The 57,671-nt window shown below is 57.4% G+C and carries 46 protein-coding genes and 1 riboswitch (1 of these 47 cut by a window edge); of the genes, 17 read left to right on the top strand and 29 right to left on the bottom strand.

Features of this window, described 5'->3' with window-relative positions:
* Nucleotides 1–62: 62 nt before the first annotated feature.
* From D7M11_RS09340 to D7M11_RS09325, 4 genes are all read right to left on the bottom strand, one after another.
* Nucleotides 63–803 (bottom strand): glycosyltransferase family 2 protein, encoded by a 741-nt coding sequence (locus tag D7M11_RS09340; protein WP_120746933.1) that lies wholly within the window; start codon nucleotides 801–803, stop codon nucleotides 63–65.
* Complete coding sequence (locus D7M11_RS09335; protein ID WP_120746932.1) at nucleotides 800–1,930, bottom strand: glycosyltransferase family 2 protein; 1,131 nt, start codon at nucleotides 1,928–1,930, stop codon at nucleotides 800–802. Before D7M11_RS09335 ends, D7M11_RS09340 begins: the two co-directional genes overlap by 4 nt.
* Nucleotides 1,931–1,934: 4 nt before the next feature.
* Nucleotides 1,935–2,759: a glycosyltransferase family 2 protein gene (locus D7M11_RS09330; protein WP_240041021.1), complete on the bottom strand. Its 825-nt coding sequence runs from the start codon at nucleotides 2,757–2,759 to the stop codon at nucleotides 1,935–1,937.
* Nucleotides 2,760–3,237: 478 nt separating this feature from the next.
* Nucleotides 3,238–10,134, bottom strand: a complete 6,897-nt coding sequence (locus D7M11_RS09325) for a WIAG-tail domain (protein ID WP_120746930.1) — start codon at nucleotides 10,132–10,134, stop codon at nucleotides 3,238–3,240.
* Nucleotides 10,135–10,357: 223 nt separating this feature from the next.
* On the opposite strand from D7M11_RS09325, the gene D7M11_RS09320 reads away from it, so the two are divergent.
* Nucleotides 10,358–10,729 carry a hypothetical protein gene (locus D7M11_RS09320; protein ID WP_120746929.1) on the top strand — a complete coding sequence of 124 codons (372 nt, stop codon included), beginning with the start codon at nucleotides 10,358–10,360 and terminating at the stop codon, nucleotides 10,727–10,729.
* A 181-nt stretch (nucleotides 10,730–10,910) separates the two neighbouring features.
* Nucleotides 10,911–11,966 carry a CotH kinase family protein gene (locus D7M11_RS09315; RefSeq protein WP_120746928.1) on the top strand — a complete coding sequence of 352 codons (1,056 nt, stop codon included), beginning with the start codon at nucleotides 10,911–10,913 and terminating at the stop codon, nucleotides 11,964–11,966.
* Between the two features lie 101 nt (nucleotides 11,967–12,067).
* On the opposite strand, the gene D7M11_RS09310 is transcribed toward D7M11_RS09315, so the two are convergent.
* The 3 genes from D7M11_RS09310 to modB form a co-directional block, all read right to left on the bottom strand.
* Nucleotides 12,068–13,249 carry a glycosyltransferase family 4 protein gene (locus D7M11_RS09310; protein ID WP_120746927.1) on the bottom strand — a complete coding sequence of 394 codons (1,182 nt, stop codon included), beginning with the start codon at nucleotides 13,247–13,249 and terminating at the stop codon, nucleotides 12,068–12,070.
* Between the two features lie 50 nt (nucleotides 13,250–13,299).
* Complete coding sequence (locus D7M11_RS09305) at nucleotides 13,300–13,638, bottom strand: L,D-transpeptidase (RefSeq protein ID WP_120746926.1); 339 nt, start codon at nucleotides 13,636–13,638, stop codon at nucleotides 13,300–13,302.
* A 275-nt stretch (nucleotides 13,639–13,913) separates the two neighbouring features.
* Nucleotides 13,914–14,579: a molybdate ABC transporter permease subunit gene (gene modB, locus D7M11_RS09300; protein WP_120746925.1), complete on the bottom strand. Its 666-nt coding sequence runs from the start codon at nucleotides 14,577–14,579 to the stop codon at nucleotides 13,914–13,916.
* Between the two features lie 638 nt (nucleotides 14,580–15,217).
* Here modB and D7M11_RS09295 point away from each other — a divergent pair.
* Nucleotides 15,218–16,297 carry a YheC/YheD family endospore coat-associated protein gene (locus tag D7M11_RS09295; RefSeq protein ID WP_158606530.1) on the top strand — a complete coding sequence of 360 codons (1,080 nt, stop codon included), beginning with the start codon at nucleotides 15,218–15,220 and terminating at the stop codon, nucleotides 16,295–16,297.
* Nucleotides 16,298–16,358: 61 nt separating this feature from the next.
* Here the strand turns inward: D7M11_RS09295 and aroA are convergent, their stop codons facing one another.
* Nucleotides 16,359–17,744 carry a 3-phosphoshikimate 1-carboxyvinyltransferase gene (gene aroA, locus D7M11_RS09290; RefSeq protein ID WP_120746923.1) on the bottom strand — a complete coding sequence of 462 codons (1,386 nt, stop codon included), beginning with the start codon at nucleotides 17,742–17,744 and terminating at the stop codon, nucleotides 16,359–16,361.
* Nucleotides 17,745–17,858: 114 nt separating this feature from the next.
* On the opposite strand from aroA, the gene D7M11_RS09285 reads away from it, so the two are divergent.
* On the top strand, nucleotides 17,859–18,749 hold the full coding sequence (locus tag D7M11_RS09285; RefSeq protein ID WP_158606529.1) for a LysR family transcriptional regulator: 891 nt from the start codon (nucleotides 17,859–17,861) through the stop codon (nucleotides 18,747–18,749).
* Nucleotides 18,750–19,039: 290 nt separating this feature from the next.
* Here D7M11_RS09285 and D7M11_RS09280 read toward each other — a convergent pair whose 3' ends face one another.
* Nucleotides 19,040–19,402, bottom strand: a complete 363-nt coding sequence (locus D7M11_RS09280) for a helix-turn-helix domain-containing protein (RefSeq protein WP_158606528.1) — start codon at nucleotides 19,400–19,402, stop codon at nucleotides 19,040–19,042.
* A gap of 147 nt (nucleotides 19,403–19,549) precedes the next feature.
* Here D7M11_RS09280 and D7M11_RS36355 point away from each other — a divergent pair, with 147 nt between their 5' ends.
* The gene (locus D7M11_RS36355) at nucleotides 19,550–19,696 is read left to right on the top strand and encodes a hypothetical protein (protein ID WP_158606527.1); all 147 of its coding nucleotides are present in this window, start codon (nucleotides 19,550–19,552) and stop codon (nucleotides 19,694–19,696) included.
* Nucleotides 19,697–19,722: 26 nt separating this feature from the next.
* Here the strand turns inward: D7M11_RS36355 and D7M11_RS09275 are convergent, their stop codons facing one another.
* Entirely contained in the window at nucleotides 19,723–20,250 is a 528-nt protein-coding gene (locus D7M11_RS09275) for a dihydrofolate reductase (RefSeq protein ID WP_120746920.1), read from the bottom strand.
* A gap of 253 nt (nucleotides 20,251–20,503) precedes the next feature.
* Here D7M11_RS09275 and D7M11_RS09270 point away from each other — a divergent pair, with 253 nt between their 5' ends.
* Complete coding sequence (locus tag D7M11_RS09270; protein ID WP_240041019.1) at nucleotides 20,504–21,139, top strand: NUDIX hydrolase; 636 nt, start codon at nucleotides 20,504–20,506, stop codon at nucleotides 21,137–21,139.
* A 25-nt stretch (nucleotides 21,140–21,164) separates the two neighbouring features.
* On the opposite strand, the gene D7M11_RS09265 is transcribed toward D7M11_RS09270, so the two are convergent.
* Nucleotides 21,165–22,457, bottom strand: coding sequence for an aspartate aminotransferase type Ic (locus tag D7M11_RS09265; RefSeq protein WP_120746919.1), 1,293 nt, complete (start codon nucleotides 22,455–22,457; stop codon nucleotides 21,165–21,167).
* Between the two features lie 259 nt (nucleotides 22,458–22,716).
* Here D7M11_RS09265 and D7M11_RS09260 point away from each other — a divergent pair, with 259 nt between their 5' ends.
* From D7M11_RS09260 to D7M11_RS09240, 5 genes are all read left to right on the top strand, one after another.
* A complete protein-coding gene (locus D7M11_RS09260) occupies nucleotides 22,717–23,997 on the top strand; it encodes a hypothetical protein (protein WP_120746918.1) in 1,281 nt (426 codons plus the stop codon).
* A gap of 189 nt (nucleotides 23,998–24,186) precedes the next feature.
* Nucleotides 24,187–25,446, top strand: a complete 1,260-nt coding sequence (locus D7M11_RS09255) for a M48 family metallopeptidase (RefSeq protein WP_120746917.1) — start codon at nucleotides 24,187–24,189, stop codon at nucleotides 25,444–25,446.
* Complete coding sequence (locus D7M11_RS09250; RefSeq protein ID WP_120746916.1) at nucleotides 25,415–26,173, top strand: hypothetical protein; 759 nt, start codon at nucleotides 25,415–25,417, stop codon at nucleotides 26,171–26,173. Before D7M11_RS09255 ends, D7M11_RS09250 begins: the two co-directional genes overlap by 32 nt.
* Nucleotides 26,174–26,292: 119 nt before the next feature.
* A complete protein-coding gene (locus tag D7M11_RS09245; RefSeq protein WP_120747037.1) occupies nucleotides 26,293–26,946 on the top strand; it encodes a formylglycine-generating enzyme family protein in 654 nt (217 codons plus the stop codon).
* Nucleotides 26,947–26,990: 44 nt separating this feature from the next.
* Nucleotides 26,991–27,779: a phosphotransferase family protein gene (locus tag D7M11_RS09240; RefSeq protein WP_120746915.1), complete on the top strand. Its 789-nt coding sequence runs from the start codon at nucleotides 26,991–26,993 to the stop codon at nucleotides 27,777–27,779.
* A gap of 338 nt (nucleotides 27,780–28,117) precedes the next feature.
* On the opposite strand, the gene tenA is transcribed toward D7M11_RS09240, so the two are convergent.
* The 4 genes from tenA to D7M11_RS09220 are packed head-to-tail and all read right to left on the bottom strand — an operon-like array spanning nucleotide 28,118 to nucleotide 31,797.
* Nucleotides 28,118–28,780 carry a thiaminase II gene (gene tenA, locus D7M11_RS09235; RefSeq protein WP_120746914.1) on the bottom strand — a complete coding sequence of 221 codons (663 nt, stop codon included), beginning with the start codon at nucleotides 28,778–28,780 and terminating at the stop codon, nucleotides 28,118–28,120.
* A gap of 44 nt (nucleotides 28,781–28,824) precedes the next feature.
* Nucleotides 28,825–29,619, bottom strand: a complete 795-nt coding sequence (locus D7M11_RS09230; RefSeq protein ID WP_120746913.1) for an energy-coupling factor transporter transmembrane component T family protein — start codon at nucleotides 29,617–29,619, stop codon at nucleotides 28,825–28,827.
* 3 nt (nucleotides 29,620–29,622) lie between these two features.
* Nucleotides 29,623–31,173 (bottom strand): ABC transporter ATP-binding protein, encoded by a 1,551-nt coding sequence (locus tag D7M11_RS09225; RefSeq protein WP_120746912.1) that lies wholly within the window; start codon nucleotides 31,171–31,173, stop codon nucleotides 29,623–29,625.
* A gap of 6 nt (nucleotides 31,174–31,179) precedes the next feature.
* Nucleotides 31,180–31,797 (bottom strand): ECF transporter S component, encoded by a 618-nt coding sequence (locus D7M11_RS09220; protein ID WP_193556154.1) that lies wholly within the window; start codon nucleotides 31,795–31,797, stop codon nucleotides 31,180–31,182.
* A 123-nt stretch (nucleotides 31,798–31,920) separates the two neighbouring features.
* Nucleotides 31,921–32,028: riboswitch (TPP riboswitch) on the bottom strand.
* Nucleotides 32,029–32,207: 179 nt separating this feature from the next.
* On the opposite strand from D7M11_RS09220, the gene D7M11_RS09215 reads away from it, so the two are divergent.
* The gene (locus D7M11_RS09215; RefSeq protein ID WP_120746911.1) at nucleotides 32,208–32,447 is read left to right on the top strand and encodes a hypothetical protein; all 240 of its coding nucleotides are present in this window, start codon (nucleotides 32,208–32,210) and stop codon (nucleotides 32,445–32,447) included.
* A gap of 318 nt (nucleotides 32,448–32,765) precedes the next feature.
* Nucleotides 32,766–33,551, top strand: coding sequence for an archaetidylserine decarboxylase (gene asd, locus D7M11_RS09210; RefSeq protein ID WP_120746910.1), 786 nt, complete (start codon nucleotides 32,766–32,768; stop codon nucleotides 33,549–33,551).
* A 40-nt stretch (nucleotides 33,552–33,591) separates the two neighbouring features.
* On the opposite strand, the gene D7M11_RS09205 is transcribed toward asd, so the two are convergent.
* The 5 genes from D7M11_RS09205 to D7M11_RS09185 all read right to left on the bottom strand — a co-directional run bounded on the left by D7M11_RS09205 (nucleotide 33,592) and on the right by D7M11_RS09185 (nucleotide 42,551).
* Complete coding sequence (locus tag D7M11_RS09205) at nucleotides 33,592–35,712, bottom strand: glycosyl hydrolase family 28-related protein (RefSeq protein ID WP_120746909.1); 2,121 nt, start codon at nucleotides 35,710–35,712, stop codon at nucleotides 33,592–33,594.
* A gap of 25 nt (nucleotides 35,713–35,737) precedes the next feature.
* The gene (locus D7M11_RS09200; protein WP_158606526.1) at nucleotides 35,738–37,078 is read right to left on the bottom strand and encodes an ABC transporter substrate-binding protein; all 1,341 of its coding nucleotides are present in this window, start codon (nucleotides 37,076–37,078) and stop codon (nucleotides 35,738–35,740) included.
* A gap of 76 nt (nucleotides 37,079–37,154) precedes the next feature.
* Complete coding sequence (locus tag D7M11_RS09195; RefSeq protein ID WP_120746907.1) at nucleotides 37,155–38,444, bottom strand: sialidase family protein; 1,290 nt, start codon at nucleotides 38,442–38,444, stop codon at nucleotides 37,155–37,157.
* 36 nt (nucleotides 38,445–38,480) lie between these two features.
* Nucleotides 38,481–40,070, bottom strand: coding sequence for an extracellular solute-binding protein (locus tag D7M11_RS09190; protein WP_120746906.1), 1,590 nt, complete (start codon nucleotides 40,068–40,070; stop codon nucleotides 38,481–38,483).
* A 168-nt stretch (nucleotides 40,071–40,238) separates the two neighbouring features.
* A complete protein-coding gene (locus D7M11_RS09185) occupies nucleotides 40,239–42,551 on the bottom strand; it encodes a helix-turn-helix domain-containing protein (RefSeq protein WP_120746905.1) in 2,313 nt (770 codons plus the stop codon).
* Nucleotides 42,552–42,736: 185 nt separating this feature from the next.
* On the opposite strand from D7M11_RS09185, the gene D7M11_RS09180 reads away from it, so the two are divergent.
* Nucleotides 42,737–42,937, top strand: coding sequence for a hypothetical protein (locus D7M11_RS09180; protein WP_120746904.1), 201 nt, complete (start codon nucleotides 42,737–42,739; stop codon nucleotides 42,935–42,937).
* 5 nt (nucleotides 42,938–42,942) lie between these two features.
* On the opposite strand, the gene D7M11_RS09175 is transcribed toward D7M11_RS09180, so the two are convergent.
* Entirely contained in the window at nucleotides 42,943–43,422 is a 480-nt protein-coding gene (locus D7M11_RS09175; RefSeq protein WP_420817918.1) for an NUDIX hydrolase, read from the bottom strand.
* 327 nt (nucleotides 43,423–43,749) lie between these two features.
* Between D7M11_RS09175 and D7M11_RS09170 the strand changes: the two genes are divergently transcribed.
* A complete protein-coding gene (locus D7M11_RS09170; RefSeq protein WP_120746903.1) occupies nucleotides 43,750–45,057 on the top strand; it encodes an aminotransferase class I/II-fold pyridoxal phosphate-dependent enzyme in 1,308 nt (435 codons plus the stop codon).
* Between the two features lie 95 nt (nucleotides 45,058–45,152).
* Here the strand turns inward: D7M11_RS09170 and D7M11_RS09165 are convergent, their stop codons facing one another.
* Nucleotides 45,153–46,040, bottom strand: coding sequence for a fructose bisphosphate aldolase (locus tag D7M11_RS09165; RefSeq protein WP_120746902.1), 888 nt, complete (start codon nucleotides 46,038–46,040; stop codon nucleotides 45,153–45,155).
* Between the two features lie 163 nt (nucleotides 46,041–46,203).
* Complete coding sequence (locus D7M11_RS09160) at nucleotides 46,204–47,466, bottom strand: S-layer homology domain-containing protein (protein WP_120746901.1); 1,263 nt, start codon at nucleotides 47,464–47,466, stop codon at nucleotides 46,204–46,206.
* Between the two features lie 261 nt (nucleotides 47,467–47,727).
* On the opposite strand from D7M11_RS09160, the gene D7M11_RS09155 reads away from it, so the two are divergent.
* Nucleotides 47,728–49,386 (top strand): FAD-dependent oxidoreductase, encoded by a 1,659-nt coding sequence (locus D7M11_RS09155; protein ID WP_120746900.1) that lies wholly within the window; start codon nucleotides 47,728–47,730, stop codon nucleotides 49,384–49,386.
* A gap of 77 nt (nucleotides 49,387–49,463) precedes the next feature.
* Here the strand turns inward: D7M11_RS09155 and D7M11_RS09150 are convergent, their stop codons facing one another.
* The 3 genes from D7M11_RS09150 to D7M11_RS09140 all read right to left on the bottom strand — a co-directional run bounded on the left by D7M11_RS09150 (nucleotide 49,464) and on the right by D7M11_RS09140 (nucleotide 53,808).
* Complete coding sequence (locus tag D7M11_RS09150) at nucleotides 49,464–50,978, bottom strand: DUF5050 domain-containing protein (protein WP_158606525.1); 1,515 nt, start codon at nucleotides 50,976–50,978, stop codon at nucleotides 49,464–49,466.
* A 162-nt stretch (nucleotides 50,979–51,140) separates the two neighbouring features.
* Nucleotides 51,141–52,526 carry an extracellular solute-binding protein gene (locus D7M11_RS09145; RefSeq protein ID WP_240041018.1) on the bottom strand — a complete coding sequence of 462 codons (1,386 nt, stop codon included), beginning with the start codon at nucleotides 52,524–52,526 and terminating at the stop codon, nucleotides 51,141–51,143.
* 133 nt (nucleotides 52,527–52,659) lie between these two features.
* Nucleotides 52,660–53,808, bottom strand: a complete 1,149-nt coding sequence (locus tag D7M11_RS09140) for a GNAT family N-acetyltransferase (RefSeq protein WP_120746897.1) — start codon at nucleotides 53,806–53,808, stop codon at nucleotides 52,660–52,662.
* Nucleotides 53,809–54,008: 200 nt separating this feature from the next.
* Between D7M11_RS09140 and D7M11_RS09135 the strand changes: the two genes are divergently transcribed.
* Nucleotides 54,009–54,791, top strand: coding sequence for an AraC family transcriptional regulator (locus D7M11_RS09135; protein ID WP_120746896.1), 783 nt, complete (start codon nucleotides 54,009–54,011; stop codon nucleotides 54,789–54,791).
* 50 nt (nucleotides 54,792–54,841) lie between these two features.
* Here the strand turns inward: D7M11_RS09135 and D7M11_RS09130 are convergent, their stop codons facing one another.
* From D7M11_RS09130 to D7M11_RS09120, 3 genes are all read right to left on the bottom strand, one after another.
* On the bottom strand, nucleotides 54,842–56,146 hold the full coding sequence (locus D7M11_RS09130) for an ABC transporter substrate-binding protein (protein WP_158606524.1): 1,305 nt from the start codon (nucleotides 56,144–56,146) through the stop codon (nucleotides 54,842–54,844).
* A 101-nt stretch (nucleotides 56,147–56,247) separates the two neighbouring features.
* Entirely contained in the window at nucleotides 56,248–56,820 is a 573-nt protein-coding gene (locus tag D7M11_RS09125) for an MFS transporter (RefSeq protein ID WP_120746894.1), read from the bottom strand.
* Nucleotides 56,821–56,824: 4 nt separating this feature from the next.
* Nucleotides 56,825–57,671 carry the 3' portion of an FAD-binding oxidoreductase gene (locus tag D7M11_RS09120; protein ID WP_120746893.1) on the bottom strand. The gene runs 587 nt beyond the window's last position, so the window shows 847 of its 1,434 coding nt (coding positions 588–1,434); its start codon lies off the right edge, out of view — the gene reads right to left on this strand; the stop codon is at nucleotides 56,825–56,827.

The raw sequence follows: 57,671 nt of genomic DNA, 5'->3' as shown, positions 1-57,671 counted from the left end.
GCTCTCCACCCTTTCCGCGCCAAGGCGAAGTTTCGTAAATAACTTCTACATGCCGTTTTCGTTCATATAAACGATCTCGGATCGACGCCCCACTTCTCGACGAATTTATGGTAGTTGCTCTCCACGAGCTCATCCATCCGGTTCTGCCCCTGCTTCCGGAAGCTGACGCTGCCGTGATGATGAACGACCGTGTCGCCGGCAACGAGCAGACGGTATCCCGCAAGCCGCGCCCGGTAGCAGTAATCGTCGTCCTCGTAATGGCCGGGAGAGAACCGTTCGTCGAGAAGGCCGATGCGCTCCATCAGCTCGCGCCGGAACAGAAAGCATAGTCCGACAATGCGGTTTACCTCGAACCATTTGCCGGGGTCGGGCTTATTCAGCGACGACAGCGCCATTTCCTGAAACTCAGGCAAGCTGCCGTACGAAAGATCCATCTGCTGCCGTCCGCTCGCATAGTTCGTACGCGGTCCGACGATGCCGACCGTTTCGCTGCTGTGCAGGCATCGCCGCAAATTGGCCAGCCACGAGTGGGATACGACGACGTCGTTGTTGAGCAGCAGCAGCTCGCTTCCGCTTGCCGCCTTCAGCCCGAAGTTGCATGCCGCCGGAAAGCCCCTGTTTCCCGCAAGGGAAACAAGCGTGACCGGCTTTTTCAAACAATATTCGACCGTACCGTCGGTTGATCCGTTGTCGACGACAACAATTTCGTACGGGGTATCGGTATACGTCTCAATCGCGTGAATACATTCGCGCAGCAGCATGACCTCGTTGTAAGTCGGAATGATGATGCTCGTCAGGCTCATGAGGAAGCCCTCCCGAGCTCGCTCCGGTTGCGCATGTGGTCCGCCTCGTGCAGCCGGGCCCCCTCGCGCTGGAACAGCAGCCCCAGCGCCTCCAGATGATCTCCGACGATCAGATCGGCGACCGGGTTGGCTGCGCCGGTATTTTTGTCCCGCACCCTGTTCTTCGAGATAACGTCCACGCTCATCGCCGCCTCTACCTTCAAGCCGTCCCGTACGGCTATCGCCTGCGCCTTCGGCGGCACCATCAGATTGGCGCAGCCGATCGTTTCGATCGCCTTGCGCGATAAAGCATGCGGCACCGCGGTCATCGAGCTTGCCCCCAGGTCCGGCCGCCCTACCGCCCGGTTCAGCATTTCCTTGACGATCGTCACTTGATCGCGTCTGGCGAAAACATCGATATACGGCGTTATGTCGTTCAGCGCAACGTCGGTTCCTTTATCGATCGCATCGATAAAAGGGACCAGATGCTCGGCGAAAATCGGAAAGTCGCCGTCCAAAAACAAAACGATATCCGCCGAAATGAGCTTGGCTCCGACGGCGCGGCCGACATCGTGTCCGAGCGGGCGGACATAATGGACGATAACCGCTTTGCCCGGTCTTCTAGCGTTCCAGAACGTTTGGTCGGTGGAGCCGTTCACGACGATGACCAGCTCGTCGAGCGGCAGACGGTCAAGCTGGTGCAGCACGCCGGGGAGCGCCTTCTCCTCGTTCATCGCGGTGACGACCGCCCCGATCGTTTTTCTCGTCGGCACGAGCGCCGGACCTTCCAGCCTAACCCCTCTGCCGCTTTCAAAACCGGCGACAAATTTCGCCGCTACATCATGGTAGGCGCTCCACTTCAGCGGCACGGGGCCGTTCTCCGTTCGCCAATCGTTCCAGAGCCGGTTGACGGCCGCAAGCGGCGTCTCCTCTCCGGCTGCGGGCCGAAGTGCCGCAAGCGCACCAGCCTCGTAGGCCCGCTGCAGCAGCCAGCTTGATGCCGCCAGGCTTCCTCCGGCGGAATCGGCCGATTTGCGCCGCCCTCCGCCTCGCCTTCCTTTCCACGCGCCTCTGCGGCCGAATCGCCGCAACCGCCTCTTAGGCAAAGGCGCGGTATTTCGTCTGCGGCGTTTACGTATGCGAGTCATGAACTCACCTCACGATTTCCCTCACTCTCGTCAAATCCGGTTTCTTTCCGCGTTCGCTCGTCGCCCGAACGTACCATTCGAGCGCCTCCAGATGATCGCCGACAATCAGCCCTTCGAGCGGATCACCGCCCTGCCTTCTTCTTCGTATCCGGTTCGTCCGGCCTACGTCGATATAATGAACCGCCCGCACGTCGAGCCCCCGGCATATGCCGACCGCTTGCGCCTTCGGCGGAACCGCCAAATGCTCGTGGCCGATCGCTTCAAGCGCCTTGCGGCTGAGCGCATGCGGGATCGCCGTCATCGAAGCGCCCTTCAGCTCCGGACGGGAAAGCGCAATGTTGAGCGCATGCTTGGCGAGGACGACGCCGTGAACGCTCATTTTATCGACCGGTCCCAAATAGCTGTTCAGCGCGATATCGACCCCGTTTTCAACCGCTTTGACCAGCGGCACCATATCTTTGAAGGAGATGACGATATCGCCGTCCGTAAACAAAACGATCGATCCCTTTGCTTCCTTCGCACCGATGCTTCGCCCGACATCATGGCCCAGCGGCTCGGGATAATACAGCACCCGGGCACCGAGCGACTCGGCGATTTTACCCGAGCCGTCCGTCGTGCCGTTGGCGACGACAATTACTTCCGTATTTCGGTGAACGGCGAACGCCTGCCGAATCACTTGCGCGATCGTCCTCCGCTCGTTAACGACCGGGATGACGACGGACACTACTGGCGCAACCGCCACAGAACCGGGCGGCTGCGCTTTCCGTACCGCGCCGGCGGGAGACCTTCTTCGCCATGCCTGCTTACCCGCGCGCGACTTCAACATCATTCACCTCCGATTGATCAGGGGACTGGTTTCGAGCTATCTACTCCGTCTTCAGTTGTTTTGCGAGAATGTTCCGATCGGGGTGGGGAGGATTGCTTCGATCGGAAGCTTTTCTTTAGAATCCGGAATGGATGTCCGCAGGGCTCCACATCCGGTTCGCAAGAAAGGCTACCTTTAAGGCACGAATGCTCATCTTCGAATTGCTTCGATCGGAAGCTTTTCTTTAGAATCCGGAATGGATGCCCGCAGGGCTCCACATCCGGTTCGCAAGAAAGGCTACCTTTGGGGCACGGATGCTCATCTTCGAATTGCTTCGATCGGAAGCTTTTCTTACCAGTCAGTTTATGAAAATCCGCATCTGGCGGAAGGGCATCTGCCGATTGTCCGATAAAAAGGGCTTTGCGAAGCCAACCTAAAGAAGCTTCCAAATCCGCAGGAAACACGGATTTGGAAGCTTTCGTTGCAGCCGCTTATCGGCTGGTTAAGCTTTAGTCCCTATGGCGATCCAGTTCACGATGCCCGAAGGCTCCGGTGTGAACTTCGTGCGCACAATTTCGATCGTGGCGGTTTGTTCCGTCTGGGCTTTCAGTACGGCATAGCAGGCCGGATGATTGGTCATCGCGACAAGCACGTAGCTCGAAGCAGCGAACGGCTCGTCGAAAGCGACCTCGATACTGACCGTTTCGGCGTGAATCGGGAACTGAAACGGAATGATGCCGAACTGCTGCAGGGCGACACCCGCCGCGGCAGCCGTCCTCACCGGAGAAAAGTCCAGCTTGCCGGTATCGATGGACCGCTCCGCCACATGCTCCCCACGCACGGCTTCGGGCGCCAGCTTGGCGGAAGAGACGGTTCCGTCCGCGAGCATCGCCCCGGTGACCGACTTGTCGGCAAGCGGCCTTTCGTCAGCGGACGATGGCATCGGTCCGGCCGGCCTCGCTGCTTCCTGAACCGGCCAGCCGGCCTCCTGTTGCAGCTTGAAACCTTTCAAATGGTACGGCTCGATCGAACCCGGCTCGATATGGCGGCTGTGAATCGAACCGTCGCGAATATGAAGCGCCTCGACGCTATCCGAAGCCAGAATCGCCCCGGTAACCGAACGCGAAGCGAGTTTGTCGGACGTGACGGCCCGGCTGGCCAGTTTGTCGGACGTAACGCTGTCGTTCGTCAAATGTCCCGTACCGATACATTCCGGCGCCAACTGCCCCATGCCGACCGTTCCCGCCTGCAGCTTGCTTCCGGCTACCGTCCCGTCCGTCAAACGGTCCGCTATCCAGTCGACGCTGCCCAGATGCTCGCTCTCGATGGCTCCTCTTGCGATATGACCGCCCTCGATCGCTTCCTCGCGAATATGCGCACCCGCAATACTCGCTTCCGCGATCGCCTCGCCCGTGACGCTCCCGGCCGCAAGCTTGCCGGACGTCACCGCACCGGTCGCGAGCCGCTCCGCCGTTACGCTTTCGCCGGCGAGTTGCTCCGTCCCTACGCTGCCGGCCGCCAGCTGCTCCGTTCCGACCGTTCCCGCCTGCAGCTTGCTTCCGGCTACCGATCCGTCCGTCAAACGGTCCGCTATCCAGTCGACGCTGCCCAGATGCTCGCTCTCGATCGCCCCTCTTGCGATATGACCACCCTCGACCGCTCCCGAGCGAATATGCTCCCCAATGATCGTATCTCTCGCGATCGCCGCTCCCGTGACGGAACCGCCGGCAAGCTTCTCGGCCGTAACCGCCCAATCGAGCAGCTTTTCCGTTGTGATGCTTTCCCCCGCAAGCTGCTCCGTCCCCACACTGCCGGCCGCCAGCTGCGCCGCCCCGACCGTTCCCGCTTCCAGCTTGCTTCCGGCTATTGTGCCGTCCGTCAAGCGATCCGCGATCCAGTCGACGCCGCCCAGATGCTCGCTCGCGATGGCTCCTCTTGCGATGTGACTTCCCTGGATCGCTTCCTGCCGAATATGCGCGCCCGCGATGCTTGCTTCCGCGATCGCCTCGCTCGTGACCGCACCGACGGCCAGCTTCCCGGACGTCACCGCACCGGTCGCGAGCCGCTCCGCCGTCACGCTTTCGCCGGCAAGCTGCTCCGTCCCTACGCTGCCGGCCGCCAGCTGCTGCGACGTCACCGTTTCCGCTTGCAGCTTGCTTCCGGCTATCGAACCGTCCGCCAAGCGATCCGCGATCCAGTCGACGCTGCCCAGATGCTCGCTTGCGACGGCTCCTCTCGCGATGTGACCGCCCTGGATCGCTTCCCGACGGACATGCTCGCCGGCGATGCTCGCTTCCGCGATCGCCTCGCCTGTTACGCTTCCGTCCGCCAGCTTCCCGGACGTCACCGCACCGGCGGCGAGCCGCTCCGCCGTCACGCTTTCACTGGCAAGCTGCTCCGTTCCGACGCTGCCGGCCGCCAGCTGCCGAGACGTCACCGTCCCCGCTTGCAGCTTGTTTCCGGCTACCGAACCGTCCGTCAAGCGATCCGCGATCCAGTCGACGCCGCCCAGATGCTCGCTTGCGATGGCTCCTCTTGCGATGTGACTTCCCTCGATCGCTTCCTGCCGAATATGCTCGCCCGTTATGCTTGCTTCCGCGATCGCCTCGCTCGTGACAGAACCGCCGGCCAGCTTCCCGGACGTCACCGCACCGGTCGCGAGCTGCTCCGCCGTCACACTTTCACCTGCAAGCTGCTCCGTTCCGACGCTGCCGGCCGCCAGTTGCCGCGACGTTACCGTTCCCGCTTCCAGCTTGCTTCCGGCTATCGTTCCGTCCGTCAAGCGGTCCGCGATCCAGTCGACGCTGCCCAGATGCTCACTTGCAATGGCTCCTCTTGCGATGTGACCGCCCTGGATCGCTTCCAGACGGACATGCTCGCCCGCGATGCTCGCTTCCGCGATCGCCTCGCCCGTTACGCTTCCGGCCGCCAGCTTCCCGGACGTCACCGCACCGGTCGCGAGCTGCTCCGCCGTTACACTTTCACCTGCAAGCTGCTCCGTTCCGACGCTGCCGGCCGCCAGTTGCTGCGACGTCACCGTTCCCGCTTCCAGCTTGCTTCCGGCTATCGTTCCGTCCGTCAAGCGGTCCGCGATCCAGTCGACGCTGCCCAGATGCTCACTTGCAATGGCTCCTCTTGCGATGTGACCACCCTGGATCGCTTCCAGACGGACATGCTCGCCCGCGATGCTCGCTTCCGCGATCGCCTCGCCCGTTACGCTTCCGTCCGCCAGCTTCCCGGACGTCACCGCACCGGTCGCGAGCTGCTCAGCCGTTACACTTTCATCTGCAAGCTGCTCCGTTCCGACGCTGCCGGCCGCCAGTTGCTGCGACGTCACCGTTCCCGCTTGCAGCTTGTTTCCGGGAACCGTCTCGTCGGACAAACGATCGATAATCCACTCGACGCTGTCCACATGCACACTGGTGACGGCGCCTTTGGCCAGATGGTAATCGCGGATCGTCTCTGGAACAATATGGCCGCCCTCGATGCTGTCCCGGGCAATCGCCGCCCCTGTTACGGCACCGTCTGCCAGTTTGTCGGACGTAACCGCGCCTCCTGCCAGTTTTTCCGTTACAACGCTGTTCGGCGCGAGCGCTCCGGCGCCGACGCTCCCGTCCGCCAGATGAACGGATTCGATCGTCCCCGGCTTCAGCTTGCTCCCCGCGATCGTCGCGTCGGACAGCCGGTCGGCAACCCAATCGACGCCGCTCAGATGGCCGCTTGTGATCGCACCCCAGGCAATATGGCGACCCTCGATCGTCTCGGATCGGAGATGATCGCCATCGACGCTGTCCGCAGCGATTGCCGGTCCGGTAACGGCTCCGTATCCAAGCTTATCGGCCGTCACGGCCCCAGCCGCCAGCTTTGCCGTCGTTACGCTATTCGCCGCCAATTGTTCGGCCTCAACGCTTTCGATGGCCAATTGCTTCGACGTAACCGCCCCGTCCGCCAGCTTCTCCCCGGTGATGCTGCCTGTGGACAAACCTGCCGCGATCCGGTCTACGCTGCTTAAATGCTCGACGTCGATCGTCCCTTTGACAAGGTGATGGCCTTGAATCGTCTCGCGATGAATATGGCCGCTCACGATGCTTCCCGGAGCAATATTCGCCCGCGTGACGGCTCCGTCCGCCAGCTTGTCGTTCGTCACTGCCTTATTCGCCAGCTTCGACGTCGTCACGCTATCCGCATCCAGCTTCTCCGCCGTTACACTGCCTGCTGCCAGCTGATCCGCCGTCACGCTGTCTGCCGCGAGCTGCTTCGACGTAACGGAATACCCCTGCAGCTTGACTCCGGATATAGCGCCGTCGGGCAGCCGGGCCGGCAGCCATTCCAGACCGGAAAGATGCTCGTTATGAATAGCGCCTTTGCCGATATGGTACGCCTGTATCGCCTCCCGGCGTATATGGCGGCTTTCGATCGCGTTCGGGGCCAGCTTATCGCCGCCTAAAGCGTCGGATCCCAGCTTGTCGGGGGTAACCGAGCCCGGGGCTAGCTTGTCGGACGTAACCGCTTCGTCCTGCAGCATGCCCGTGGAAATTGCCCCTTCCTGAATATGCTCCTCCGCCACCACACCGTCGCTTAAATGACGGGATTCGATCGATTCGTTCAGCAGATGCTCTTTACCTATCGACTCCGGCGCCAGCTTCTCTCCGGTGACGACCCCGTCGCCCAAATGATTCGTGCCGACAGCCTCCTCAGCCAGCTTGTCGCCGGTGATGCTCTCCGGCCCATAATGCTCCGTCCGCAGCGTCAGTTTCTCGATATGGGCGCCTTGGACCGTCTCCGCATGCAGATGGCCGCCGCGAATCGATTCCGGTCTCACATGCTCGCTGCCTACGCTGCCCGCCGCCAGCTTCTGCGAGGTCACCGAACGCGGGGCGAGCTGAAGCTCGGTGACAGAGCCGGCCTGCAGCTTCGCTGTCGAGACCGATTGATCCTGCAGATGCGACTCCGCGACCGCCCGCTCGGCCAAGTGACTGTCCTGGACCGATCCGGCAGCCAAATGCTGCGAGCCGATCTCGCCGGCGCCGACCGCATCCGCCGTCACTTCGCCGGCGGCCAGATGCACTCGCCGTACGGAGGCCGCCCGGATCGTTTCGCTGTCTACGCTTCCCTTCGCCAGTTTCCCGTTCGTGATGGCGCCCGGTTGCAAACGGTCGCCGTCGATCGTCCCGGGGGCGATATGATCCCCGGTTATCGCTTCGCGCTGCACGTGGACGCCCGTGATCGATTCGACCGCAAGGTGGCTGCCCGTCACCGCCGAGCGTCTGATTTTGCTACCGTCTACGGCGCCGTCCGCCAGCTTCCCGGTCGTAACGGCCCCGTCCATGATCGCCTTATCGATGACGGATTCGTCTCGCAAATGCTCCGCTCCTACCGAATGAGCCGCCAGCAATTCGCTCTGAATGACGCCTGGGGATAAATGCTCGGACAGCACCGATCCGTCGGCTAAATGCGCACTTCTGACCGCAGCAGCGGCCAGCTTGGCGGACGTGACGTTGCCGTCGGCCAGTTTCGAGGAGGTAACGGCGAGATCCGTCAATTTGTCGGTAGATACCGCCTCCGGCGCCAGTTTGGAAGTCGTAATCGCATGGTCGACGACATGATGCGTATACACGGTGCCAAGTACGAGATGGTTGCGCGTAATCGATCCGAGCGCGATTTTGTTCCATGTAATCGAGTAATCCTGAACCGCTTCGGTGCCGACTGCATTTTTCTGCAGATGCTCGCTGCCGATCGCGCCGCCGCTTATATGTTTCGGCTGGACCGAACCCCCGGCAAGCAGTTCCGACGTAACCGCCCCGTCCGCCAGATGATCCTTCGTCACAGCACCCGGAGCGAGCTTCCGCGAGGTGACCGATCCGTCCGCCATCTTCTGCTCCGTAACGGCGTCGTTCTGCAGCTTGACGGTCGATACGCTCGACGGCGCCAGCTCGGTCTCCCCGACCGACTCCGCCTCAATTTCTTCCGTGCTTACCGACGCCGGCGATAAATGGCGGCGCTCAACCGCCCTGGCGGCGATTTTTTCGCTTGTTACCGATTCTCCGGCGAGCCTTGACGTCGTGACCGCCCCGTCCGCCATCTTCGCGGCCGTTACGGCCCCGTCCTGCAGACGTTCCGTCGTTACGGACTGCGGCGCCAGCTTTGCCGTTGATACCGCTTCGGCCCCTAGCTGCTTTTCGAGTACGGATGACGGCGCCAGGTGCGAGGATAACACCGACTGCTGCTGCAGATGCCGCGAGCCGACGGATTCCGTCTCCAGCTTGTCGGCCGTTACCGCCTTCGGCGCCAGGTGAGCGGTTTGAATCGCTTCTGCCGTCATGTGCTCGGCCTGAACGCTGTTTGCCGACAAATGCTCTGCGGAAAGCGCCCCAACCGCTATATGCTCCCCCACAATCGCTCCCTTCTGCACGTGCAGCGAGCCGACGCTGGACTCCGCCAGCTTCTCGGGTGTAACCGCACCCTCGCGGAGCTTCTCCGACAAAATGGCGCCGTCGGCAATTTTGGCGGAATTGACAGAACCGTTCGCCAGCTGAAGGGAACCGATCGAGCCGCTTTTGATCTTATCGCCGACGATCGCCTGGTCTTGGATCAGATCGGTCGAGATGCTCATCTTATGCAAATGTTTCGGTTCGATCGAGCCTTCGGCGATTTTCATCGAATCGATTGTTTTATCGGCCAGCTTCTCCGACGTGATGCTGCCATCGATCAGCTTGTCACCGCCGATTGATTTCGGCTTCAGCTTCCGGCCGGATATCGTATTGTGCACAATATGTTTGTCTTCGATCGAAGCCGGAGCGATTTTGCTTGTCGTCACGCTTGATTCGGCCAGCTTCGTATTGTCGATCGCATAATCGGCAATCGAATCGCGGCTGATCGCGTTCGGCTTGATTTTGGTGCTGTCGATCGCGCGATTCGCGATTTTTTCGTTCGTTATCGCTTCGTCGACGATATCGTCCGTGTAGACGACGGCTACATTCTCATGCTGCGCCCGCTCGAACAGCAGCAGCACCGGAGATATATCCGACGGCTCGGGGAACATTTCGACCTGGGGAGCGGAAACTTGGCGGGGTTCATCGACATGATCGGGAATAATGGGCAATCGTTCGTCATGCCGAATGGTCGGAATTGTGGGAGTTTCCGGAATTGCCGGTGCTTCTGGCGTTAGAACGGAGGCGATCGAGGCTACTTCCGTATCTTCCTTAGGCATCGGGGTATCACCCTTTTGCGACTCGGCCGGCTTATTCGCAACTTCTTCCGTTCCCTCTTTTTTCTTGCGCTGTACTTTCGCGTCTTTATCGTCGTCCAGCCAGCTAAGCTCGTTCGTGCTAGCGTTGTATATCCGCTGACCGGATTGCTTGCCACGTCTCGATCCTTCGCCTGGTTTGTTCTTTTTCATCCGGGTCACCTTTCTTTACGGGAATAGTCATCTGTAACATATGCGTTCACCCAGCCTAAGGTCACACTTTCATCCGAAAAGCGCAGGAAAGCCGCGCCCATTCCGGGCATCCGCCAGGGATACAAATATACATTTTTGGACGTACCGACAGGTGACCCGAACCAAAACGCCCGGACAGGTCATAACATATACCACTCCCTTAGGGAAAGGAGGAGACGACACGATGCCGACGATCAACAACGTTCCCGATCTGCTGTACAATATGTGGCTCCAGGACAGGAGTCCCGGCTTCAATCCGAACTGGGCCTCCCACGGCAGTCGCACGGAAGGGCACCGTACCGGCGGTCACAAAACGGGCGGTCACAAAACGGGTGGTCACAAAACGGGCGGTCACCGTACCGGCGGTCACCATACCGGCGGTCACCATACGGAAGGGCACCGGACACTCGGCAGCTTTACGGAAGGGCATAAAACGCTCGGCCACAATACCGGCGGCAAGCGCAGCCGGTGTAAACCAAAACCGGTATGCAAGCCGAAAGTCAAGCCGCACCGTTCGAAGCACCGTAAAACATGCGGATGCAAACATCGCAAATAAGTTACGAACGTCGTCGATCGCTATGGCGATTTTCCGAATGGACGGTTCGTCCTATCCTGATATACGCGCAAAATGGGCAATGGCCGTAACGCTTGCGGTCCATTCCGCATATCGTATCCACAACAGCCTACCCGCATAGGGGTAGGCTGTTCTTCTTCAAGGAAAGGCGGATCCGATCGTTATGGCACTTCCAGAATACGCGATTACCATTGGAGCGGCCGAAACAAAACGGATGGCCAAAAACATATGGAACGGAACGTTCGTTCGCGGTTTTCTCCTATACAACAACCTGCAAGTTCCGATGCGCATCCGCTACCGGGGAGGCCACACGCGGAATTATCCGAAGAAATCGTACGAAATGCGCATCGGCGGTAAAACGTATCATTTTAACGCCGAATATGACGATCCTTCCATGATGCGCAACGCCTTGTCGTTCCGTTTTTTCAGGATGATCCGCGTTCCAAGCCCGACTACGCGACATTGCATCTTGCGGATTAACGGGCGAAACGAGGGCGTTTATTTGCTGATCGAGGCGGTGAACCGTTCTTTTTTCAATCGCCGGCGTATTCCGGTCCGGACGCTCGTATATGCGGATAACGACAGCGCCAACTTCTCGCGAATTAGCCCGGAAACCGGACGCCGGAAAAAATCGCTGCTCGAGGGCTACAGGCAGGTGATCGGCACAAGTGAAGGCCGCTTGCGGTTAAGCCGGTTTATAGGGCGGCTTCATCAGCTCGAGGGGGGCCGGCTGCACGCCCATCTGCGGCGCAGGCTCGATACCGACAACTATTTGCGCTGGCTGGCCGGGGCGGTGCTGACCGGCAATTACGACGGCTTCGATCAGAACTATGCGCTCTACGAGCACGGCCGCTCGGGGAAATATAGGATCATTCCGTGGGACTACGAGGGAACATGGGGGCGAAACTGCTACGGCAAGCCGTGCGCCAGCGACCTGGTGCGGATTACGGGGTATAATGCGCTTACCGAAACGGTGCTGTCCGATGCGCGCCTTCGCGGCGAGTACCGGGACCTGCTCGCCCGGCTGCTGGACGATACGTTTACGGAAGAGCGCATGATGCCTATTATAAGCAGCATGCATGACTCGATTCGCTCCAGCATCCTTGCCGACGGCTCCCGGCCGTGGGCGACAAACGTCTTCGACGGCGAGCCCGAGTTCATACGCTCGTATATTCGCGAACGCCGCGATATCGTGCGTAGGGCGCTAGGCAAGCTGTGATAACGTCAGCCGCTTCCGAACTGCGCGCAGGCGGCGCGAAAAAGCCTCCAATCCCGCTCGCCGAGCGGTTTTGGGGGCTTTTTCCATTTACTTCTTGCCGTTCACTCCTGTCCAGGGGCTTCAGCATCGCCGATACGAACGCCAAGCGAGCGGTACAGTTCCACAAGCCTCTCGGCCGTATGCTGCCACGTGAACTGGTCGCGCACCCGAACGAGCCCCCTCTCGCCGAGGCTTCTGGCGTACGCTTCGTCGGATAACACCGAGCATACGTGATGGACGAGCTGCTCGGGAAGCCGGGCCGGATCGGCCAGCAGCCCCGAGACGCCGTGCTCGATAATTTCTTTCATCCCGCCGGCGGCGGTAGCGACTACCGGCACGCCGGACGCCATCGCTTCGACGTTGACGAGCCCAAAAGCCTCCTGCTCGGCCGAAGGCACGACGGCGACGTCGGCGAGCCGGAACCACGCGGGAATCTGCTCGTGGGGCACGAACGGCACGAAGCGGATATGGGGCGAAGCGAGCCGGGCCATCCGCCGGAGCTTCCTGACGTACGGGGTGAGCCGGTTCGAGCCGTAATACGCTCCCCCTACAAGCAGCAGCACGGCGTCCGGCTCCAGCGCGGCTATGGTCGGCATGACGGCCACGAGATGGTGCACGCCTTTGATCGGTATGAACCGTCCGACATACAGCACGATTTTTTTGCCCGACAAGCCGAGCCGGGCGAGCTGCTCCTCCCGCTTCGCCTGCTCCTCCGCCGTCCAGCGCGAGACGAAGCGCTGCATATCCACCCCGGGATAACTCACCACGACTTTTTCCGCGATCGATTCATCCTGGGCGACGACTCTTGTTTTCAAATATTGGCTGTTTACGACGATCGCATCGGCAGCGCGAAGGCATAACCGGAGCGCGGAAGGGGAGATATGCGGTGGCGACATGAAGGCGGTGGAATGCAGCGATAACACGACCGGCGCAGCCGGAAGCTTTTGCTTCAAATAGCGGGCGTTTCGGGGACGGTTCTCCACCTGAATCAGATCCGGATGGTCGCTCTTGAGCAGCCTCGCCACTTGACCGATATACGGTTTGCGGGCCGGGCGGACGAAGCGGATCCCCCCGCGCCAGCCGCTGGCTGACATCCGCCTCGTTTTTTTGCCGAATACGGTCACTTCCGCCTGACGTTTGAGCCGTTCCCCGACCTGCGTGGCTACGAGCTCGACCGAGCTGCTCCGGCCGGAAGGAACGGGGAACGTCCCGGGAGTAACGAACGCAATCTTCGTGCGGGACAAAACGTCCACCTCCAATTGTTGCTAACAGCCTGCGGCGGTTGTCAGGCGGACTACGGTCTTATCGTCACGGGGGTTCCGATCGGCACCAAACGCTCCAGTTCGAGAACGTCGTGATTGAACATGCGGATACAGCCATGCGACACCAGCTTGCCGATGGAAGTCGGATCGTTCGTTCCGTGTATGCCGTAATGCGGCTTGGACAACCCCATCCAGAAAACGCCAAACGGCCCTCCCGGGTTCGGCTGCTTATTTACAACCGTAAACTGTCCGGTCGGAGTTGCCGTTAGCATTTTACCGATACCGACAGGATAGGAACGGACAACGCGCTCGTCTTGAAGCAGATGAAGCATACGATCGGATAAATCTACAATAATTCGAGTTTGCGGCACGATCCTCACCTCCCGGCGAATCGCCGGCGTAAACGGCGGCGGCTCCTGCCGATAACGCCGATTCCGGACGATTGGGAGCTTTGAGCGGAAATACCGCCGTAAAGCTCGTTACATCATATGCGCGTGCGGAGCCCGCTGCTAATCGATATTACGGCCTTCTTGCGGCTCATCCGCTATCGCCGCGACCGTTCGCCTCGCCAGCTCCATTACGACTTCGGGTGTTATGTACCGGCTATCTGCTTGCATGCGGGCAGCCCCTTTCTTTTGTCTGCAGGTTATTTGGCTCTCGGGACGATCAGCAATAACGCGTACGAAATGACAACAACAGAGCCGGTCCACCACCAGGCCATCGTCATATTCCCGCTCTCGGCGGCTACGTAGATGGCGGTCGGAACGGTTTGCGTTTTGCCGGGAATATTGCCCGCGATCATAAGCGTCGCCCCGAACTCCCCGAGCCCGCGGGCGAAGCCGAGTACGTACGCGGTCCCGAGCGAGCGGCGGGCAAGCGGCGCCGTCACGTGGCGGAACAGCTGCCATTCGGTAGCGCCCATCGATCTGGCGGCATCCTCTAGATCGCGGTCGACGGAGGCGAAGCCGGCCTTCATCGTCTGGAACACGAGCGGAAAGGCGACGACCGAAGCGGCTATGACGGCTGCTTGCCAGCTGAATACGATCGGTTTGTCGAACAGCCATTCCGCCAGCTTGCCGAGCCAGCTCCTTCTTCCGAGAAGGACGAGCAGAATCAAGCCGACAACGGTCGGAGGAAGGACGAGCGGCAGCAGGAACAGCGTTTCCACTACCGTTTTGCCGCGGAAACGCGCCCGATTCATCCACCAGGCTGCGGCAATGCCGAAGACGAATACGACGAAGCTCGCTATGACCGATACCCAAACGGAGAAGGCGACAGGGGCGAAAAAATCGTGCAGCCCGCTACTGCTCATAGGCTGCCGTCCGCCGCCAAACGCCCTTTAATGCGGCACGGTCCTCGGTTTCCGCTCCCTTTGCCGCCAGGCCGCTTGCGATACTTACTGCTGCAGCTCGTCCGTTTCACGATCCGATTCCTCCCCCGCTTCTCTATTTTCAGCTATTATACAGACGATCGCGCAGCGCGTCGATACTTTTTCCTCCCCCCGGCCAACAAAAAAACGTCACGCAAGTAGCCAGCGGCTCTTGCATGACGTTTGCCCTTTTCCGAGACTTGTTCGGGGAAGCCCGGTTTCACTCCGCTTGCGGGACATGGACGTTATGTGGTCGATTTTGTCCCGGCAGACGGGTGCTACTTTTCTTTCGACGTACCGGCTTGTGCGGTCTGGGAATCTCCCCGATTGCCCGGCTGTTTGCGCTTCCCGTTGTTGTTCGATTGGTTGCGGCCCACCACGTCACGTCCTTTCGGTTTATCGGTATGCCCTGTCCGGCATCTTTCCGCAATCAACATCGGAAAGCGACCTTAGTATATGGAAACAAGTGGGGGGATTATACGCCCGGCGGCGCCGCTCCCGTAAACAATAGCCCGTACGCACTCGTCCATACGGGAGCCTTACGGTACGCATACGGTATACGGGAGGTGGAGAAAACTGTCATGGATAAACGATACATCGGCATTCTTGTGAACGACTCCTGGTACCGGCGCATCCCGAGCGGGCGCACGTATCACGAATCGCTCCCTTGCTATGAGAAAGCGGGAAAGCTTCACGGCGTAACGCCCTGCTTTTTCAGACTGAAGGACATCAAGCCGGGACAGCCGTTCGTCCATGCCTACGTCAAGTCGGAGATCGGCTACAAGCGCTGCCTTATTCCCGTACCGTCGGTTATTCATAACCGCACGCTGTATACGAACAAGCAGCCGAAGGCGGCCATCCGGCGTCTCGCGGAAGACGGAAAGCGCATATTCAACGAATGGAACCGGTACGGCAAAGGGTATATTCACGAGCGGCTCATGGAGGAGCCCTCGCTTCGCCCGCATTTGCCGGTAACCCGTCCGGCGACGCCAGCTGCGATCCGCGACATGATGGGCGACTATTCGAAGCTTATTCTGAAGCCGAACAGCAGCAGCATCGGACTCGGCATCATGAAGTTGGAGGAAGCGGCAAACGGCGTTTGGCTGCTGCACGGAGCGGCAAAAAACGGGCGGAAGATCGCCTTTCGTCCGCCGGACATTCCTGCCATAGTCAGACGCAAGCTGCGCTCACGGCCGTATCTCGTTCAGCAGCTGCTGCCGCTGGCGACATACTGCGGCAGACCGTTTGACCTGCGCGTATCGGTACAGCGGAACGAAACCGGGGACTGGCAGGTGACCGGCATCGCCGCCAAGGTTGCGAAGCCCGGCGCGTTCCGGACGAATGTAGCCCAGGGCGGAGTCGTTTATTCGCTCGACAAGGTACTGGGTCCGTATCCAGAGCTAAACCCCGAGCAGGTTCGAGCCGCGATCGGCGATTTTTCGCTGCGGGTGGCGTGTCAGCTCAGCCGGCATTTGCCCCGCCTGGCCGATATCGGGCTGGATGTTGGGCTGACGGAGCACGGTTTCCCCATGTTCATCGAATGCAATGGGCGCGACCTCAGGTACAGCTTTCAACAAGGCAATATGCTGGATGCGTTTCAACAAATTTATTCGAATCCGGTCGGTTTTGCCAAATATTTATTGGAATCGGGGGATCGTTAACGTACGAAAAACGGGTGGCCACGCGCGACATGTTTATTTGTCGCGCGCGACCCGCTTCCGTTTACGAATCGGCAGCGTCTGCCTGCCCCTCTTTCGGCTTCAAGCGGACGCGCATTCCCAAGCTGCGCATATGATCGAAGAACGGGGGACACGTCTTAGATACGCAGCCCGGATCCAGCAGCCGGATGCCCGGCACCTTGGCGGCGATCAGGGCAAGCGACATCGCCACGCGATGGTCGTCATACGTAGGCAGCAGCCCGCCCGAAGGCGTGCCCGGAAACACGGTAAGCCCGTCCGCGTGCTCCTCCACAGCGATGCCGAGCTGGCCAAGCGATTCGCATATGGCTGCAATCCGGTCGCATTCGTGATGGCGTATATGCGCGACGTCCGTTATCGTGATAGGGGCATCGGCGAACGGCGCGATCGCCGCAAGCGTCAGCGTTTGGTCGGACAGCTCCTTCATGCTGACGGTGAATCCTCCGCGCAGCCGCTCCGGCCCCCACAGTTCGACCCCGCGAGGCCCTTTGGCGATCCGGCAGCCCATTCGCTGCAAAATATCGGTAAACGCGATATCCGGCTGCCGCGTATCCGCGCGCAAATTCGGAATATGCACATGCCCGCCTGTCAAGGCGGCGAACGCCAAATAGTAGCATGCCGTAGAAGCATCCGCTTCGACCTTCAGCTCATGGCCCGCATACGGGCCCGGTATCACCTCGAACCGGTCATACATGTCGCTGTGCGTCACCTGGGCTCCGAAGCGGCGCATCCAATCGACCGTAATGCCGACATAGGCGTGCTGGACGATGCCGCCGGGCACGACGAGCTCCAGCGGATTGGCCGCGTACGCTCCGGCCATAAGCAGACCGCTGATGAACTGGCTGGAGACGTCTCCCGCCAGCTCGACTGTTCCGCCCCGCAGCCCTGCTGCGTTTATGACAATCGGCAGCCTTCCTTCGCGCCCTTCGTAGCGGATATCCGCTCCGGCGGCACGGAGCGCTTCGATCAGCGGACCGATCGGTCTTGCGGACAGGCTGGCGCTTCCTTCGAGCCGCCACCGTCCTTCCGGACAAGCCGCCAGCAGTCCGGGCAAAAATCTCGCTGCCGTGCCGGCGGCGCCCATATACAAACTGCCTTCGCGGACCGGTGCATGTCCGCCGATCCCGTCGACCGTCACCGCCTCATCCGCTACCGATACCGGCACGCCGAGCCGGCGCAAAGCGTCGATACACCAGTACGTATCGTCGCTGCGAAGCAGGTTGCCAATCACGGAGCGGCCGCGCGCCATCGCCGCCATGATGAGCACGCGATTCGAAACGCTTTTGCTCCCCGGGGCGTGAATGACCGCCTGCTGCGGCGGGCCGGAGGGCGGGGCAAGCTCCGCCTCCGCGATCGTATGAAGCTGGGACCAAGGGGATCTGGCTTCCAAATCGGGTTCCGTTACAAACATCTTATCGTTCCTCCTCATGGAAATAAAAGCTGCTGCTTGCTTTCCATTATAGAAGCGAATACGATATACAGATAATCGATGTTTTGTATATTTTACATAGAGAGGTTCTATATCATGAGCGCCATGGATCACTACAAAGTGTTTTACCGCGCCGTCGTCTGCGGCAGCATCACCAAAGCGGCGGAGCAGCTGTACATGACCCAGCCGAGCGCCAGCTATGCGATCCGGCAATTGGAGGAACAGCTCGGCGTGAAGCTGCTCGTGCGCAAGTCAAAAGGCGTGGACACGACGGAGGAAGGGCGCGTGTTGTTCCGTTTCGTCGAGCAGGCGTTCGGGCTGCTGCAAGCCGGCGAGCGGAAAATCGGCGAGATGAAGTCGTACTTGTCCGGCATCGTCCGTCTCGGCGCCAGCGATTCGCTGTGCAAATATTATGTGCTGCCGTTTCTCGAAGCGTTCCGGGCGAGACATCCCGGCATTAAAATTTGCTTGACCCACGGCAAAAGCGAGCATCTGCTCGGACGCTTGAGCGAGGGGGCGATCGACTGCTGCATGGTGCATTTGCCTGCGGAAGGCTACAGAGTGACCGTGCAAAAGAAAATCCGGGACATCTTCGTCGCGGGTCCGGCCTTCGCCGCTCTCGCACCGCGGCCGATCGAACTGGAGGAACTGGTGCGGCAGCCGCTTATCATGCTGTCGGCGGACAGCCGGACCCGGACGTTTTTGCGCTCCTGCCTCGAAACCCGCGGGCTCAAGCTGGAGCCGGATATCGAGCTGGGCAGCGTCGACCTCAGCATTGAATTTGCCGTCAAAAATATGGGCATTTCTTTCGTGACGCGCGATTATGTGCAAAAGGAGCTGGAATCGGGAGCGCTGCTCGAAATCCGCACCTCAGAGCCGCTTCCGGAGCGCTCGATCGGAGTCGTCGCCGCGGACGAGTCTTCTCTGTCGCTGGCCGCATCCCTGTTCGCCCGAGAGCTGTCGGACTACCTTTTGCAGAGGGTGTAACTAGAATCAACTACAAAGCCACAGAAAAACAGGTCGCCAAAAGTAGCGACCTTTACATCGTGTTTGGATATTCGTTTTGTCCGCTCCCGGTATCGGAGTTCTTTCTCTTCCGCCAGCTTCCTGTTTTTTCCTTATAAACCTAATTTACTAACAAGTTTACGTTCATCTCTTGTTCAAATAAGGCAAAATTTGGTACAATACGAGTAAGCAGCCTGCTTATGAAGCAGTTCCCGCACGGGGACAAGCCCGCCGAACAGCCGTTGCCGCATCTACTATCTGTTGGCCGAGTATTATTTGTCGGATTTGCGCTGGATTCCGTACTTGGCCCGCTTCTCCTTAAGGAGCCGGAACATTTCCAGACTGTCCCGCAAATGCTCAGCCTCTTCCCTCGTCAATTCCTCGACCTCGCCGTCGAAATACATCTTTGCCTTGCCTCCGGATTCGGTAGCTCCGCCCGGTTCTCCGGTCAGCAGCCAATCTATTGAAACATCGTACAAAACGGCCATTTTTTGTAAAATCTCATTATCAGGCTGCGATTTGTCGTTTTCGTACTTGGATATCGTCGTAAAATTCAGGCCGAGCAGATCAGCCACTTGATGCTGGGTGAGACGTTTGCTGTTTCTGGCGCTCTTTAATCTCGCACCGAAAGTCATGAATTCTATCACCTCTGACATTCAGTATAAGAGATTTGAAAATCGTTCAAAATATTGTTGATGATTATTCAATATATGGTGTATAATTTGAAGTATAGGAAATAGTCATTTTTATCCATTACATTCGTGACTGGGGGAATTATTAACGTGCTGCCTGCTTATACCACTCCGATTCTGATAGCGGTCGCCGTCCTGGGCCTTATCGGTTTCATTTATTCCATTCGCGTCGAATTGCGTTATCGGGAAAGAATGCGCAAGGAAATGGAAGAAATCCGGCGCACGAAACGGACGTAACGCTGGAACGACAGTACGCGGAATCCCTAACATTTGCGTCGATAGGTAAGATATTCATACCGGTGCGGATTGGACTCGTCCGTAAGCCCCCTCATACGGGAGAGGATCGTCCATTCGCTCTCGTCATATTCGGGGAACACGGTATCACCCTCGAACGCCTCGTCGATTACGGTCAAATACAGCGTATGCGCATATGGCAAAAATAACCTGTAGATTTGCTCTCCGCCGATGATGAATAGCGGGGAGCTTTCATTGGTCGCATAACGGGCCAGCGCCTCTTCGGCGGACCCCAAGATCTCGCATCCTTCGGCGGCGTACCCCGGGTCCCGCGATAAAACGACGTTGCGTCTGCCGGGAAGCGGCCGCTTCATCGCCTCGAAGTTACTGCGTCCGCTTAACACCGTATGCCCCATCGTGATCCGTTTGAAATATTGCTGCTCCGCCGGCAGCCGCCAAGGAATGGCGTTTCGGCAGCCGATAATCCGATTGCGGTCCATCGCCGCAATCATCGCCACGTTTGGCTTCCCGCTCCGATTTGGTTCCACACTTCGCATTGTCCATCCCTCTCCTGTCTCTATCCCTGTTCCGTTATGCCCTGTTCAATCGCATCATGCGGGGTCGCTCGCAAGTTACGTTTATTTTATCATTTCGGGGGATCGCTGACGACAGCAGGACCGCAGCTCCCTGCCGGCAATCGTTGCTATTTGCGCTGTGACGGCTTATTGTTGGTGTAGCGGGAACAGGAGCCTGTAACGTCCGGGTTTCCATTAGGCAGGACACCCGCGACCAGGAGCGGAGGGAAACGGCTTGAACAAAAACGAAGAACGGTTCGATATTTTCGACGGGGCGATGAACCGGATCGGTACTGCCACTCGTGCAGAAACGCATGCAAAGGGCTACTGGCACCAAACGTTTCACTGCTGGATCGTTACGCGGGGGGAGCACGGGCAGCCGCAGCTGCTGTTTCAGAAGCGGCATCCGGAGAAGGACACGTTTCCGGACAAATACGACATCACCTGCGCCGGACATTTGCAAGCCGGGGAAACGCCGGAGGACGGCGTGCGCGAGCTGGAAGAGGAGCTTGGTCTGGACGTTCCGTTCGCAAGCCTTACCCGAATCGGAACGATTCCGATCGAAATGCGCTACCGCGATTTGATCGACAAAGAGTTTTATCATACGTTTCTGTACGAATGCGATCTCCCGCTGGAGCAATACCGGCTGCAGCCGGACGAAGTTGTCGGGATCGTGAGAGCGGACGCGGCGGACGCGGCAAAGCTGTTCGCAGGAGAAGCGGAAGCGGTATGGGCGGACGGGCTGGAGACGCAGCAAGAAGGCCGGCTCGTATCGAGCGGCCGCCTGCTAAAGCGTTGCGATTTCGTGCCGCACGGAGATGCTTATTACAAGCAGGTGCTCGGCGCGGTTATGCACTATTTCTCCAAGTAAATCAAAAGCTGCCGCAGCGGTTCCTTTAAGCTTCGCGGGCGGAGAGCAGCTTTCTCGCGCTGACGATCTGCACGCACAAGATCAGCACGCGAATGGCGGCCTGCAATTCTTCCGGCGACGGATACGACGGGGCGATGCGGATATTGCGGTCCCGCGGATCGGTGCCGTACGGGAACGTCGCTCCCGCCTGGGTCAGCGTGACGCCCGCTTCCGCGGCCATTGCAACGACTTCTTTGGCACAGCCGTCCAGCGTGTTCAGGCTAATGAAGTATCCGCCGTTCGGTTCGTTCCAGGAGGCGATGCCCGTATCCCCAAGCTCCGACGCGAGCAAACCGAGCACGGCATCAAACTTAGGCCGCAGGATGTCAGCATGCTTCGCCATATGGGAGCGAATGCCGTCCATGCCGCCGAAGAAGCGAACGTGGCGCAGCTGATTGAGCTTGTCCGGCCCGATCGTTTGCACGGATAGCTGCCGGCGGATGAAGCTTATGTTGGCGGCGCTTGCCGCCATCGCCGCTACGCCAGCGCCGGAGAAGCTGATTTTGGACGTGGAGCTGAACAGAAAGACGCGGTCCGGATGGCCCGCAGCCTTGCAGGCAGCCAGCATCGGCTTCAACCGGTCGGGCGTGTCCGTCAAATGATGGACCGCATAAGCGTTGTCCCAGAAAATGCGGAAGTCCGCGGCTTTCGCGCTCATCCCGGCCAGCCGGTCCACCACCTCATCCGAATACGTAATCCCGTCGGGATTGCTGTATTTCGGCACGCACCAGATTCCCTTGATCGCCTCGTCCTCGGCCGCCAGCTTCTCGACCTGGTCCATATCCGGCCCGTCCGGGAGCATGTCCACGATGATCATCTCAATCCCGAACAGCTCGCAGATGGCAAAATGCCGGTCGTATCCCGGGCTCGGGCACAAAAATTTCACCTTCGGCAGCTTGGCCCAAGGCGCCGGACTGCCGTAAACGCCGTGCAGCATCGCTCTGGCTATCGTGTCGTGCATCATCGTCAAGCTGGAGCTGCCGCCGATGATCACTTCCTCCGGCTTTACCTCCAAAATATCCGCAAACAGCCGCTTCGCTTCGGGAATCCCGTCCAGCCCACCGTAATTGCGCGTATCGGTCCCGTCCTCGGTTGTCAGCCGGCCTCCCGGCTTCAGTACATCCAGCATGCCGCCGGACAAATCCAATTGCTCCGGACACGGCTTGCCTCTCGACATGTCCAGCTTCAGCTTGCGGCTTTTGTATTCGTCGTAAGCGGCTTGTTTCTCCTGAGCAATCGTCGTCAGTTGCTCCGATCCCCATGTTCTCCAATCCGTCATCGTTGCTTGGCCTCCCTGTTTATCTTGCCTAAGTCCTGCTTTGCTATAGCCAGCTTAGCAGGTGTCGTCCCTGCGTTCAAGGGGACTTCCTTCTTTTCCTGTACAGGAACATGATGACCGCTTTCGGTACTATGATGACCTATTGGCCTGAATGCGTTTGTAGCGGAAGGAAACGATCGCGAGCTCACGAACATCTAATCCGACGACTTGATTACATAAGGCGGCTGTTCGGAAAGCGCCATAAGGAGATGTGACGGCTATGGGAGGCATTCATCTACATCCCCACGACATTTTGGACGAAGGACCTGCGGCGATTCTAGAGCGGGTCGGCAAAATGAACTCGGTGCAGCTCCTGCTGCCAGAAATGAATACGATCTTCGAAAGAAACCCGTACCCTTCGGGCGTGCTCCCCCATAACCCCGTTCGCGGAGTCGTGCAGGGCACGGGGACGTTTCATCTGCGGCTCGATACGCGGGAGCTGTCGCCGCGGCTGTACCAGACGATAGATCCGTCCGTGGAGCAAGGAGCCGATAGCCTTGCCCGGCTGCTCGAGGCGCTGGAAGACGCTCCTTATTCGGTCGTTCCGTGGGTCAACCTATTGAACGGCAGCTTCGAGGGGGATCTGGAGGCGAGCCGCGTCGTCGATTTCAGCGGCCGTACGGTTCAGCATTGGCTCTGCCCGAACGGGCCTTATGTCGTAGACATGTGGACGAATGTGCTGGCGGCTGCCAGCCGGCAGTACGGGTGCAAGACGTTTCTGCTCGACAGGCTCCGCTTTCCGGACTGGGCGGGCGAGCGTGTGAATCCGAACGGCCTGTTCAGCTGCTTCTGTCCAAACTGCGTGAGCGGCATGGCCCGGCTCGGGATCGACACCGGCGCTTTGAAGGCGGAATTGTGCAGCATTACCAGCCTGCTCGGGGAGAAAAAGTTCGACGAAGCCTTCCTGCGTCTATCCGGCTCGGCGGTGATTCAGTCTTGGGTCCGCTTCAAGCAGTCCAGCGTCTCTTCCTTCATCGAGCGCCTCGTCGCGAGCTTGCGCAGCCGAGATCCGTCCATCGTTTGCTGGCTCGATCTGTGGCCGCCGTGTTACGCCTGGATTCTCGGGCAAGACTACACTCGTCTGAGGGAGCTTGCCCCGGCGCTGAAGCATTTCCCTTATCACAAGCTGGGCGGCGGGGCCGACGTGCAAGGGCTGATCGACAGTCTCGCCGCTGAGCCCGAAGATCGGGAGAGGGCGTTTCAGGCTTTCCTGAAGCTGTTCGGGATGAACTATCCGCTCTCGTACGAGGCATTCAGACGCGACGGCTTTCCGCTGCGCTTCGTGGCAGACGAAAACCGCAAAGCCCGTGCGCTCTCGAAGCCGGGAACGCGCATCTTCAGCGGCGTCCAGATGTGGAACTTACACCCGGACGAGCTCACGCTCGCGCTCGGAGAGGCGCTAGCGAGCGATGCCGACGACGTGCTCTACTACTGCTACGGCTGGGCGGACGAGGATTTGTTCGATGCGGTCGGCGCTATGTTCGGCGGAAAGAGGCGATAAGCGGGCATCGCGGTCTCCGCTTCCGGCCAAAGCAATGGGCGGAGCCATATATAGCCGAAAAATGGTTCCGCTATGCATGTTCCGCCCACAATACTGTGCAGCCTCCCGCTAAGGCGGGTCTTTTTTGCGTCGTCTGCGAATGCTATGATGGATGAAGCTGGAGATTTTTAACGGAAAAGGGGTTTTCCTTTGAACAAGCCGATCCGTCTCTATTACATCCTGTTTGCGGTGTATGCCATCCTAATCGGCATCTATTTATGGTACGCAGCGTCCAATACGGTACCGGACGTGTACAAAGGAACGCCGGCCGATCCGGCCACGTTCATGACGACAGAGCAGCTTAGCGCCAGCGAAACGTATTCCGCTCAGCGCAATTGGCTGTTTTTCATCGCATACCCGTGGGAATGGGGCATCTATATCGTGCTGCTGTTCGGCGGCTTCGCCAAACGATGGGAGCAAAAGCTGGAGCGCACCGGCATGCCCTTCGCGCTGCGGCTGGTCTCGCTTGCGTTTCTCGTGAGCGCCGTGGCGTTTCTCGTACAGCTCCCGCTGCGGTTTGTCGGCTACACGCTGTCCCGCAGCCATCACATCTCGACCCAGCCGTTTACCGGCTGGCTGCACGACAAGCTTGTCGCCTTCGGGGTGAATACGCTAATTACGCTCGCCGTAGCAGTCGTCGCTTTCTGGATCATCCGTAGAGGCGGAAGATGGTGGCTGAAGCTGTGGCTGCTGTCCGTGCCGTTCACGCTGTTCCTGATGTACATACAGCCCGTCGTCATCGATCCGCTGTACAACGAGTTTTCGCGGCTGTCTGATTCGGCGCTCGAGCAAAAAATCGAACGGCTGGCCGCCGACGCCGGCGTTCCGACACAGCGGGTGTTCCAGGTCGACATGTCGACCAAAACGAATGCGCTCAACGCCTATGTCGACGGCATCGGACCGAGTCTGCGCATCGTTTTGTGGGATACGACGCTGAAGCGGATGGACGACGACGAAGTACTGCTCATCGTCGCCCACGAGATCGGCCATTACGTCATGCATCATCTCGAATGGAGCGTTCTCGGGGCGATCGGCAGCTCGCTGGCGCTGCTCCTGGTCGGCAGCATTCTCCTGCGCTTCCTCATTCGCCGCTGGGGGGATCGCTGGGGCATTCGCGAGCCGGGACAGGCCGCCGCCTTTCCGCTTATTTTGCTGCTGCTGTCGGTCCTCTCCTTCGTCTCCTTGCCGGTATCGAACGCCGTATCGAGACAGGCGGAGAGTTCGGCCGACCGGTATGCGGAGAAGCTAATCGGCTCTTCACACAGCGCGGTCAGCATGCAGCAGAAGCTGGCGTTAGCTACGCTTGACGAGGTGGACCCGTCTCCGCTAGTCCGGCTGTTCCGCTCCACTCATCCGAGCTCGCTGGAAAGGATCGCCGATGCACAAGCTTTCGAGAACAGAAGCAGATAAAACGTTCGTATTCGCAGCCGCCGGGGTGTACACGTCACCGGACTTTATGCAAGGCGTACTGAAGCGGATCGTATCGATGCTGGAGCGGCAAAAGGGGCTGCGGGTCGCGCACGCGGCGCTGCTGTTCCCGTACGGGGACTGGGGCAGCCCGCTGCTCCGGCAAATCCGCGAGGTGCGGCGGGACATGGCGCTGCGCGGCAGCGGCCGCTTCGAGCGCTCGGTCGGCGGCAGCGCGATAATCCGCGCGATCGGCGATTGTACGGGGGCGGACCGGCTCCTCTTCATCGGCCATAGCGGCGGCGGCGTAGCATCCGTTCATGCTGCTATGACGCTGCTCCGGCAAGCCGGGAGCGAGGGAGAAGGCGGGAGCTGGAAACCCGACATCCGCATCGCGCAGATCGGCTGCCCGCGTTGCTCCATCCCGCCGGAGATGCAGGCGCGGGTGCGTTATTTGTACGCCGCCGGGCGCAGCGAAGGGTCGTCCAAAGACCCGATCTGCCGTCTCGGCAGCTGGGGCGGCTGGGACAGGAACGGACCACTGGTAGTCCCCCGCTGGAACCCGCTGAAGCACGCGCCCCAGAAGCGGATCGCAATCCCGGTTATCGGCGGGCATCCCGACTATTTTCGCGATCACGCTCCGTATATAGACGAGCTCGGCCGCTCCAATCTGGACCGCGTGGCGGACTGTATCCTGGATTTGCCCGGATGGGGCGACGACGGCAAATAGAATAAGCGCCAGATTGCCCCACTTCCTCTGCCCTTCCGCCCCTCGAAAACTTTAATCAGCCGAATCGACAGGAGGAATATGATTTGCCTTTTGAACCAGTGAGCCCATCAAACTACCCGATGATCGCGATCCCGGAAGGAGAGGAGGAGCTTCGGGACGATCGAATCCAAAAAAGCTGGCGCGTACAGCTGAAGCCATTTTTGCTAGCCGCCTATCCCGTAACCGCAGGGCTGTACGAAGCGGTGAGCCTTCGTCAACCGCACCCGCCTTTCGCTGCCGATTGCAACCGACCCGTCGTGAATACGTCTTGGCTGGAGGCCGTTTCGTTCTGTAACGCCTTCTCGCAGCAAACCGGACTGAACCCGTGCTATACCATAAAGGACGACGACGAAACCGTAACTTGCGATTGGAAGGCAGACGGCTACCGGCTTCCGACGGAGGCGGAATGGCAGTATGCATGCAAAGCTGGGAGCAGCGGGTACCGGTACGGGGAACTCGACAAGATCGCCTGGTATCAGGACAATTCCGGAGGCAGGCTTCAGGAAACGGGAGCGAAACAGCCGAATGCATGGGGACTGTACGACATGCTAGGCAATGTTTGGGAATGGTGCTGGGATGTGTACGATGAGCAGGTATACGGCTCGTACCGGATTTTCCGGGGAGGCAGTTGGGCCGAAGAAGCGCGGGGCTGCGGAGCCACATGCCGCCGCCGCAGCCATCCCACATTCCGCATCGACGATCTGGGATTTCGTCTTGCCCGATCTGTCCGATGAGGCGAAATACGCAGCCTACTCCGATAAGCGAGGTGAGCCCTTATATGCATCAACCGATCCGTTTGGACGAAATCCCCGCTGAAATCATCGAGGAGACGGGGCGCGTAAGCGAAATCCGTTTTCCGAGGCAAGGTTATACGTCCGATGTCGGGATCATCGAAAGTCCGAACGGCCGTTTTCTTCTCAAAAGAACGAAGGGGCAGCGGTATGGTGCATGGCTGGCCCGGGAGCTGCTTGTTCTGCAAAACTTGCGCGGCACGAAGCTGCCCGTTCCGGCCGTTTACCGATCCGTAGAACATGGGGATCAGCTATGGACGCTCATCCAGTACGTCGAAGGCGAGACGGTGCGAAGCGCGCTGCTCGGCGAAACGAAACCAGATAAAAGGCATGAAATCATATACCATTTCGGAGCGGCTCTGGCAAACATTCATGCGACCCCGTGCCCCGTTTCGCTAAAGGGCGCTTCCGACTGGCTCGACGACATGCTGCTTCGCGCAAACTATAATCTTCGCCATTATACCGTCGATGGCACGCCCGAGCTGCTTGACCGAATCACGAACAACAAACCCGTGCCGGTCCAAAACACGCTGATCCACGGCGATTACACGATTGATAATGTGCTCGTTCGTGAAGGGAACGTAACAGCTGTCATCGATTGGAGCGGAGGCAGCTTCGGAGACCCTAGATACGATGCAGCGCTCGCGATTCGTCCGAAGCCCCATGCTTTCCAAGTTCCTGAGGAAGCTGACATTTTCTTTGCCGGTTACGGCGCCAAGATTTTAAATGAACAGGAGTACGCCTACTTCAAGGACGGGCTTAACGAGTTTTTCTGAGGAAGCGGGTACAGTGTTCTGGCGGGCATTCTGTCCATAGTTGGCGTTTGCATAGCGGTCTTTTGAGCCTCTTATTTTTTGAGGGAATAGTCTTTTTTGAAAAATAGAGTGTTTTGAGGACTCTTATTCCAACCGTAATAGCCGAGTAGATCGATCTCGACACTAATTAAGAGCCCCAACAAGCTGCTATTCCCGAGCATTTCCCAAACCAAACAGTTATAACAGGCTCAAAGACTTCTATTGCTCCCGCACAACTTGCTCGCCCCTAATACTGCCGCAACAAAAAAAGGGACAAGCCGCTTGACGCGACCTGCCCTTCTCTCACGATCCGGCTCCTCTTACACCGGCCAGCCTTCCTTCTTGTACGCCATATCCCAGAACATGTACTCGTACCGGCTGCTGATCATAAATTGCTCCAGCATCCGCTCCCGGTCCGCTTCCGTGACCGTTTCCGCAATCGCGTCGAGCCGGTCGATCTGCTCCTGCACGAGCTCGCGGAACCATTCGCCTCCGTAAGCGGCGATCCATTCCCGGTAGATCGGCTCTTCGGGCGTTGCTCCCTGCAGCCTTTCGCCAATTTCGAAGTACAGCCAGTAGCATGGCAGAATCGCGGCCACAATATCGCCCAAATGTCCCGTGTAAGCCGCGCGGATCAAATGCGACGTATACGCATAGGCGGTCGGCGCAGGCCGGAACGAACGGCGCTCCTGCTCCGTAATCCCGAGCATGCCGGAAAACTTCTCGTGCAGCGACAGCTCGGCCCCGTACGTTCCCTGCACGTGAGCGGCCATCCGGTTCGCCGTATGCAGGTCGGTAGCTTTGGCTGCGCCAAGCGCCTGCACCTGAGCGAAGCACGACAAGTAATAAGCGTCGTTCAGTACATAATGCTTGAAGCGGTCGAGCGGCAAACTGCCGTCCGCGATCCCCGTGACGAACGGATGAGCGAAGCTGGCCTCCCAGCTCGCATTCGCGGCTGCCCGCACCCGTTTGGAAAATAACATAAGTAAAGTCTCCTCTCCCTATCCATACTCATCTGCTATAAACGCTATCGGACATCGGTAATATCGAAATACGGCAGCAGCACGCCGCCCGCAAAAGCCGCCGCGCCCAGCGCGAGCAGCCCGGCAACGAGAACCGCGTCCGCCGCCGAAAAGCCGATCTTGTAATAATACGTGCGCCGTCCCCGCCCGTCGAACCGCTTCGCTTCCATCGCCACCGCGATCCTCTGGGCACGGCGGATGCTTTGCGCCAGCATCGGCACGGCGTAAGCTTTCACTTTCCTGTATAGGCCTCCAAGCCCTTTCTCTCGGGCCACGCCTCTTACTGCCAGCGCATGGCGAAGCGTCTGGAACTCCTCGATCATGATCGGCAGCAGCCGCATCACCGCCATGAAGCTGTACGCGTACTTCGGCGGCACCTTGCACTGCTGCATCAGCGAATAGAACAAGTACACCGGCCGCGTCGTCAGCGCGAACAGCAGCCCGATGAAGGCGAAGCATAACGACTTGAGTCCGACCTGCATCCCGCGGAAAAAGCTCTCTTTCGTAATATGGACGATACCCCAGTCGAACCAGACCGTCTCGCCCTTGCCGTAAAAAATCATCGACGTCGACGAGGAAACGAACAGCACAAGCGCCGGCAGCGCGTACAGCGCCAGCCGTTTGGCCGGGTGGCCGCTGCACGCGAACAGCGCGAGCAGCGCCACGGCGCATAAATTGATCATGACGCTCGGATTATGCGTAAACAGCACGACGAAAAACAATACAAGACTAAACGCCAGCTTCAAGGAAGGGTTGACCCGGTGCAGCCACGTTTCCCGGTACGAAAACTCAAAGTTCATCGTCTAAACTTCCTCCCGTCCCGGCGTTCGTCTGCCGCCTGCCCCTGCGAAAGCGGCTTCCGGTTCCGCCGGCCGAGCGAACGGCCTGTCATCCGGCTCTGTCTCGGCCGAGGCCGCCTGCCAATCCTGCGGGGTCAGGTCCGCCTGAAGCTCCCCGCCCCGGACAACCCATACGCGCGTGGCGAACCGCTTCACGATATCGGGATCGTGGGTCACCATCACGATTGCCGTTCCTTGACGGCGCCAAGCTTCGAGCCGTTCGAGCAAAGCGAACGTGTTTTTCGCGTCCTGCCCGAACGTCGGCTCGTCAAGCAGCAAAATGCGCTGCTCCTTCACGATCGCCGAAGCGACGCTGAGCCGCCGTTTTTGTCCGAGCGACAGCTGGAACGGATGATTGTCCTGCCGCTCGGCCAGCTCGAACTCAGCCAGCAGCCCGTTCGTCTTCGCCCGGACTTCGTCTTCGCTCCTGCCTTCCCGGCGCAGCGAGAAAGCGACCTCGTCGTAGACGGAGTTCGTGACGAACTGAAACTCCGGGTTTTGAAAAACGAAGGCGATCTCGCCCGACAGCTCCCGGTATTCCGCCGCCGGCCGCTCCAGCAGCTTGTAACCGCCCGACGTTGCGAGCAGCCGCATCAGCCCGAGCAGCAGCGTGCTTTTGCCCGCTCCGTTCGGCCCGACGACAGCGATCCACTCGCCTGCGGATACGATCGCTCCGCGAATGCGCAGCTTCTCTTCCTTCCCGCGGCGAACGGCAAAATCGCTCAGCTCGATCCGTTTCGTCCGTTCGCCCGGCAGCGGAAGCGGCGGAGTGTAGCGGCCGCTATTCGCATAGTCGTCCCATACGCCCGGATACCAGATGCCATCCCCCGCAAGTCGATCGCGATGCTCAGCAAACAGCTCGCCTGGCAAACCGTCGGCTATAATCTCGCCGGACTTGTTAAACAGCACGACCCGGTCTACATAGTCCAGCACGTGCTCGATCTTGTGCTCCACGATGATAACCGTGCGTCCTTCCCCGGCGCTGCGGATCGTCTCCCACACCTGCCCCGTCCCTTCCGGGTCGAGCAGCGCCGTCGGTTCGTCGACAAACAGCACGTCCGGCTCCAGCGCAAGCGCTCCGGCAATCGCCAGCCGCTGCTTCATCCCTTGCGACAACGAGGCGATCGGCGTATGAAGCCGCTCAAGCTTCAAACCTACCTGGGCAAGCAGCCGTTCCATGCGCTCCGGCATCTCCTCGCGGGGAACGAGCAGATTTTCCAGTACGAAAGCCAGCTCTTCATCCACATACGGCATGCAAAACTGCGTATCCGGATCTTGAAACACATACGCCGCGCTTTCGGGAACGACGATCGAATCGGCCGCTACGGGCACGTCGACGGCGTTCGGAATAAGCCCGGTTAATACTTGCAGCAGCGTCGATTTGCCGCAGCCGCTCGGTCCCAGCAGCAGCACCCGTTCTCCCCGCATCACCTGAAGCGACAAATCGCGAAAAGTCAAGGAAGGAGCGCCGGGAAACTTCAATCTCAGCTTTACGACTCCCGCCGCAACATCCATGCCGGATCACCCCCGATGTATCGTATCGTCGTGCAAGGAACGCCGGTCCGCCTCCGATACCGGTCGGACGATCCGCGTTACGCCGGTCGCTTCCAGCGCTTTGACCAAGTAGTAAGCAACCATTCCCGTTATAACGACGCAGCTGATCAGCCGGAAAACAAAATACAAGGTCAAGTTCCATCCGGCAAGCTCGACCAGGTAGCCTTTGTACCAGTCCATCGCCAGCGAACCAAGCCCCGAACCGATTCCGGCGAGACAAGTGACGATCAGCGAGTACGAGCGGTAGGCGAACAAGGCAAATATAATTTCCGCGCCCAGCCCTTGCATAATGCCGTACGTGAGCGAGTCGATGCTGTACTGCGAGCCGGTCAGCATTTCGAACACCGCGGCGGCCACTTCCGCGAGCAGTGCGACACCGGGCTTGCGGATAATGAGAAACGCCACCGTTGAGGCGATAAACCACATCCCGTACGATAGCTGCTCCGCTTGCAGCCCGGCGATTTTGAACAGATCGTACACCGGTCCCCATATCCGGTAAATGAGCCCGAAGACGACCGCGATGACGACCGTTACTAGAATATCGGTCAATTTTAGTCCCTTCGAAGCTTTTGGAGCCATAACCATATCCGATCCTCTCCTGTTCTTACGAATATGTCCCAGGTTCCTCCTCGTCCTTCTCGAAAGCGAGCACAAAAAAGCCCACCCCCATAGAGGGTGGACGCGCATTCGAATGTTGTAGCATCGAACGATTCGTGTGTCCCACTTCCCTACGCTGGCATCATCCAGATCAGGTTCGAAGGGTCTAGAATGCGTGAGCATCCAATCTCAGCCCGGCGGGCTCCCCTAGTGACAACTCTATATTAACATGATTCGTTCTTTTGTCAATGCCGTGCGGGACGTAAAAACCGCCGACCAATGGCAAGCGGAAAATCGTGACAAGCTATTGTAATGTATGTTACAATTTATGCAGCAATTTCCTCAGGTATCCCGGTACATGGAAGGTACGGAGTCGTATATCGAAGGAGCCGCGAGACATGGAAGACCTCGTTCGACTGAAGCAGACGATGCTGAACATCACGCACGAACTGTTATCCGGATGCCGCTTCTGTGTGCAGATTGCCTCCGACTGCGATGATAGAACACCTGTACACTGCGTCAAATATTCCGGCTGCGCCATTCCGGTGCAGATCAATGCGGCGACCTGCCTATCCTGTCAGGAGTACAAAAAAAACGCAAAGCGGCAGGAGAAACCGGAGATCGCGACAAGCAGCTGACCGAGCTGCTTTTTTTGTTGCCCCTTTCCTTCGGAAGAGCGTCCTTCCTGCAGTTTCGGGAATTTGACAAGAGCCTTCCGTTCCGCTGCGTTACTTCCGCCGCCGTCAGCGCGTCCGCTCCTATAGCCCAGCACCGCCTCGGTACCATCCAAACGGAGAGCTTGGCACGTTGGAATCGTTGTTGCGCTCGCGTCCTTTCTATGTCAAGATAAGATGAAGTGCGTTTTGAGTTAATCGAGTCGCTGCTCGCTCCGGTACGGAAAGCCGCATTTGCTTGATCGAAACGATACACCTATTTGGCAAGGGGCAAAAACGATAATGAAACCACTATTTCGATTGCTCACTGAGCTTTCTTCGCGTAAATGGATCTCGCGCCTGACCGGAGCCTTCGCCAGATCGGAGGCGAGCCGACTGCTGATTCCGCAGTTTGCCAAATCGTACGGCATCCGGACCGAAGACGCGGAGAAGACGATCGGCGAGTATCGGACGCTGAACGAGTTTTTCACCCGGAGGCTGAAGCCCGGCCTGCGCCCTTTCGACGATAATCCCGAATCGCTGCTCAGTCCGGTCGACGCGCTGATTACCGGTATGGGGAAAATCGAGAAAGGCACGATGCTGAACGTCAAAGGACAGGATTATACTGTGGACGAGCTGCTCAATCGTTCGCCGCGAATAGTCAGCTACCGCTGCGGCTTTTTCTTCGTCCTGTATTTGAGCCCGACCGACTACCACCGGATTCACGTCCCGGCAACCGGCACGATTGTGGAGAAGGAGCATGTGAAGGGCAAAGTATACCCGGTCAACGACTTCGGGCTGCGTCAGATGAAACGGGTGCTCAGCCGGAACGAGCGGCTTATTACGTATATCGATCACGAGCACGGAGAGATTGCCGTCGTCAAAGTCGGCGCGATGAACGTCAGCAGCATTCGTTATGTCGAACCGCTACCCGAGCGCGTCGAGCGCGGCGGCGACCTGGCCTACTTCGAGTTCGGCTCGACCGTCGTGCTGCTCACGGAAACCGGTATTTTCGACCCGCGACCGGATTTGACCGTCGGCAGCAAGGTGAAGATGGGCGAATCGCTCGGCACGCTGCACGGCAAATAATTAGGAACCCCCAGTTCGATGGAACTGGGGGTTTTCGGCGCTACAAGTAACTCTGCTCGTAAAACTTCCCTTTGACCCGGATCACGAGGCTGGCGGAGCCGCCGGTTTCGCTTGGCAATATCGCCGGCAAAGACGGAGCCGGCCCCGCGCCGCTGCGCAGCTCGATCTTCAAAGCAGCCGAGTAACCGGCCATCCGGTAAGGAACCGCTTGAGCCGAATAAGCGGCCGGTCTGGCCCACAGCTCCGAATTCGACGCCCGCGATTCGGCAATCGCGACTTCAACCTCCTGGTAATCCGCGTTATTGTCAATCGCCGCGCACGTATACAGATTGTATTTCGCCTGAAACGCCTTTTCGCCCAAATACAGACCGCGTGAGAAATCGTCGTTCGCGCCGGACGTTGGCGTCGGCGTCGGAGCCCACTGCGTGTAGCCCCAGCCTCCTTCCAAGATCGCCAAGCGGAACAGCGCCTCGACATGCTCCGACCGGGCACCCGCCTGAAGCGCAAACGGCCTCGTCAGCCGATGTTCGATTACGCCGCCGTTGTTGCGAAGCTCGATCTGGAATTGGTAGTCCTGCAGATGAATATGGCCAAGCCTGCGCATCGGCGGAACGATATAGGCGCCCTGACAGCTTTCGATTTCGCGATACGCCGGATCGGTCCGGTTATACGGAAATTCGCAGGCGATCAGCCTCGGCATAGCCGTATAAGAGCTAGCGCGGATCGGTCCGCTCTCGGCACGGCAGTTCACAAATGTGGGCCGGATCACCCGGTTGAGCTTGATCGATGCGCTCTCCCTCGTTTGGATCGAGCAGTTGACGAATCTCGGGTTGTTGATCCGGTAAGGCGTTCCGCTGCCGATAAAACCGTCGATCATAATCGGAACGCTGTCCGGTTGAAGCCGGCTCTGCCAGCCGGATACAAAACCGTTGGAATGATGGTCGGTACCGGAGAAGAAGCAGCCGGACACGAGCAGATGGGAAAGCCCGAACTGCCCTTCCGTCAACGCATCGCCTGCGGGCGGCGTATAACCGGTTTCGTCGGGCGGATTCCCTTCGTCCCCTCCAAGCACCGCCATGCCGATTTTGCCTTGAAACAAACAGTCCGTAACCGTCGCATACTCGATCGCCCCGTATTCGCCCGTTTCCGCGAGTCGGCCGGAAGCGTCCAGATACAGTCCGGCCTTCTGCCAATAGCCGACGACCGAGACGCGGTTCAGCTTGACGTGATCGGCATTGTCTATCCACAGGCCGACATCGAACATGGCGTGCTCGTCCGTGAGCGGCGTCGTAATCGCCCCGGCTTCGTCCCGGATTCGGAAATGGGATAATAGTTTCAGATCGGAAAGCTGCGTTCCGTCGGCGTCGCTCTCGAACCGGACGGCACAGGTGAAGCTTTGAAATTCGGCGCGGTTGCTGGCGTACGTCTGCGAGCCGTTTCCGTAAAAAGCGAGCACGGTACCGCATTCCATATCCAGGATGCTGTTCGGCAGCTCGTTCCGGCGTTGTCCGAATGCGTACCAGGACGAATTGCCCGAGCCGCGAACGAACGTATTCCGCGGAATCGTGATCGTATCGGTGAGCTTGAAGACGCCGGGAGGAAGGAGAAGCGTCTTGCCTCGCGCCGCCGCAAGCGCGGCCCGGATCGCTAGCGTATCGTCGGTCGCGCCGTCTCCTTTGGCCCCGAACCACTTCACATGCAGATTACCGTCGTACAGCCTCTTGAAGCGGGCTCCCGAGCTCGAGACGAGCACCGTTCCCGTATTGTCGGGCGTTAACCCGTCGGCGGCATCGTAGTGGAACGGCCCCTCCATGCCCGGATCGGTCACATAATACACGCCGTCCTCCACCGGGCTGCTTTCCGCCCGCAGATCGGCGACCGCCGCTGCCCGGACGTACTCCGCTTCCTTAGGCGGCTTATGACCGGGCCTCCCTTTCCCGTATACAGCTTCGCTCACGGAATCGGTGTGCGGGCGATTGCCGTCGCCCAGCGCAGCGCCAATCCGAACCGATAGTACGCTGTCGGCTGCATTAGCGGCGCCTGCCGCGCCGAAGGCGGCAAGAAGCTTCCGGCGGCTCAGCAAGTTGTCCCCGCCCTCTGCACTCCCGCTCCCGTCGTCGTTACCCTTGCTTCCGCTTTCGCCATCACGCTGCGACTTCATCGGCTTCTCCTCCTCGCCTCGGCTTTTATTTGCTCTTCTCTTCCTGAACCATCTTCTCGATTTTCTCGTCTACGTCGCGCAGCGTCGAATTGAGGTCGACCTGTCCCGTAAAAAAGCTCTGCATCGAACCGTTGACGAAATTAAACGCCTTCTGATCCCATTTCGTACGTTTATACGGATCGGCGACGCGAGTCGCATAGATCGCATTCAAATCGATCCCGCTTGCGATCGGATTGCCCTCGAACAGCTTGCCGCGCACGTCCGGGCTGACGAGCGGCGTCACGAACCCTTGGCGTCCGAGCTCCTTCTGCACTTCGTCCGAAGTGTAGGCAACCAGAATTCGCAGCGCGAGCTCCTGATGCTTAGACGTCTTCGAGATGGCCAGCCCGCCGCCGAATAGTCCCGTTCCGACGCCGGGTTTGTTCGGAAATACCGGATAGGTCGAAATGCCGAACTTGAGTCCGCTTTGCACCGCCTGCACGAAATCAGGGTCGGTCAGCATAATGATGTGCGGATACATCGCCAGCGTCTTCGTCTCCAGAAACGCCTTGCGGCCGTCCCCGTGTTTCGCCCCTTCCGGGAAATTGCCGGGTACGCCGTAGATGTCGGCATACGTCTGGTACAGCGTCTTCCACCCCGGCGTCGAGCCGACGAGCGACTTCCCGGTTTGGATGTCGATGAAAGGAAGCGACAGCTGCTTCTGCATCCGATTGACGTTCAGCCCGGCATCGAGTCCCCGGTAAGCGATCCCTTGCTCGGTACGGGACAACCTTTTGGCCAGCTCGATCAAGTCCGTCCAGGTGCTGTTCGCTTTCGGATACGGAACCCCGAACTTGTCGAACAAGTCTTTGTTGTAGTGCAGCACGAACGGCTGAACGACGAACGGGAGCATGAGCAGCTCGTTATTGCCTACGGAATAGGAGCGAATATCTTGCACGACGTACGAATCGAACCGGTTCAAGTCGATCTTATGCTTTTGCACGAGCGGGTCGAGGTTCAGCGGCAGGTCGACCTCCGTGATTTCCTCCAGATTGGTGATGCCCTGATCGATCAGATCCAGCGGAGAGGAAGCGAGCAGGTCTTGCAGCTTAATGTCATAGCCGACCCGGGTAAACGTAACGTTCGGAAACAGTTTCTTCAGCGGATTGCGAATCCGCTGTGTAAAAGCTTCCTCGGTCATTCCCGTGCGAATGCGGATTTCGGCCGTTTCGTCCGAGCCTCGCTGCAGGTCCGCCGCCGTCTGGACCGATGCTTGCTGCGGCTCCGATGCCGTTTCGGTGCCGATCTTCGAATTGGACGAGCAGCCAGCGACAACCGCAGTCAGCAAGGCCGCGGCCGACGTTGTTTTCAGCCATGTTACACTCATGGACATATCCCCCTTTGTTGTTCTTTTATATGTAACATCGTTCTTTATTATAGATACAAAGTAACCCAACAGCTGCTCAATACGCCAAATCGCGAAAACCGCGAATGCGATGAAACGTAATCAAGTTGCCGTTATGCGCGCTCGCCGCCCGTTCGTCGCCGGACCGGCTAAGCACAAGAAGATCGTTCCCGCTTATGGCCATGCTCGCATAATGGCGCGACTGCTTCGGCGACGGTCCGGCGCATACGAGGCCGGCGAAGCACCAGTCGATGCAGTTTTTCGAAAAATGCAGCTGGAGCCGATGCCGCTCGTTGTTCGGCAGATCGAACCGTTCCTTCGGCAGCCGGTCCGGGCGCGTCATACTGTCCGTCGATTGCGACGATAGCAGCCAGTACAGCTTCGTTACGCCGTCGTACACGATATGGAACTTCATCTGCCCGCCCGGACACGGCACGAAAGCGATCTGCTTGCCGGAAGGCGCCGTTTCCAGCGTCGTAACCATACGACCGTCTTCCTCCTCGACGACCTTCGCTATCCCCGCATAGCCCGTGCCTCCCGTATGCGCTCTCATCCAGAGATGAAACGTGCGTCCCGCCGGGTCGTACCAGAGGTGGTCGGGATCGACGAACTGCACGACATTCGTCTCCAACCAGCCGACCGGCGCACAGTTGATCTGCCCCCTCCGGTGGTCCCGCATTTCCGTGAAAAATGGAACGCCGAAATAATCGAGCTTCTCCGACGGAATCGCATCGCGCGCCGTCAGCCGGGTCGCATACGACCAGCTTGCGGGATCGAGCAGGTCGGACTGTTCGCCGGCCCGCATAAGCACCGGCTCCATGCAACTGACCGGCCAAAAGTGCGATTGATCGCCATCCCGAATATTTTCCATAACCAAGTAGATGTTGCCCCTCGCATAGTGGACATTGCAGGGAGCTTGATGCCAGTCGCCTTCCGCCGTCAATACGACCGGTTCGGTCCAAGTTTCTCCGCCGTCATCGGAACGGATAATTTGAATATCGACGCAATGTCCGAGCACATACAACGAACCGCCCGCCAAAAAAGGCCTCGCATGCATAAACGGAAAGTCGGCGGTAAACCTCCACATCGCCCCGTCGTCGTCGGAGATAAACACTTTTCCCTGCGTCACATATCCGTGTCTGGAGCCTTTCGGCCCGTCTTGCTCCCGGACGCCCTTGCCACCCAGATCGATCGTTGCAAGAAGTCTGCCGCTCGGCAAAACGACGATTCCAGGGCTGAAGCCATATAGCTGTCCGGCATCCGGCGATTCGTATACGGTTACGAACGAGTCGGCCAGCGGCCGCACCCGATAGTCGCCGCCTTGCTCGCGCGTTGAATGATAGGTCATTTTCAGCTAAGCCTCCCTAATCTGCTATCCCGCTTGTCATTTCGATCCATAGCCATAAAATTGGTCGTACGCCTTCTGTCTGATTCGCATCAGTTCGCCGAGCCCCATCCGGTTCAGCTCCGCCACATAGTCGTCCCAATCCGCATCCACTCCGCCTTGCACGATCCACTTCGCCTCCATCTGCCGGACGTACTTGTTAATATCCGCCCCGAGAATGCTCACCCGCTTGTTCTGCTCGGCCGTTAAGTAGATGCTCGGATACGTCTCTTCCTCTTTGGCGATATACGGCTTGTAAACCCGGTAAAACTGCTCCCGCAGCTGATCGGTTTCGTGCGGAATGACCTTGCTCATCCACTCCTTCGAAATCATCAGCGGAAGCGTCGTGGACGGAGTAACGCTGCCGATCCAATACACGATATCCGTCCCCGGCGGCGGATACAGCACTTCGATCTTGCCGTCCTCGCGCTCCTTCAGATGTGTGCCGAACGGGCCTTGCTGAAATTCCAGCACCGACTTCGGCTCGTTCATAACGTCTACCAGACGCATCGTCGCTTCCGGGTATCGGTTTGCGGAGGTGATCGAGAAATAGTTCGGAATGATCCGATTGTCCTGACGCCTCCATACGCGGTCTCCGTGCGGGCCTTGCAGCGGCGGCATCGGAACGTACGTCTTCAGCCGGTCCCAGTCCAGCTCGAAGGTGCCGTTGAACGAAGCGAGCACGCCGACGATCGGCACGTCGTTTTTCGTTTTGGACAATAGCTGCTTCGTGTCCTGCGTGAACGTTTCCGGATCGAGCAAGCCTTCGGCATACAGCCTGTGCAGGAAACGGATCGCTTCCTTGTACCGCTCCCCAGTCGCCTCGAACTTGACTTGCCGATCCTGTACGTACAGATACGAAACCGCATCGATAACGCCGAAGGCGCCGAACAATTCATAATAACCGTTCGTCGTCACATTGTACCGGAAGGTGGCGGGAATTTCGTCGGCTGCTCCGTTGCCGTTCGGATCGCGCTCTTTAAACGCTTTCAATACGTCGTAAAATTGCTCCGTCGTCTCCGGCATTCGCAAGCCAAGCGTATCCAGCCACGTTTGGTTGATCAGAAACGTGTTGCGGTATTCGAAAAAATCCTGATCCTTAAACCACGGCAGCGAATAAATGTGTCCGTCGGGAGCCGTAGCCGTTCTTCTCACCTGCGGATATTCGTCGAAAATGCGGCTAATGTTCGGCGCATACCGCTCGATCAGATCTTCGAGCGGAATAAGCGTTCCCTGGGAGCCGTACTTGACGACATCTTGCGAACCGAGTCCGTAGAAGAAGGCGTCCGGCAGTTCCCCGGAGGCCAGCATCAGGTTGATCCGATCTTTGAACCCCTCTACCGGTATTTGCTTCCATTCGATGTCGATATTCGTTTTTTGCTCCAGCCGCTTCAGTGTGATCATGTCGTCCAGATCGTTGAAGTACGGCTGCTTCACCATCGGAATCCGCAGCATGATCGTCCGGTCCGTAATCGGCAATCCGTTCGGACGAACCGCCACCGCCGCCGGGCTTCCGTCAGGTTGTGCGCCGGTATCGGCCTCGCAGCCTGCAAGCCATAGGAGCGCCGCCGCCGTCACGATTTTTTTCATAGTCCGTCATCCTCCCAGGCAGCAGCTTTCGCGGTGTCACCCCCTCTCGAGCAACACCATAATACAAAGGGGCGATTGGCGTAAATATTCGGTTTCTGCGCCCCTTAGCCGATCCTTACATACCGCAGCTGCGGCATATTGACCGTTTCTGAACCGGTTCACCGTTTGTTACATGGACGGCTTCTTATGATGGGTGCGGAATTCGCCGGGCGTCATCCCTTCGATTTCCTTGAATTTGCGAATAAAACCTGGCACGCTGCCGAAGCCGATCTGGCCGGCGAGCTGCTGCATATTGTCGGTCCCTTCCAGCAGCAGCCGCTTCGCCTTCTCCATGCGCACGCTCGTTACGTACTGCAGAATCGTTTGGCCGGTCTGATCCTTGAAGTAACGGCTCAAATACGAGGCGGACACATGCAGATCGTCGGCCATCGTCTGCACGGAGAAATGATACGATGCATAATGCCGGCCGATATAGTCGACGATTTGGTCGCGAAGCCGGTAATTCGCGCTTTCTTTTTGCTCGCGAAGGATGGTGCATAGATCGTCGCTGATCGTACGGACAAGTCCGACAAGCTCCTCGACCGTCTCGAATTCCGTTAACGACATGACGTCCGGATACATCTTCTGCCGTTCGCTCGGCTGCACATTCATTTCGTAATGAATCGAAACGATGACGCGGATCAGGTCGAAGCAGATGCACCTGGCCATAAACAGCGGAACGACGTTCTCCGTTATCGAGGCAATGATCGCATCGAGCTGCGCCTCCACCTCGCTCGTATCGCCTTGGATCATGAGCAGCCTCAGCCGGTTCCAGTCGCCGACCGAATGCCCGCTCTGTGCGGCAGATGCGCCGGCAACTTCCTTGAAAAGAATCAGCTCCCCATGTCCTTTAATGAGCCTGTAGTCTACAGCCCCGGTCGCTTCTATGTACGATTTGCCGATTTCACCCGCTTCGGCGTACGGGTGGCCTACGCCGATCGTGACGTTCCAGCCCCGGGTTCGCACAAAAAAACGCTGAATGGACGACAGCACGGCGGTTAACGCAGCGTCCTCCCGCGAATCGACTCCTATGATAAAAATAAGCTTGTTCCCTTCGAGGCTGTCCATCCCGTATCCTTCGAACGAAGCACGCTGCGCTTGGAGGCTTGCGCCCGGCTCCGCTTCTCCTTCGGTCAGAAGCTTCTCGATTTCGCTGACAATCGTTTCGCTTAACGCGTTCGGGATCTTATCCTTCCGGGAGAAGGCGAAAATAACGACCCGGAACAGCTTGTTCCCAAACCGAATATCGGCGCTATCCCCCTTTTCGTTGAACGTACGGATATCATGAAATTCTCCCTTCAGCAGCCCGGACAGCAAATACGATTTCAGTGCCGGCTTGCTGCTGTCTAGCTTGCGGTGCAGTTCTTCGTTATTATCCGATATGTAGCGGAAGGCCGAACGGATCGACTCCAGCTCGTTCGTATTGCGGAAGGCCCGATTCAGCTTGCTCTCTACAAAATACTTCAGCTTGCGAATCGGCGCATAGTTGAGCGTCATGACGTACATAATCGCCCCGCCGCCTAACAGCAGCAGCAGCAAAAGGCTGTACATCGCTCTCGTTTGGATCAGCTGCACGCTGTTCATCGCCGTACTTTTGTTAACGAGCGAGAGGTACGTCCAGCCGGAAGCTTCAGATTTCACGTAGCCGGCCAAATAGTCGCTGCCCTCGAAGCCGATCGTCCCCGAACCGCTTCCGCCCTTCGTCCGGATCGTCTCGATCCAGCTGCCGAGTGAATCTGCCGATACGGGAGCAAGCGATGTAATTACTTCATTCCGTTCGTTCAGTATGATCGCATTGCCTCCCTCGTCCCCGAACGTCGTTACAATCATCTCGTTGATCGTTTTCGCCTTCATCTGGAACAGAACGGTACCGTAAGGAGACGATTCCCGATAAGGGATCGGCACGATATAAGTGATGAACTTCTCCGGATTCGGCACGAACGCGTTCTCGGCGGTTCGCAGCAGCGGCATATCCAGACTGTTGATATCCCGATAAAAATCCGCGGAGCTCCACTTCTCGTAGCGGAATATTTTATCCGGATAGGTCTTCGCGGCAAATACGCTGTAAGGCGAGTACAACTTGTCTCCACCGCGGTAATACAGCAGGATGTCGGATACGAAGGAGTTGGCGCTCGCGTAATTGCGCAGCTCGGATATCGCATTCATCTCGTTGTAGGCGTTCTTGGTGGCGGTATAGGGGGATAAGTGCGGGTTGGCGGCGATATGCACCGCGATGTTGCCCAACTCGCTCAGCTTCGTATCGATCGTATCCTTGACCTGGTTCAGCACCGTCAAGTTGCTGCGAATAATCTCTTCCTTCATTAATTGGAGGAAATACGAATAGGCGACGAACCCGATAACGAGTACGGGCAGCATCAGGATAAGGAGATAAGAGACGATATACTGGTAAAACAACCGTGATGTCGGCTTGAACTTCCTCATGGCGATACCCCTTTAAGACCAAGCTGCAAGCGATTACATGAAAGATACTACAGTTTCTCGTAGGGTGTCAATCCGCGCAAAAAAGCCCGCAAACCATAGGGCTCGCAGACTTCCGCATTAGAAAATAATTTACAAATACTTACAACATAAGGTATACTGAGCATGAAACGAAGGAGGTTTTGCAATTGACTCCGCTTGCGGCGAAACTGCTTCTGCTCCTAACCGCGACAGCCTTGTTTTGGATCGTCAAACGTTTGTTCAAAGGTACATTGAAAGAGGATGTCAGCGCTCAGCTTATCCTGATTGTCGCTGCCACCCCGCTCCTCGGAGCCGCCACCTTGATCGCCATGGTGTATTTGTTCAAGTTTGCCTTTGCGTACGTATAACCGCGTTACGACTTATATCCTCTGCCCGTTATGAGATGCGTCATAACGGGATTTTTCTGCTCGAGCAGCGGGTAGATGCCTTCCGGATAAACCGGCTTGCGCCGCAGTTGGGACAGCGTTCTCCAGACGAGCTTGACCGACGTATGCTCCTTGTGCCACAGCGGCTCGGGGATATCGTTCGTCCCTTTCAGCTCGCTATGATGGATGAGCGTCACCTGATGATGCTCTTTGCCGTAATATTGAAAAAAATGCTCGTTCACGACCAGGAGAGGACCCACGATGACTTCCAGGTCGTATTCCTCCATGAATTCCCGCACGATGGCTTCCGCTGCCGTTTCTCCGTACTCTACCGTTCCGCCGGCAAACCGGTAAAAGGATTCGTCGTCGTCGCACTGCACCAGCACTTGACGCTCTGTTCCGTACCGGGGATCGCCCTCCTCGAAATCGCGAATCATGACCCCGGCCGCTCTAAGTTTCGGATTCATACGTCCCCCTCTCCGCCTCCATCGTTTTGGCGGCAGCTCGTTGTTACAATGTTCATTTATTGTAACCGATCCTATGAAAAAAGGAAAACGTATCCTGCAAAACCGGATCGATCTTTTGTTAGTTTGTATTGACGCAAATCACCCGTTCTATACATCATCCGGCCCAGGCTTGCTCTCGCCAGAAGCCAGCCAGCCGTTCTTCCTGCCCTGAGGGCAAGCGGCGGAAATCGCTGCTTCTTCCCCGCTACGAAGGATGACTCACTTGACGCGAAATGGTATAATAAGGCGACCCTCGAAACATAACACGGTTTGGAAGGATGGACCCAAGTGAACGAATTGGTGAAGCAACTGAATGCGACCATCAAACAAGAAAATGCCTACGTATTTTCGATGCTGTCGGGGCTCGGCCAGGCGATTTACTTCCCGAAGGAAGGCATCCTGAGCCAGTCGGCCGAAGCGAAGGCGAAAGCGAACAAGTTTAACGCCACCATCGGTACCGCGCTCGAAAAAGGAAAGCCGATGTATTTGAAATCGATTCAGGATACGCTTGGCGCGTATGACCCGAACGATATTTATCCGTACGCGCCGCCGGAAGGCAAGCCGGCCCTCCGTAAAGCATGGCGCGACAAAATGCTGGTCGAAAACCCTTCCATGCAAGGAAAAACATACAGTAATCCGATCGTCACGAACGCGCTTACCCACGGTCTCAGCATCGTCGCCGACTTGTTCGCGGACGAAGGCGACGCCGTCATTTTCCCGGACAAAAACTGGGAAAACTATGAGCTCTGTTTCGGCGTCCGACGCGGCGCCCGCATCGTCAATTTCCCGCTGTACGACGATCGGAACCGGTTCAACTCGGCCGGTCTTCGCGAAGCGGTGCTCGCACAGAAGGAGAAGGGCAAAGCGATCGTCATCCTGAACTTCCCGAACAACCCGACCGGCTACACGCCGGACGCCGAGGAAGGCCGGGAAATCGTCGCCGCGCTGCAAGAAGCCGCCGAAGCGGGCATCAACATCGTGGCCGTTACCGACGACGCCTACTTCAGCCTGTTCTTCGAGGATTCGCTGCACGAGTCGCTGTTCGGCCAATTGGCGGGCCTCCATCCGCGCATCCTGCCGGTGAAGGTCGACGGCGCGACGAAGGAAGAGTTCGTCTGGGGCTTCCGCGTCGGCTTCATTACGTTCGCTTCGCCGAGCGAGCCGCTGCTTGCCGCGCTGGAGCAAAAGACGACCGGCATCATCCGCGCGACGATATCGAGCGGTCCGCATCCTTCGCAAACGTTCGTCCTGCGCGCGCTGCAGTCGCCGGAATTCGAAGCGCAGCGTCTCGAGAAATTCGACATTATGAAATCCCGCGCCAACCGGACGAAGGAGCTGCTGGACAGCGGCAAATTCGATTCCGCCTGGACCTATTATCCGTTTAATTCCGGCTACTTCATGTGCCTGAAGCTGAAAAACGTCGACGCCGAGACGCTTCGCGTCCATCTGCTCGATCAGTACGGCATCGGCACGATCGCGCTCGGACCGACCGACCTGCGCGTCGCCTTTTCCTGCATCGAGGCCGAGCATCTGGAAGAGCTGTTCGACTCGATTTATAAGGGCGTCCAAGACCTGGAGAAAGCTTCGGCGAAATAAGCCAAACCATACAACGAAGAGGCAGTGCCCGAACTTTGATAAAAAGTTCGGCACTGCCTCTTTTTGGGCTCGAGACGCATCGGTCCGCTTAAAGTTTAAGTGATCGAAGCTTCATAAATGGAACGAATCGACCGGGCCAACATCGCATCGAACTGCTCGTCGGATTGCTGGGCGGTCAACCCTTCGGCCAAAGCGCGCGAAAAGCTGGCGATCAGGCCGTGATGGCGGGCCAGCCTTTCGTTGGCTTCGCTTTGATCGTAGCCGCCCGACAAGGCGACGACCCGGACGACGCGCGGATCGCTCATCAAATCGCGGTAAAAATCGTCTTCGGTCGGAATGGACAGCTTCAGCATAACAGGGACGTTCCGGTCGAGGGCCGACAACTGATTGATCAGTTCCTCCTTCAACCGTTGCTCCGATTCCTGTTTATCCTTGCTGTAAATATCGACCTCCGGCTCGATAATCGGCACGAGTCCCATCGATGCGATACGTTTGCCGGTCTCGAACTGCTGCTCTACCACTTTGCGGATGCCTGCCGGATTCGCTTCTTTAATGACCGAACGCATTTTGGTTCCAAATATATGCTTGTCCACCGCCCGCTTCAACAGATCGTCCAGCCCGGACATCGGCTTCATGAGCTGAACCCCGTCTTCCAGTTCGGCCAGCCCTTCGTCGATCTTCAGAAAAGGCACGATGCCTTTTCGCTCCCACAAATAATCGGCGGTGAAGCGATCGTCGATTTTGCGGTTCATCGTGTTTTCAAACAGGATGGCGCCCAAAATAAAGTCAACGTGAAAAGCCGGGCTTTTAATAATACGCGTTCTCATGGCATGCACCAGTTCGAACATCGCTTCGTCGCCCGAATAGCTATCCTCCTGAATGCCGTACTGCCGCAGCGCCTTGGGCGTGCTCCCGCCGCTTTGGTCCAATGCGGCGATAAACCCTTTACCGTTCCGCATACGCTCCAATTGTTCTGGATTCAACCGTCTAGCTCCTTCCTTTTCGTGGAATGGACAGTCTCTAAACCCGACACCGGGCGAATGGAACCCGGCGGATTTCCTTTATTGTACACCAAAACGAATCGCTGAAAAAAAAGAGATTCCCTTCATGAAAGGGAACCTCTTTTTCACTGGCTGTACCGGCTTATTACCAGTTGACCTTGATCTTGTTCACGACTCGATTCGTCCCGCTCACCGTAATGCTGCGGCCGTTGATCAGCGACATCCGGTCGCCGTTTTCGATCGTATAGTTTGCCGCCACCTCAAACGTTTGGAGGATCGGCTGATCGTTTGTATTTGCCGCCGTGTTGACGTAAATTTTCGTAATTTTCTCGTCGCTGCCGATATCGTAGGAGTACACCCGGCCGTTAAGCGTGAAATCGACATTCGGGTTCGTCGTTGTCGACGTCACTTCTACGTAAATCGCCACGTTATTGACCAGCTTGACGCGGACGACATCGCCCGGCACCAATGCGCCAAGCGCCACGCGGACGCCGCCGCGATAGACGAAGGCATTCGGATCGACCGTAACCGGAACCGTCTTGCCGTTTTGGGTAATCGTCAATACGTTGTTGTTCGGGTACGCCGTTACCGTGCCGCTGGCCAGGTTCTGCTCCTGACCCGGAAGCTGATCGCCGACGCGGTCCAGCAGAGCGGCGAGCTGCGCGCGCGTTACCGGCTCGTTCGGACGGAATGTGTTGTCCTCGAAGCCGTCGATCAGCTTGTGGTCGAGCGCCACCTTCACATAACCGACAGAGCCTGCCGGGATTTGACCCGCATCCTTAAACGGCAGCTTCGCGTTCATGTTCGCTTTCACTTCCGCATCGTATTGCTTCGTCGACTTCACAAGCAGCGTCGTAGCCCACAAACGGTCTGCCGGCTTATCCGGCTGAACCGAGCTTTCCGTTTCGAAGAACAAGTCGTTTTCCAGCGCGACCGCAACGTAACCGACCGCCCAATCCGGAATTTTGTCGGCATCCTTGAAGTTCAGCTTCGTGTTCATTTCCTGCTGCGCTTGTGCTTCCAGTCCCATATTTCTTACGGCTGCGACAATCGCCTGGATGCGGGTTACTTTTTCACGCGGACGGAACGTGCCGTCCTCGAAGCCCTGGAATACCTGCTTGCCGGACAAGCTGGCGATATATTTAACAGCCCATTCGACGTCGGTGCCCTTCAAATCGCTAAAGTTGAAGAAGAAATTCACGTCGCCTTTATTCTCGAATTTAATATTCGTTCCTTTGTTCGATCCGTTATTGTTACCATTGTTATTCCAGTTTTGGGAGCTGGATTTATTATTGGATTTGTCGTCGTCCCGGTCTTTTCCCTTATCCGCGAAAGCAGAGCCTGCGCCTCCAACGAGCATAGCTACCGTCATCGTTGTCAACACGCAAGTTTTGAATACTTTTTTCATCCTTCAGCTCTCCCTATTGTTCTAATTTGGTATGTAGTTGGCTTTTTTTGATGACTTTCGAACTCGGAGGCGCCCGTTTATTGATCAGATAAACGGTTGTCGATGTAGACCTGACCCCGCCGCCCTTACCGAGTCCGGAACCTTCGCGAAGGAGTTCCCGGTACTGATAAATCCATTCGCCCTCGCAAAATCGTTTGTGGGGGTAAGCCGAAAAATGTTAGACTGGGTAGTGAGCAAACGGCAACCGAAAGGAGTTCATGCATGCGCATCAAACGCAAGACGGCAATAACCGCCGCAGTTGTACTAATCGTCCTTCTTTTTGCAGGCTGGGCGGTATACGCCATTAACGGCGGCAGCGGGAAAATGGCAAATCCGGACGAGCCCCCGGTACAAGAGCAGGCCGTAAAACCGGATTCGAGCAAAACGCCGACCGTAGACCCGGCCGCAAAACCGACCCCGCCGCCAGAAAAGCCTATTCCGACGGAACAAGTCGACGTCGTCCTGTTCGGCTCGGAGATGGAGGGCATGTATTTGGCCCGCGCGGCCGCGGACGAGGGCTTGAAGGTGAAGGTGCTCGACCCCCGGGATCAAGTCGGCGGGCAGCTAATAGAAGGCGAAATGCTGTTTCTGGACGAAACGAAGGACGATCAGGGGCGATCGCTCGTGCAGGGCCGGATCAAAACGCTGTTCGACGGCTTCAAAAGCGCGAAAATCCGCAAGAAGGACGAATACGTCCGCTACTTTGACGAGCTGCGCAAAGACATACCGCTGGAACCGGGCATTACGATCACTTCGGTCAAAACGAATCCGCCGGCAGCCGGCTCCCCGGACTCTACTGTCGCTTCCGTGGACTACAAGACAAAGGACGGCACAGTCAAACGGATCGAAGCCAGCTATTGGGTTGAAAACACGGATTACGCCGCCTTCGCCTCGAAGCTTGACGTGAAACGCCTGCCCGGTCTGGAAGCGTTCTACGGCCATCCGGACAAAATCGAATATATGAGCGCAGGCATGATGATCAACATCAAAAACGTGGACTGGAAGACGTTCCAAACTCATTTCAATGGCTTGACCGACGCGGAGCGTAACAAAAAATACGGCGGCGGCTACGTGAACGAAAGCTTCGCCATCGGACTGAGCGGCATGACGAGCGCCTACAAGCCGACGAACGACCGCGTCTTTTTGCGCGGCTTGAACGCGGTTAACCAGCGCGACGGCGAAGTGTCGATCAACGCGTTTCTGATCTACACCGTAGACCCGTCCGATCCGAAGTCGGTGGCGGAAGCGATCGAGCTGGGCAAGAAAGAAATCCCGCTGATCGTGAACCATTTCCGCAAATCGATCGTGGGCTGGGAGAAGGCGGAAGTGAGCAGCTTCCCCGACTATTTATACATACGGGAGTACAACCATTACGAGACGGAGTACGTGCTGAAGCCGTCGGACATGCTCGGCGCAAACATGTTCTGGGATAATGTGAGCATCGCCGGCTATCCGCTGGACCTTCAGGGCACGAGCCTTAACAAATGGGGCATCGAGATGGGGCGGCCGGACAAGTACGGCATGCCGCTGCGCAGCTTCCTGCTGAAGCGTTACTCCAACGTCATCATGGCCGGCAAAAATGTGGGAGCGTCCGCCATCGCCTACGGCAGCGCCCGCATTCAGCCGAATACGGGACTCGCCGCCGAATCGATCGGCGTAATCTTGGGGCAGATTCAAGGCAAGAAAAAGCTGAAGGAGCTGACCGAGGCAGATATGCCGGCGCTTCATCAATATTTGGAGACAAAGTACAAAATCAAGCTGACCGGGGTCAAAGGCACGAACAAGCTGACCGGCTGGACGGCGGACGAGCTGAGCAAGCTCGATACCGGGGAAATCGTATATGCGCAATATGCAAGCAAGCGGAAACCCGCCGCGAAATAGGACGTATTGGTACAAAAAAACGGCTAAGCGAAACATCGTTCGCTTGGCCGTTTTCGCTTTTTTATCCGTCCCCGTCCTTATTCCTCTCTAAGTGAATGAATCCCACCATCTGCCGTCACTTCGTAAAGCGGGGACTCCCCCATCCAGCCGCCCGTGAAAAGAAGCTTATCTCCGGCAAAAAACAAACGGACCGCGCGCACGCCTTCGATCACCCTAGTAGGATCGCTGCCGTCGATACGGATTTTTTCAATATTGGCCGCTCCCGCGATGCCGAACGCTCCTTTCACGTAGTACAGCCAGCCGTCATAATAATGCAGCGATTCGAAATTGACCGCGTTTTCGCGATCCAGCTCAAAGTTCCGAAGAGTAATGCTAGGGTCTCCCCCCTCCAAACTCATTTTGCGCAATTGATTGTTTTCGCCGTAATACAACCAGCCGTCCACAATAACAAAGGAATTGAAATTTGCGCTTACGAGCGGCGTCAGCTGCGAGCCGTCCTTGCGAATTTTGTTCAAAACAGCGGGATGCTCCCCGTCGCCGGGCTGCATGAAATAAATCCAGTCCTTCAGAACATGGATCGAATGATCGACAGCGCCTCTGTTCGAATCGGTTGCGTTCCCTTGGTACAGGGACGTCTCGCCGTTTCCGTCCGTTTTAATCTTTTTAATGCCCAGCGTTGTATAAAAGTTTGTATGCTGCTGTTGTCTGGTTAATTCCTGGTCTACATAATAGATCCAATCCCCATCGACGGTAATTCGGCTCGCCGGCGCATCGGATATTTTCGTCCGTTCCGTACCGTCCGTACGCACCTTGTATATGCCTTGCTGCACATTTGCTCCTTTATCTCTCGACGTATAATAAACCCAATCGCCGACGACATGGATCGATTCGGCGTTATCGTCCGTCAGCTTCGTCTTGCCGCTTCCGTCCAACTTCATTTTATACAGGTAGTTGTGTCCGTAACTATTATTCGGATTGTAATACATCCAATCCCCTGCCACTGCAAGCTGCCCGCTGCTATTCAGATTAAAGTTGTCGCTTTCGGTAGCCGGCTGCGAACCGCCCTCTTGCTGCGCCGTAACGACGCGGAAGCCATTAACAGGGTCCCAGGACGTCTCCCAGCCGAACTCGTCATGGGTAAAACGCCACGTCATCGGAAAATAGGTGATATTTCGAAACAGCAGCAGCGGATAAGGCTCCTTATTATTGTCGATCGACTTTCCGTTTACTCGAACGGGAAATTCGGCGAACCTGGCAGCTTCACCGGATATGACGTTCGGCTCAGGCTTTAATGCTTGTGTCCATGCCTCAGATTGCGCCTGCTTATCGATGGCGAGGCCCGTTTGCTCATTCCATGAGGTGGCCAGTCCGAGCGCCTGAGCGTATTCCCACGTCATCGGGAAATAAGTAATGCCCTTATATACAAGCAGCGGATACAAGCTATGGACATTATCGACCGGGGTACCGTTCAGAAACACGGGAAATGCCGGCAGCGCCGCCTCCGCCCGCTCCGGAACGGCCGCGAAGCCAGGAACGCTACCAAGCAGCAGCAGCGGAACCGCCATTACGGCAGCTAGTACGGATCGTCTCATTGGATAAACTCCTTTTAGAGGATACATGTTTTCTTTACATTCGTTAGACGAAAAGAGGTCCGGAATGTTGCATACAAAAGGAAGAAAAACCAATCGCCGTGCCCGCATGAATGAACCTGCCGTAACAATACGAAAGGGACCACCTCAGTGGCCCCTTCTGTATTATATACCTTGACGCTGCTCTTGCAGCACCCGATTCGTCCGTTCCTCGATGCGGCGGCAAACATCCTCCGCCGTATCCATATTGGCCCACAGCGTATGAAGCTCTTCGAGCGCGATCGTATTGTCCTCGTTCGTCACGCCCAGTTCCCGGTGCGAGTAGCTATGGTTAACCGCGTCAATGAACGTATTGTAATGCTCCGGATGAATATCCGGGTCAAGCAACGAGTTGTCCTGGGCGACCGACTTCAGCGCCGGAATCGTACAGCCCGCCCGCTTCAGCAGCGTTTGCGCTTCCTCGCCCACGAAGAAGTCGATGAAGCTTTGCGCCACCTTGATCTTGTCGGAATATTTGTTGATCGACAAAGCGCCGCACAGCAGCAGCGTAGCCTTCTCGCGTTTTTTCGGCACCGGCAGCACGTCCCAGCGCAGATCCAGGCCGCGGAACTCGTTCATGAAGTAATAGGTCGATAAAATCATCGCGCAGCGCTTCCGTTTGAAAATATGCTCGGCCAAGTAGCTGCTGGAATGCGAATAAATCGGCGACACCTGATGCTTGTACATCAAATCGCTGCAAAATTGCAGCGCTTCGACATTGCGTTCATTGCCGAAGACGGAACGGGTTCCGTCCTCCGATTTGAACCGTCCGCCGTTCTGCAGCAAGATCGCCGGCCAGCGGTTCATCGAAGAGGAGAAGCAGAAGCCGTACTGATCGATCATGCCGTCCTCGTTCGGAGCTGCGGTGCAAGCTCTCGCGACTCGCAGCAGATCGTCCCACGTCCGGATCGGATCGTCGCTGCTAATCCCCGCTTCATCGAACATCGTCTTGTTGTAACAAATGACGATCGGCGAGAAATGGATCGGAACTGCCAGAAGCGTTCCGTCCAGCGTAAAAATATCGAACAGCTTCCCGTAGCTCGTGTCGGGAGTCAGCTTCGACGGCGTATACGGCTCGATCAAGTTCAGCTTGTCCGTTTCCATAAAATGACGGAAGAAGGCGTCGGACATGAAGAACAGATCCGGTCCCGAGCCTTGCTCGATCAACCCAACAAGTTCCTGTACGTACGACGACAAAATGTCCAGCTCGACCTTCACGTAGGGGTGGCTCGCCTCATAGTGCTCGATAATCGTCTTCAGCACTTCCTGCTCGTACGATCCCGAAAACCACGCGAGCTTGATCGTCTGCCGGGCGATCTGCTCGGCCGGCGGCTTGACCCGATTGCCTTTGCCGGCAATTTTCTCGATCAGGCCTTCGTCCACGAGCTGCGCAAGCACCTTGCGCACGGACACGCGGCTGATTTTGTACTTCTCGCTTAGCGTATTTTCAGGCAAAATAAATTCGCCCGGCTTTAGGCTGCCGCTCAATATTTCATTTTTCAACTCGGTCAAAAAATGATTGTAACGCTCTTGAAAGAGGTTTCGTCTTCGCAGCAAAGTATTTCGCTCCAATACAAGTCTATTATTCCTATTTTATCGTACATGACATCGTTTGTAAATTGTTCGACAAGATTTGCCAAGATGGCTACACGTAGTTAAGTCCGGCCGTATACGGGAACGGGATCGGGAACAACGTCCGAAGCGAATCTGGCGTTTCGCCGCCGGCCGCTTCCTCCGCCCCGCCCCGGTCGAACACCAGCTTGACGAACGAATCGCAGCTGAGCTCCAGAACGCGGCCATCCGCCTCCACGATATAAGTATCCGGTCCGGCCATGTCGAATCGCAGCTTGCCGTAAGCGCCGCTATAGACCGAATTCAAGTACGGCGCAAGCTGCTTCAGCAGCATCCGCGAGTCGATGACGGCGGCCGTTCCGCTAAGCTTGCCTTCCGAAGAGGCGCAGCCCGCCTGCCGCAGCGTCTCGGCGAACGCGGCTTCCTGCCGCGGAACTACGGCGCGAATCGATTCCACTCCGCCTTCCGTTGCTCCGTGCGCGATCAGCGCGGCGGCCAGCGCCGGATCGCCGGCCCACTCGATCAGCGCCGGGCTTCCCTTCGGCTTGACGGCGCCGGGAACGGATATAACGGCAAACGCCTCGGCCTGTCCGTCCCGCTCGGCCACCCATACGCGGTGGTCCAGCTTGCCGTTGCTGGCCGTCGGCGCGGCGTGAATGAGCGAAGCGATGTCCCAGACGCTCATCTCGTATCGCACTTCCCGCTTCTCCGCGAGCCGCTTCAGCCGGAACCAGTCCGTCTCCGCCATCGGGCGAAGCTTGGCCCCGGCCAGCTGTGCCTCCCCGGTCAGCTTGTCCGCCGCCTGGCGGTCGATTACGAACGAGGTCGCATCGCCGAAAACGCGGCAGCCAAATCGCAAATAAAGGGAGCGGCTTCCGGAGACGAGAATGACGGGAGCTTCGGCTTTTAGCGCGTGCTCCCGGATTCGGTCCAAGATAATGCTGATGTAGCCTTTGCCGCGGTAATCCGGGTGCGTGCACACAGCGCCGATCGAATACACGTTCAGCTCGGCTTCGCCGATGCGGATCACCGCCGGGACAAAACCGACGAACGAAACGATGTCTCCGTCCACAAACACACCGTACGATTGCGACAGACTTGGCGAAAACGCATTCGGATAGGCGTCCCCCATCGATTTGTGATCGGCATCGCGAAATACGAGATCGGCCAGCTTCGCCGCCGCAGCATGTTCTTCCGGCCGGACCAGACGAATGTCCTCCATAAAGACGTCACTCCATTACATATGTAGTATTATTTTCTATATTTCTTTACTATAAACGATACCGTTCGAAACGCATAGGCGCAAAAAACGCTTTACGTTTACTTTCCGGGCGGCAGGTGCGCCGGAATCGGCCGTCTATTCGACGGGTGCACCGTATTATATAATGAATAGCAAATCTGCAGGAGGAGGCCGGTGAGCGGATGCCCGATTGCTTTAGCGCCGATTGGTCGCTTGAAATTAAGGACCACATATACTGGAGAAGCAAAGAGCAATTCATGCTCGACGAGGATACGTACGACTATTACACCTTGTTTGCCGTAGAGGACGGGAGTTTTCGCTACGAGATCGGGAGCCACCAAGGAGAAGCAAAATTCGGGGATCTTGTCTTATGTCCGCCCGGGGTTGCATTCAAAAGGAAAACGATACAGCCGCTTTCCTTCCATTACGTTACGTTTGTGTGGGTTATTAGCCAGCCGGCGGAGGTGACAACGTTTCCGGAAGGAAAAATAACGATTGCCGATACGGCGCGGTTAACTTCGACGTACCGGTATATGCGCCATTGCATAAATCGACGGGATTCGAAACACTATATCAAAGATATATGGCATCAGCATGCGAGGGAGCTGGGCATGCACAAGAGAACCGAGCCCCGACAGACGGAATCTACACTTCTCAACCAGGCGCTGTGCCATATTCATGAAAACGTTTACGAGTATTTGAATCTGGGGGAGCTGGCCGCCAAGCTGGACTTAACCCCCGTTCAGCTAACCCGCCAATTCCGTTCGGCATTCGGCCAAACACCGTCGGAATACATAACGGAACTACGCCTTCGCAGAGTATGCAGGCTGCTCGAGGATACGTCGCTGAACCTTGATCAGATCGCCGGGCAATGCGGGTACGAGAACGGGTATTATTTGAGCCGGGTTTTCACTCGTAAAAAAGCCGTTACTCCGTCGCAATACCGAAAAGCCCATCAAGTGTGATGGGCTTTCGGTATGCCGCGGGGCGGTCTCGAATACCGCTCTTCTCGCGCTTACTTTCCTCTTTCCGCCTCGACCATCTTGTTGATTTCTTCCTCGGCTTGCGCAAGCGCTGTATTCACATCGACCGTACCCGCGACATATTGATTGAACTTCGTACCTACAATCGCTTCGGCCTTGCTGCGGTATTTCGATGCGATCGGGTATTTTACCGGGCGGCTCTTGAAAATACCTTGCACATTTTTCCCTTTCAAGGCGTCTCTGCCCGCTCCGAAAGCAAGCTTGAACTGCGGATCTTTCAGCGGCGTGACCCTGCCTTGCTTCGCACTCGCCAGTTGTACCTCATCCGATGTAGCCGTCTCGATCACTTGCAAAGCTTGTTCCTTATATTTGCTCGTTTTCGTAATCAACATCACATTGACGCTGGCATTGCCGTAGGTGTTCGGTTTTTCGGGGTAGCTCGGATATTGAACGACATCCCAATTCAGCCCGTCCTTCGCTGCTATTTCCAGGTCGCTAATGATGTTCAAATTCCCGTACATGGCCACCGTTTTATCGGTCAGGAACCCTTTCCTCGGATCGCTTTTATTTTCGTTTCCAGGTATCGCGTAAATAGACTTCATTAGCTCGAACACTTTTTTCCATGTATCCGTATTGATCGTGGCTTTATCGGTTTTGTAATCGATCGCCGGAATGCCCAGCGGCTGCGATGCCCATATAATACTGCCGGGATCGAGCCCGCGATATTGCGTTCCGCCATCCGTGCGGGTCACTTTTTTGGCAAGATCGATAACCTGCTGCCAGCTCATCCCATCTGTCGGGTAAGGGGTGCCGAACTTGTCGAAAATATCTTTGTTATAATAAAGAGCATGGTACGATACGATAATCGGCAGTGCAAAAATCTCGTCTTTCGTGGAGGCGATTTTGGCATCCTCCAAGATGTAGGGCTCGAACCGGTTCAAGTTATAGTCATACCGCTTGATGAGCGGCGTCATGTCGTAAAGAAGGTCAAGCTCGTTGTAAGAAGCCACATTGCCATTGTACGAAATAATAATATCGGGCGTTTCCCCGGCCGCGATTTGTTCCTTGAGTGTAGTGCCTTTACCCGGTTTGATGTAGTCCAACGTAATATTCGGATGTTTCTTCTTTAAAACTTCTTGAACGATCTCGATAAACTCGTCGTCAACACCTGCGTTGTCCAGGGCTGCCCTTATTTTTACCGGCGCGTCGCTGATCGTCGGAACGCCCTTGTCCTCCCCTATCTTTGACCCGGCCTCATTTTCCCCTTTGCCGCAGCCTGCCAGCAAGACAGAAGCGATTAACATGAAAGAAAGCGGTATCCCAATTCTGTTTTTCATTTCCGTTCCCCCCGAAATAGGATGAAGATGCTGCTTGTTTTTCACGATGATCCGGATCATCATGTTCATCATAATGTAAGCGGCATCACGAAATGAATGCATCAGGTTTCAAATAAGGATGCACTTTTTTTCAGTTTGCGACGTTTGCGGGTCCGCCGCCATATCGCCAAACCGCCGAACAAATACAGAAGTCCGCTTGTATAAAATAAGGCGTCAATGCTCAGCCAGTCGATCAAGCTGCCTCCGGCAATAACGGCGAACCCCGAAGAGACCGACGTCCAGAAGTGAAACGAGCCGATCGCGGGTCCGCGGGAGCCGCCGCTCGTATAGTCGGCAAGCAACATCCGCTCGCTCATCTTCTGCATCGCATTGCATACGCCCATCCAAAGCTGGAGCAGAAGCACCCACACATACGATGGCGCCCACGGGAAAGCGAACATAGCCGCGCACATCCCCAGTGAGCTGGCCGCCAGCATCGCGGAGCTGTAACGATCGAGCCGGGGAGCCAGCCACTGGGAAGCGGCCGCCGAGCTGATGGTAAAGACGGCGAACGCCAGTCCGTATTTGGAGTAACTGTTGCCCAAGTTTTTCAGAAACAGCAGGTAATAGGGATAGATCATCCCGGCCGCAAGCGTCATCACGCTCTGCGAGCGGATCAGCCATTTGACGTCCACTAGGTTACTCCCCTTTGTATCGCAAATAAAACTCGTTTTTGAATAGATGTTCCGGGTCGTATCGTTCCTTCTTCGCGAAAAACTCGTCCTGCTCCGGATAAGCGGCCCGGAACTGCTCCACGCTCGGGTAAGGGGCGTACGGCAAATAATAGGTGCCCTTGTGCCGAATCACTTCGCCGATGACCCGCTGCATGGCGGCCTGGAACTCCGTTTGCGCTTGCTCGGAGAGCGAAGCGTTATACAGGCATACGAGGGCGAACATGTCCTCTTTGGCGTACGACAGCAGCGCCTCACGGTCCTCGTTTACGTACCGGACGGTGATGTTGAGCAGGTTGAGCCGTTCCTCGCGAAGCACGGTTCCAAGGATCGCCACGAAGCCGGCGAACTCGTCCACGGGAATGAAATATTCCTGAAGCAGATCGTTTTGCCCCGGCTCGCGGTATTCCATAAACGCGGACTCGGAACGCATCGCGTTGTTCCGGCTGATTCGTTTGTCCTGCTGCACAGGGACGACCTTTTGCTGCATATCCCAGTACGTGTTCTTCCCCCAGCCGGACAACCGGTTCATATGGAACAACAGTTTTTTGACGCCGACGAACGTCTCCCGGGTGTTCAGCGCGTCATATTGCCGAAGGGAAGCAGCCGGGTCCGACGTATAATTGATGGCGTACATTTCCGTAAGAAAGCTCTCCGGAGCTACGGAGAGACGGGCGATATGCATCTTGATGTCGGGATTCGCCAAAACCCGCTCCCGGAAATAAGCGCTGTACCGATCCGCCGTTACTTCCTCCGTGGACATCCGGTATACCTCGTCCTTCGCAAGCCGAAGCGTCACGTCCGTAATAACGCCG

The organism is Paenibacillus ginsengarvi (genome assembly GCF_003626695.1).
GTDB lineage: Bacteria > Bacillota > Bacilli > Paenibacillales > NBRC-103111 > Paenibacillus_AB > Paenibacillus_AB ginsengarvi.
Note: the sequence above shows the minus strand (reverse complement) of the source record. Positions and strands in the feature narration are given on the sequence as shown.

Bases quoted from the DNA above. Each gene is read 5' to 3' on its own strand.
- D7M11_RS09160 (WP_120746901.1), bottom strand. From the start codon at position 47,466: ATGAAAAAAGTATTCAAAACTTGCGTGTTGACAACGATGACGGTAGCT.
- D7M11_RS09190 (WP_120746906.1), bottom strand. From the start codon at position 40,070: ATGAAAAAAATCGTGACGGCGGCGGCGCTCCTATGGCTTGCAGGCTGC.
- D7M11_RS09225 (WP_120746912.1), bottom strand. From the start codon at position 31,173: ATGGATGTTGCGGCGGGAGTCGTAAAGCTGAGATTGAAGTTTCCCGGC.
- D7M11_RS09250 (WP_120746916.1), top strand. From the start codon at position 25,415: ATGCACAAGCTTTCGAGAACAGAAGCAGATAAAACGTTCGTATTCGCA.
- D7M11_RS09185 (WP_120746905.1), bottom strand. From the start codon at position 42,551: ATGAGGAAGTTCAAGCCGACATCACGGTTGTTTTACCAGTATATCGTC.
- D7M11_RS09325 (WP_120746930.1), bottom strand. From the start codon at position 10,134: ATGAAAAAGAACAAACCAGGCGAAGGATCGAGACGTGGCAAGCAATCC.
- D7M11_RS09140 (WP_120746897.1), bottom strand. From the start codon at position 53,808: ATGGAGGACATTCGTCTGGTCCGGCCGGAAGAACATGCTGCGGCGGCG.
- D7M11_RS09200 (WP_158606526.1), bottom strand. From the start codon at position 37,078: ATGAGTGTAACATGGCTGAAAACAACGTCGGCCGCGGCCTTGCTGACT.
- D7M11_RS09150 (WP_158606525.1), bottom strand. From the start codon at position 50,978: ATGAGACGATCCGTACTAGCTGCCGTAATGGCGGTTCCGCTGCTGCTG.
- D7M11_RS09230 (WP_120746913.1), bottom strand. From the start codon at position 29,619: ATGAACTTTGAGTTTTCGTACCGGGAAACGTGGCTGCACCGGGTCAAC.
- D7M11_RS09240 (WP_120746915.1), top strand. From the start codon at position 26,991: ATGCATCAACCGATCCGTTTGGACGAAATCCCCGCTGAAATCATCGAG.
- D7M11_RS09320 (WP_120746929.1), top strand. From the start codon at position 10,358: ATGCCGACGATCAACAACGTTCCCGATCTGCTGTACAATATGTGGCTC.
- D7M11_RS09205 (WP_120746909.1), bottom strand. From the start codon at position 35,712: ATGAAGTCGCAGCGTGATGGCGAAAGCGGAAGCAAGGGTAACGACGAC.
- D7M11_RS09155 (WP_120746900.1), top strand. From the start codon at position 47,728: ATGCGCATCAAACGCAAGACGGCAATAACCGCCGCAGTTGTACTAATC.
- D7M11_RS09315 (WP_120746928.1), top strand. From the start codon at position 10,911: ATGGCACTTCCAGAATACGCGATTACCATTGGAGCGGCCGAAACAAAA.
- D7M11_RS09220 (WP_193556154.1), bottom strand. From the start codon at position 31,797: ATGGTTATGGCTCCAAAAGCTTCGAAGGGACTAAAATTGACCGATATT.
- D7M11_RS09295 (WP_158606530.1), top strand. From the start codon at position 15,218: ATGGATAAACGATACATCGGCATTCTTGTGAACGACTCCTGGTACCGG.
- D7M11_RS09340 (WP_120746933.1), bottom strand. From the start codon at position 803: ATGAGCCTGACGAGCATCATCATTCCGACTTACAACGAGGTCATGCTG.
- modB (WP_120746925.1), bottom strand. From the start codon at position 14,579: ATGAGCAGTAGCGGGCTGCACGATTTTTTCGCCCCTGTCGCCTTCTCC.
- D7M11_RS09245 (WP_120747037.1), top strand. From the start codon at position 26,293: ATGATCGCGATCCCGGAAGGAGAGGAGGAGCTTCGGGACGATCGAATC.
- asd (WP_120746910.1), top strand. From the start codon at position 32,766: ATGAAACCACTATTTCGATTGCTCACTGAGCTTTCTTCGCGTAAATGG.
- D7M11_RS09330 (WP_240041021.1), bottom strand. From the start codon at position 2,759: ATGATGTTGAAGTCGCGCGCGGGTAAGCAGGCATGGCGAAGAAGGTCT.
- D7M11_RS09130 (WP_158606524.1), bottom strand. From the start codon at position 56,146: ATGAAAAACAGAATTGGGATACCGCTTTCTTTCATGTTAATCGCTTCT.
- D7M11_RS09275 (WP_120746920.1), bottom strand. From the start codon at position 20,250: ATGCGAAGTGTGGAACCAAATCGGAGCGGGAAGCCAAACGTGGCGATG.
- D7M11_RS09335 (WP_120746932.1), bottom strand. From the start codon at position 1,930: ATGACTCGCATACGTAAACGCCGCAGACGAAATACCGCGCCTTTGCCT.
- D7M11_RS09135 (WP_120746896.1), top strand. From the start codon at position 54,009: ATGCCCGATTGCTTTAGCGCCGATTGGTCGCTTGAAATTAAGGACCAC.
- D7M11_RS09285 (WP_158606529.1), top strand. From the start codon at position 17,859: ATGAGCGCCATGGATCACTACAAAGTGTTTTACCGCGCCGTCGTCTGC.
- D7M11_RS09265 (WP_120746919.1), bottom strand. From the start codon at position 22,457: ATGACGGATTGGAGAACATGGGGATCGGAGCAACTGACGACGATTGCT.
- tenA (WP_120746914.1), bottom strand. From the start codon at position 28,780: ATGTTATTTTCCAAACGGGTGCGGGCAGCCGCGAATGCGAGCTGGGAG.
- D7M11_RS09260 (WP_120746918.1), top strand. From the start codon at position 22,717: ATGGGAGGCATTCATCTACATCCCCACGACATTTTGGACGAAGGACCT.
- D7M11_RS09215 (WP_120746911.1), top strand. From the start codon at position 32,208: ATGGAAGACCTCGTTCGACTGAAGCAGACGATGCTGAACATCACGCAC.
- D7M11_RS09175 (WP_420817918.1), bottom strand. From the start codon at position 43,422: ATGAATCCGAAACTTAGAGCGGCCGGGGTCATGATTCGCGATTTCGAG.
- D7M11_RS09280 (WP_158606528.1), bottom strand. From the start codon at position 19,402: ATGACTTTCGGTGCGAGATTAAAGAGCGCCAGAAACAGCAAACGTCTC.
- aroA (WP_120746923.1), bottom strand. From the start codon at position 17,744: ATGTTTGTAACGGAACCCGATTTGGAAGCCAGATCCCCTTGGTCCCAG.
- D7M11_RS09195 (WP_120746907.1), bottom strand. From the start codon at position 38,444: ATGACCTATCATTCAACGCGCGAGCAAGGCGGCGACTATCGGGTGCGG.